This window comes from Enorma massiliensis phI (assembly GCF_000311845.1).
In the GTDB taxonomy this organism is placed as follows: domain Bacteria; phylum Actinomycetota; class Coriobacteriia; order Coriobacteriales; family Coriobacteriaceae; genus Enorma; species Enorma massiliensis.
The window spans coordinates 132,252-185,736 of record NZ_HE978574.1 but is presented as its reverse complement, the minus strand read 5'-3'; the positions used below and the strand labels follow the sequence as shown (position 1 = coordinate 185,736).

Here is a 53,485-nt window from a genome sequence, read left to right as displayed (position 1 = left end):
GTAGAACATCGACTTGAACGACTCTACATGCGGCGTCCTGAAGCCGGAGACATCGAGTGCCTCGAGCCCGCCGCAGCCGTAGAACATCCAGCCCATGTCCGTGGCAGACGAGGTGTCGAACCCCGAGACGTCGAGCTCCCGCAGCGAGGAGCAGCCGCAGAACATCGACTTGAACGACTCGACGTACGGCGTCCTAAAGCCGGAGACGTCGAGCCGTCGCAGCGAGGAGCAGTCGTTGAACATGAAGTCAAATGACTGGACCTTGTCCGTCTTGAAGCGTCCAACATCCAACACGACGAGCGCCGAGCATCCATTGAACATGCTGGTCATGGAGATGACCTTCGATGTGTCGAAGCCACCCACGTTGATCCCCTGCAGCGCCGCGCACCCGTGGAACATGGCATTCATGCGCTCGACCTGCGAGGTGTCGAACCCGAACACGTCCACGTATTCGAGCGACGAGCAATCGTGGAACATGAACTGCATGTCAGTCACCGCAGAGGTGTCCAGGCGGTCGATGTGCAGCAACTCGGTAAGGTTTTTGCACCCCGCAAACCACGCGCGCATCCTCGCAGGGCGAACCTTGGTCAAAAAGTCGACGATTTTGATACTCTGCCAGGGAGAATCGCTTTGCCACTCCTTCACGCCCCACCCACCGCAGCTCATGTCGTAGCACGGCCCCACGTGTTCGGCAGCGTACGTCACGCCGCGGTAACGGTATTCCCGAATGTCTACGGTTTGCTTGCTGTCGCCGAAGACGAGCAGGTCGGCCTCTGCGTCCGAAAACGGCGTGCCATCGGGGCCGGTCAGCTTGTACACGCCGGCGAGTACGACGCCCGACTCGACACGGGCACCCTGCTCGGAGCCGCCCCCATCCTCGAGCGTCGGCGTCACTTCGGGCACGTACGTCATCTGCTGGAAACGCTCGTCATCCGTACCCTCCGCCACCCGCGTGAGCAGGCGACGAATATGGAGGCGATCGCGGGCGCGCGGATCCCAGGCGGTGCAGAGCGCGATCGCCTGGCCAAGCAGCAACTCGCGCTCCTCATTCATATAGTCTGGGAGGCTCAGGCTATCGCGCTTCTCCTCGATCAGTGCACGAAACGCATCGTCGTCATCGAGCTTCACCTCTCCACGCCAGAAGCCCGAAACATCGCCGCGCTTGGCGTACTGCACCGAATACCTCGGCGCCTTGCGCAGCGCGAGCTGGTACATCAGGGCGCCGAGCGACCAAAGATCGACCTCTGGGTCGTTGCGCAGGTCATACAGCTCATCGTGCTCGCGGCAGGCTTCCGAATCCCTCTCTCGCAGCGCGAACTTGGGGATTGACTCCGGGGCGCAGTACTCCACCATGCCCATACGCGGGTGCACGCCCGGCGCAAATGAAGGGGTCACGTCCTCGTCCGCATACTTAGACTGGCCGAAGTCGATCAGGTAGACCCAATCGAAGACCCCGTCATCCGAGGAGCATCGCACGTACACGTTCCAAGGCGACAGGTCGGCATGGGCGATCCCCCTCTTCTTCCCCTTCCCTTGCTCGGCAAGAAGGTCGAGCACGTCCAGCATGCGCAGGCCGAACGTCGCGACCTGCCCCGCTCCGAACGGCCTGCGGTGTTTCTGCAATACCTTATCGAGCCGCTCAGCGGGACTGCCGACCTCCTCCATAAGGAAGGCAGGGCTGTACGTGACACCGCCAGCCCCGTCGTCGATCACGAGGAACCCGCACGCGTAGGCCTGCGGCACGTGGCCGTCGAGTCCGTCGAGCGCGCAGAGCATATCGTACTCATCGTATAGAGCGCCCCATTTCGCCTTGCGGCGGAGACGCTCGCCTGCCCGGTACGGCTCCGGAAAGCGCTTGAACACCTTGAGGATGCCGCCGACCGGCAGGCCGGGCTGGATCGGTACGCGGTAGATCGTGGCGTAGCCGCCCTCGTCAATCCGGCTTGCGGTCAGCGGATCGATGGACGACGAGCCGTTCTTTCCGACGACCGGCGCGTTATACCACACGGACTCCAACCGGATATGCTCTCCCATGTCCTTCTCCCCTGCTCACATGCGAAGGTACCTGCGCTACACCATGAACTTCATCCACGCCGACTCGGCGAACGACAGCTCGTCGCCAGAGGCGAGCTCGGTCTTGGAACCTTTGGTCAGCTTTTGAACAGACCCGTCGAGATGGCGCACCTTGGTGCCGTTCACATCGTGCTGCTCATAGCTCCAGGTGCCGCCGGCGCACGTGAACGTGCCGTGCCGCTGTGACACGTACTTGAATGTACGTATCGAGGGCAGCACGATATCGGGCGCAGGGTCACTGCTGCGACGCGCCACGCCGATCACGTCGCCGGGCCGCACCACGTACGTCCCCATCGCGGGATCCTCGGGCGCCAGGCGAGCCAAGCGCGAGGATGGGTCGTCTTGCTCATCATCGTTGCCCAGCCGCGGCGTCATAGACGGTGCGATCGTACTCGAGAAAGCCGAGTCACCGCCTGCCGGGGTAATCGAGCCCTTAGCGGCCACAGACGGGAAGGCCGACTCAATCCACCCCATGAGACCGTCGACGCGTTGGAGAGTCCGCGCGTGCTCGTACGCCATCTGCAGCGAGTAGATTGTCTCGCCCTCGTAGTAGCAATACGGCGCCCCGTCGCGCTGGACCTCGATCCTACGTGCTACCAGCACCGCGTCCACACGGTCGGCATCGACCAAGCTCAGCGGCAGGCAGAAGAAGACCTCGCCGCCCTTGCTGCGCTTCGGATTCCACGACGGGATGGCGCTGGAGAACATGTAGCGCGCCCGCGTCTGCGCAAGCTCGCACGCGTCACTCAGCGCCCGCCACAGCGATCGGCGCAGGCGCTCGTCGCCGTCCACGATTCCCTTCAAGGGCTCGAGGAGCTCCTGGCGTTTCTTGGGATCGGATTCGCGCTCCGCCTCATCGATGAGGGGCGCCGCTTCAGCAGAACCCGCGAACAGCACGCGCAGGGCAGAGGGTTCGACGCGGTTCCAGCGCAGCATCAGATGCTCGAAGTCCGGCACGAGCTCGAAGGAGCCGTCGTACACGACGTCGGTCAGAGTTCGGTAGTACACGGCTCGCTGGGGCATGTCGGTGCCGAGCGCGCGGACAAGGCGCTTGCCAGCATTGCCCGAGCCCTTAGTGCAGAACGACTTGACGATCCATTCGGCTTTAGCCTTGCTGTTCGGCTCACAGAAGCAGTAGATGTCCTCGAAGTTACGGTTGACCAAACCCGTGCAGAAGACCGCGAACTTGCCCTGGGCATCCTGTCCGTAGCGAATCTTCTCCTCGTCCAGCAGATGCAGAAACGTACCGTTGAGATACCAGCTGAGAATCTCATGGCCGCCGTCACGATCGGTAAACGACCACGGCTCGGGCAGAGCGAGGTCCATGAGCTGCTTATATGCGCTATCCGACACGTAGGCAAAATCCCACAGCCTCTGGTAGGGACGTTGGGAACCGTCCTCGCGATCGATGCCGTAGGTGTAGTACGGCTTGGGATTCTTGCGCGCCGGCTTCTTGTTTGGGTCGCCCTGCTTGAGCTTCACCACAAGCACCTGCTCTTTGCCCGCTTGGTCGCGGACGGACATCTGGAAGCGCATGATGTCGCGCATGCACTTGTAGGACTTATCGGCAAACGCCTGTTTCCAGCCCGCCTTGAGAAGGCCTTCCGCATCGGTTCCCCCCGTCGTCCGGTTGACCGCCTCACGGGCAGCATTGGTGATAGCGCAGAATTCGAACAGGTCGCCGGTGATGGTATCCATGGCATCAGCCTCCCATGTCAGTGCTTATAAAAAATGGTACCGCTATCCAGCGCTCGTCGGACGGTGCCGGCGAGGCATTCCTCAGACGTTAATTGGCGGTTGCAGGATGCTCGCAGACGCTCCTCCCGTCGTGGTTGGCAAGGCTACGATATCGCCGGGCGGCGCCCCTGTTGCGCAACACGAAGGGCGCGAGCGCTGCGGCGGGAAGCGAGCGCCGCGGCAGCGTGACACCGCAAGCGCTACGGCAAGGGCGCCGGGCAGCCCTCGCGAGCCCGATAGGCGTCCTCCGCCAGCGCCAGATCAACGAAACCGCCGGGGACATGTTCCAAGCTCTTGCAGCCGAAGAACAGCCGCGCCGCGTTTCGGATGTTCTCCATGCCACGTCCCTCGTGCGCGATGCGCTCCAGTGCCGTGCAGCCGTCGAACATGCCCTGTGCGCGCAAAACGCCAGAGAGATCCATGGTGCCGAACGCCACCTCGCGCAGCAAGGCGCACCCGTCGAACATATAGCTCTCGTCAATGAGTTCATGGGTGCCCCAGCCCGCCAGGCTCGCACGCTCGATCGGCGTATAGGAGAACATGCCGCGCGCCGCCTGCAGGCGAGGCATGCGCCACATGGACACATCGAGTTGCGAGAGGGACGAACAGCCGCTGAACAGGAAGTTCGCCTCGCGGACGCTCGCGGTGTCCCACAACGCGCAATCGAGCTGCGACAGGCGCGCGCAAAAGCGGAACATGCCGGAAAGGTTTTCGATACGACCGGTCTGCAGGCTATCGGCGCCCGTAATGCGCGCCAGGTTGCAGCAGCCATAGAACATCCGCTCCGCCGTGACGAGCCGCCCGGTTCGCGCGCCGATGAACGAGACCTCGTCGAGCCAGGTGCACATCCGAAAGAAATCGGACGCGTCCTCGAGGTTCGGAGCACCCAGCGCCGCGAAATCGAACGAGTGCAGTCTACGGCATCCGCGAAACATGCCGCCCGCCTCGCGCAGCTCAGGAAACCCCTGCGCGGGAAGGACGACCTCGCGCAGCTCGCGGCAATCTTGGAACATGCCCCATGCGCTGCGCAAACGCGAAGCGTCAAATGCCGAAAGATCGATACGGCGCAACTCAGAGCAGCCCGCGAACATCTCGCTCGCGTCGTCTGCACCCGCGCCGCCGAGGCACGTCAGGTTTTCCATGCCGTCAACGGCGGTCAGATGGCGGCAACCCGCGAACAATCGATCCAAGCGCTCCACCTGCGCACCGGACTGCACGCTCACCGCGTGGACTTGGTCGGCGATCTGCTGCCAGGGAACCTCGTCCGCACACGGGACGAAGCCGTCGACCACCAGCGTTCCGCCGTCGTCCAGATACCAACCTTCGTCGCTACGCATGCGGAACCTCGCTTCCTCGTTCGGAACATGGGAGCAGTCGACCGGGCGCTTCGCCCACCTGAAGTGTACCGCACGCCATCGCGTTGTTGCGCACCCGTAACAGCGCAGCGTATGCCCCATGTATCTCCTGCCGCACGCCCCCGGAGCCGCCGCCCGCGCATCTCGGTGAAACCATAGCCTTGCCAGCGGAAAGCGCCTGTCATACGCTAAGCGGGCTCCATCTCATGTGAAACGAAAGGCTCCCATGGACGCGTTCATGCGTTTTGCTCTCAACGTGCGCGAAATCGTGCGAAAAGACCCCGTGCTCGTCGTGGCCATCGTGCTGGCGATCATCTCGTGCGCCGCCGTCCCGCCCGACGCTGCCTATGCGGAATACGTCGACCTTCGCACCATCGGCATGCTCTTCAGCCTCATGACGATCATGGCCGGGCTCTCGCGTCTCGGCGTGTTCCGCATCGCCTGCCGGCATCTCCTAAGCGCCGTACGCGGACCCCGACGCCTCGCGCTCGCACTCACGCTCCTCGCCTTCTTCTCGAGCATGCTCATCACGAACGACGTCGCCCTCGTGACGTTCGTCCCCTTCGCCCTGCTGGCGCTGCGCACGCTCGATTCCCCACGCCATGCATGCTTCACCGTGGTCATGATGACCATCGCCGCGAACCTCGGCAGCATGCTCACGCCCATCGGCAACCCGCAGAACCTTTACCTCTACAGCACATCGCACATGGCTCTCACCGACTTCCTGCTGCTCATGCTGCCTTATGCCGCAGCAGCGCTCGTGCTGCTCGTGGGCGCGATCGCGTTCTTTGGCCGAATTCCAGAGCACGCGAAGGAGAAGGCGGCGCGCAGCGTGGACGCGGGCAACCCGGCCAGCAGCAGCGAAGACGGCAGTGCGGACAGCCCGGCAACTTGCGGTGAAGCCGACAACGCTGCTAGCGCCACGGACGCCAACGAAACCCCGCAGCTCGCCAGCGATGCCGACGACCCCGCACCCTCCCCGCTCCGCGTGCTCCCCTGGGCGGCACTTTTCGTACTCGCCCTGCTTTCCGTCGCGCATATCCTCCCCTACCAGGCAATCGTCGCGGTAACCATCGTCGTGGCGCTTGCCGCAGACCGCCGCGCGCTTCTGCATGTGGACTACGCGCTGCTGTTCACGTTCATCGCGTTCTTCGTCTTCGTTGGCAACGTCGGCCGCATCGAGATGGTGAGCACCGCGCTCGCGCAGCTCATCGATGGCCACGAGCTCGCCGTCTCCGTCATCGCGAGCCAAGTTCTCTCGAATGTGCCTGCCGCCATCTTGCTCTCCGGCTTCACGTCGTACTTCGCTGCGCTCATCGTGGGCACGAACCTCGGCGGCCTGGGTACGCTCATCGCGTCCATGGCGAGCCTCATCTCGTATAAACAGGTAGCACTCGTGCTCCCGCGCGAGAAGGGCCGCTATTTCATGCTGTTCACCGTGTGGAACATCGCGTTCCTCGCCGTACTTGCGGTGCTTGCCGCCGTGTTGGAGGTGCTATGAGCAACAGCCGAACTACCCGCACGCAAACCGCCCCTTCACTCGAAGATTTCGCAGTTTGGAGCGTCCAGCCCAACCGAACAGACGCCATCGAGCTTATAGATGGACAATCCGCCACCCGCGTACCCGAGCTCGTGCCGCTCCGCTACGAGCGCATGGGCGCCTCACCTTTCACGTTCTTTCGCGGCACGGCCATCATCATGGCGCACGACCTCGCCACGCAGCCGGTCAGCGGCATCGAAGTGCAGTGCATCGGCGACGCGCACATCGCGAACTTCGGCGTCTTCTCGAGCCCCACGCGCCATCTCGTGTTCGATGTTAACGACTTCGATGAAACCGCGCCGGGCCCATGGGAATGGGATATCAAGCGCCTCGCCGCGAGCGTCGAGATTTGCGGGCGCGACCGGGGCTTCGCCAAGAAAGACCGCCGAGACGCCGTGCGCGCCTGCGCCAAGCAGTACCGCCGCTCGCTCTGCAGCTTCGCCAAGATGGGGGAGCTCGATGTGTGGTATGCGCACCTCGACGTAGAGCAGGCGCTCGACGAGTTCGAGCGCGACCTCCATGGCAAGACCGGGCGCACCGTGCGCCGCGCGGTTGAGAAGGCGCGCCAGAAGGATAACCAGCGCGCCGCCGATAAGCTCGCCCATCGAGTCGGCGATGCGCTGCGCTTCAACTCGCAGCCTCCCGAACTCGTGCCCCTTAGCGACCTTGAGGCGCTCCAGGGCTACACCGACAGCAACGAACTCTTTGCAGCCTTGCAGGAGCTGCTTGACTCCTATCTCGCGAGCCTTCCCTACGATCGGCGCATGTTGCTGGAGCACTACCACGTGCACGACGCGGCACGCAAGGTCGTGGGCGTGGGCAGCGTGGGCACGCGTGCATGGATCGCGCTGCTCGCCGGCAAAAACGCTGACGACCCGCTTATCCTGCAGGCCAAGGAGGCGAGCGAGTCCGTAGTCGAGCGCTTCTGGCGGCCCGCGCCCTTTGCCAGCCACGCCGAGCGCGTGGTGCAAGGCCAGCGGCTCGTGCAGTCCACGAGCGACATCTTGCTCGGGTGGACCAAAGCCACCGCGCCCGACGGCACCGCGCGCGATTACTATGTACGCCAGCTCTGGAACGGTAAGGGGTCAATCGACCTTGAGCGCATTGGTGCCGGCAGCTTGGAAAGCGTCGCCCGCTTGTGCGCCCACGCGCTTGCGCACGCACACGCCCGCACCGGCGACGAATTGGCCATATCGGCCTATCTGGACGACGGCGACGCGTTTGAGGACGCGCTCTGGAACTTCTCGCAGGCATACGCCGACCAGAACGAAGCCGACTACGAGGTCTTCATCGCTCGCAACGGCACGCGGGCGTAGTGAATGAAGCCATTTCTTGGCAATCGGGCACCTCAAATTGACTCAGCCCAAAACCAACAAGCCGCGAAGGGCACCTGCACCCTTCGCGGCTTATCTCGTCGGAAGAAATGATAAAACGAACCGGGTTCGTTTTATCATTTTGGGAGGGTATTAGGCCTGAGCCTTGGCGCCGTCGGCCGGAGCCTCGGGGCGCTCACCATGGCTGTAACGAGCCTTACCCATCTGCGACCACTCGGGCTCCTCGTCGGGGATGGAGCCGGCCTCCTTGGTGAAGAGCTCCTTCAAGCAGTTGTATGCCACGAAGATGCCCAGAATCACGATGAGGATTGCGAACACGAGCTGCAGGCCGGAAGTCGCGATGACCGCCATGCCGCCGGCAGCGAGCGCGTTCGCGCAGCTGATGATGCTCTGCACAAGCGAGGTGAACGTGCAGGCGAGCAAGAACGCCACGGGAACGTAGAGCATGAAGCCCTTGCGGCCGGTGCACTTGCAGAACACCGCGAGCGTGATCATGGTCATGCCGCCAAGCAGCTGGTTGGACGCGCCGAAGAGCGGCCAGATGTTGTTGTAACCGCCAAATGCGAGCGCGAAGCCGAGCGCCAGCGTGAGCACGGTGGCAACCCAGGTGTTCGAGAAGACCTTGGCAAGGCCGGTGTTCTCGGCTGCCACATCCTCGGCGGCGTCGTCGCCCTTTGCGAAGAACTCCTGGAACGAGAGGCGGCCGATGCGCGCTACAGCGTCAACCGAGGTCAGCGCGAGTGCGGAGACGCACATGGTCATGAACACGGTGGCCAGCGTCCCGTTCACGCCGAAGGCCATCATGCCGCGCGCCACACCCTGCGAGAAGATCTGGAACGGCGTGCCCTGAAGCGCGCCGGCGGCGCCGGTGTTGTTGATCTGGGAGTACATGATGGCGGCCACCACGATGGCGAGCACGCCCACGAAGGATTCGACGATCATGGCGCCGTAGCCCACGACGACGGTATCCTGCTCCTTCTCGACCTGCTTGGACGAGGTGTTGGTGGAAACGAGGCTATGGAAGCCGGAGAGCGCGCCGCATGCGACCGACACGAACAGCAGCGGGAACAGATAGCTGCCGTTTGCGGCGAGCGCTGAGATGTCGGCGACCATCGGGGCGGTCATCGTGGCCTCGCCGTTGGCGCCGAGCACGAAGATGCCGAGCACCGCGCACACGATCATGACGATCATCATGATGCTCGTGAGATAGTCACGCGGCTGCTTGAGGGTCTGGATGGGCATAGCCGCAGCGAACAGCAGGTACACCGCGATGACTGCGAACCAGCCAAACTTGCTCAGATATACCGGGAACTGCATGCCCACGGCGAACATGAGAACGAAGAGCACCACAGCAAGCAGGAGCTCTTTCCAACCGCTAAGGCCGAACTTGCGGTTGATCCAGCCGAATGCGATAGCAACGAATGTGAAGAGGATCGAGATGGTGCCCGCCGTGCCACCGGCATAGGAGGCGGCCGCGTCCACGGCGCCATCGGCGGCGAAGGTGGCCTGGAAGGTGCCGGCAACCATGTCCACGAAGGCCGCGATCACGATGATGGTGAACAGCCAGCTAAAGAGCAGGAACAGACGGCGTCCCGTGCGACCGATGTACTTGTCGATGAGCTGGGCGAGCGACTTGCCGTTGTTCTTCACGCTGGCATAGAGCGCACCGAAGTCGTGCACGGCGCCGAAGAAGATGCCGCCCACGAGCACCCACAGAAGCACCGGCAACCAGCCGAACATCATCGCCGCGATAGTACCCGTGACCGGGCCCGCACCGCAGATGGAGCTGAACTGGTGCGAAAACGCCGTGAAGCACGAGGCGGGCGAGAAATTCTTGCCGTCCTCCATGCGTTTGGCAGGGGTAAGAGCCTCGCGGTCGATCCCCCAGGTCTTTGCCAGCCATCGACCATATACGAGGTAGCCGGCGGCAAGCACCACCGCGGCCACCACAACGACGACCATTCCGTTCATGACACGTTCCTTCCCTCGGAGCCCCGAAGATGATGCGATCTACATTCGCGCCTGCCGGCTCACCGGCCTGGGCGCATCGCGCGAGCACGGGCAGATACAAAAAAGCGAGGGCCTCGATATACGACGGCCCTCGCCTTACAGCCGCCCGCGATGAGCGCGGGCTGGCGATATACCAAACCCGCGCTAGCTAATAATCTCACCCGAAATTAGTAGGTAAGCATGCATCGCAGAGCAACCTTTCGTTCTATCGAGCGCGGCCCCGTGCCGCCCTCGCTGCCCTTTCGGCGAACTAGATTGTGTCGCTTTAGTTGAGTGGAGTCAAGGAATGTTACAGAACTGTTGCAGGCTGACGTCTTGTCAAGCACGGAGGAGGGGTTCTGGCGGCGGCGAGCCCGGCAGCGAGGGCGAATTCGCTTGGCGGGCACGTCCCGCCGCTACGCGAACAGCTTCGCTGCGGCCTCCACCTGCTCCACGGTGCCAACGAGACCAACCTTATCGCCCTTGTGCAGCTCGGTCCGCGCATCGAGGAACAGCGTCACCTCGCCTCCGCGGCGGAGCGCCACCGCGTTGACGCCCGTCTTTGCGCGCAGATCGAGGTCGGCAAGGGTGCTCCCGGCGGCCGTACTTGCTTCGCCCACCAACACCCACTCGAGCTCCACCTCGGAAAGCGACGCCACTAGGCGCTCGAACGCACGCCGCCGCGCACCCTGGGCGTTGTCGCCCAAGGCCTCGTAACCGCTTGCACGCAGCTCGTTCGCGTAATCCTGAATTTGGCGGGGCGTGTAGCCCAAATCGATGAGCGTATGGCGCATAAGCTCGATACCGCCCTCGAGCTCCGGCCTCACGACCTCGTTGGCGCCAGCGGCCGCGAGCGCCTTTAGGCCGTCTTCATCCTCGGCACGCGTCACGATGTGCAGACCAGGCGCGAACAGGCGCGCTTCGTAGGCAATCGCCTCGGCCGCCGCGTCTCCGCCGCCCGCGATCACGAGCACGCGCGCTGCATCCAAATGTGCATGAGCCAAAATCTCGGAATTGGCCGCATCTCCCACCAGCACGCACAGGCCATCCGCCTCTGCCTCCTCCGCCGTTTCCAGGTCGCGCTCTACGACCAAACACGGGATATCGAGATTCTTGAGCACCTCGGTCACGCACCTTCCCGCGTGCCCATACCCCACCACGACCACGTGATCGCGCACGTCGCTCGACGGCTCCTCAAACTGGCGCACATGGCGCTCATACAGGGCAGCGAGCCGCGCATGCTTGCGCATCCACCTCTCGATGGGGTCGATAAGCTTGAACGCGAACGAATTGAGCGCGATCGACACCACGGCGCCACCCAAAATGAGCGTGTACTGCTCGGCGGTGAGAATCCCCAGCCCCATACCGGTCTGTCCGATGATGAACGAGAACTCGCCAATCTGCGCGAGTCCCGCCGCCACCGTGAGCGTGCCATGCAATCCAGCCGAAAGCACTACGCCGAGCACCATGTTGATGAGCCATTTGCCCACCATGATGAGCGCCACGAGCGCAATAAGCTCTCCCACATGCGAAGCGAGGGTCACCGGGTTGACCATCATGCCCACCGAAGCGAAGAAGATGATGGAGAAGAGGTCTTTGAAGGGGATGGCCTCGGCAGCCACGCGATGCGAGAGCTTGGACCCGCTCACCACCACGCCGGCCAGGAAGGCCCCGAGCGCTACCGAGAGATCGAACAGCAGCGAAGCCGCCATGGCCGTGCCGAGCGCGATCACCACCACGGCCAACTGGAAGAGCTCGCTGGGGCAGAAGCGCGCGATCTTACCGAGCACCCATGGCAGCACGCGCGATCCCACCACGAGCATAAGCAGCACGAACGCCACCGTTTTAAGCAGCGCTTCGGCAAGGCCCGCCGCCAGCTCGGCGCCCGAGGTCTCGCCCGGACCGAAGACCACCGGCAGCACCACCAAAATCACGACCGTCGCCAGGTCCTCCACGATGAGCCACCCCGTCGCCACACGGCCGCCATGGCTCTGGTACAGGCCCGCGTCCGTCAGGTTCTTGATGAGGACCACCGTCGACGCGATGCTCACCGAAAGGCCGAGCATGATGCCTGCCTCGGGCGTCCATCCGAACGCCTGCGCCAGCGCATAGCCCGCCACGGTACCCACGGCTATCTGCAAGATAGCTCCCGGCACCGCGATGCCTTTGACCTCGAAGAGGTCCTTGAGCGAGAAATGCAGGCCCGTGCTGAACATCATGAACATGACGCCGACCTCGGACAGCTGGTTCATGGCATCCGAATCGCCGATGAAGCCCGGCGTAAATGGGCTCACCACAAGCCCGCCAACAAGATAGCCCACGATGGGCGGCAAGCGAAGCGCACGCGCCACAACGCCGCCGGCAAATGCCGCGACGAGCGCGAACACGAAGGTCATAAGCAGAATGGTATCCCCGTGCATATCTCTCCAAATGTTCAAGCGAAAATAGACCGCGCAGCGCGGGCCCTGCGAGCATGTACTATTGGTCTACCCAAAATCAGAGCGCGCCATCCGGTCGGGCTGCGTGCCTAGCGCTTCGCCACCGCGCAGCACCTCGCCGCTCCGCCGACCTCGCACGCCGCGCCACGGGACCGTGCGCCCGCTGCCTCGTCGCCGGTTCCGTGCCTTCACACCGCGCGATTGGGCCGCAACCGCGGCGCACTCGCCCCGCCGCCCCTCGCGCCCCCACGCAACCGCGCCGCGCCTGCGCATTCGCTGTGACGTTTGGCGCTTCGCCCTCCTTGTTGCCCCCGCATACTTGCCCGCTAAGGTATCATCCAAGTGACATCCTGCTCGATTTGAGTCACATTCTTGGTGCAGCGCCCCGCGCGCAGCCGCGTGAACCGCCTCAAGCCGAGCGCTTCGGCATTGTACGGTACGCGCAATTCGGGGGAGTTCATGGAAGCAACTGCCATCATTCTTGCTGCGGGCGAGGGCACCCGCATGAAATCAAACCATGCTAAGGTCGCCCACAAGATTCTGGGCAAACCGATGATCGAATGGGTAGCCGACGCGGCGATTGCCGCTGGCTGCCAGCGCATCATCGTGGTCGTGGGCAGCCACGCGCAGGAAGTGCGCGACATCATCGACGCCTCCTATGCGAGCGCCGCGGCATCCATCGAATGCGTGGAACAGGCCGAACGGCTGGGAACGGGCCACGCCGTCAAGGTCGCCCTCTCGGCATGCGGCATCTCGGAAGGGCCGGTCGTTGTGCTTAACGGCGACCTGCCGCTCATCCAGCCCGAAACCATCCAGCGATTCGCTGAGACCGTCGCCACTGGAAAAGCCGCGGGTGCCGTGCTCTCGATGCTGCCGCCCGATCCCTTCGGCTACGGCCGCATCGTGCTCGACGACGCAGGCTCCCTCATCGAGATCGTCGAACAGAAAGACTGCACGCCCAGCCAGGCTGCCATCCAGGAATGCAACGCTGGCTGCTACGCCTTCGACGGCGCCCTGCTCGCCGCCCACATCGACGAGATCAACAACGACAACGCCCAGGGCGAGTACTATCTGCCCGACATGCTCGCCATCCTGCGCGAGGCCGGGCAGCGCGTGACTTCCTTCTGCTGCGACGACTATCGAGACGGCCTCGGCGTCAACAGCCGCGCGCAGCTCGCCGAACTCACCGCCATCGCGCGCGATCGCATCAATGAGACCCTCATGGCGGAGGGCGTCACCTTTATCGACCCCGCTCTCGCTTGGATCGGGCCGGATTGCACCATCGGCCGCGACACGGTAGTGTGGCCGCTCACCTTCATGGACGGCACCTGCCGCATCGGCGAAGGCTGCGAGGTTGGCCCCAACACGCGCCTCACCAATGTGACCTGCGGCAACGGCTGCTCGCTTAACGAAACCGTTGGCATCGATGTCGTCATCGAGAACGAGGTCACCGTGGGGCCGCGCGCCTATCTGCGGCCCGGCACGCACCTGCTCGACCGCGCCCATGTGGGCACGCATGTCGAAATCAAGAAATCCACCATCGGCGAGGGCTCCAAGGTCCCCCACCTCTCGTATATTGGCGACACCACCATGGGAGCGGGCGTAAACATCGGCGCCGGCTCCATCACCTGCAACTACGACGGCGTCCACAAGAACCCGACCACCATCGGCGACAACACGTTCATCGGATCGGACACCATGATGGTCGCGCCCGTGAACATCGGGTCGAACGCGGTGACGGGCGCCGGCGGCACTATTACCAAGGATGTTCCTGACGGTGCGCTTGCTATCGAGCGCACCGAGCAGCGCATCATAACCGGCTACTCCGAGCGCAAGATCGCGCGGCAGTAACGGTATCTATTGGCCTCGAACGTTACATCAGTCGAGCAGAAGGAGAAGGGGAACATGCCCATCAACGACCCATCGAAGACGTGTGCCATGCAGAAAACGCTGCGCCTGTACTCGGGCACAGCGAACAGGCCGCTAGCAGAAAAGGTCGCGGACCTATTGGGGGTCGAGCTCTCGGGCCTGGCACTCGAGAAGTTCGCCAACGGCGAGATCTACGCGCGCTTCGATGAGACGGTGCGCGGCGCCGACGTGTTCTTCATCCAGTCCATCTCGGGCGACGTCAACGACGCGCTCATGGAGCTGCTCATTGCCACCGACGCCGCGAAGCGCGCCTCGGCCCGCACTATCACCGCGTGCATCACCCACTACGGCTACGCGCGCCAGGATCGCAAGGCCGCGCCGCGCGAGCCCATCACTGCGCGCCTCGTTGCCAACCTGCTCGAGCGTGCAGGCGTTGACCGTGTCATCACGCTCGACCTGCACCAGGGGCAGATCCAGGGCTTCTTCGACATCCCCGTGAACCACCTCTCCGCGCTGCCGCTCTTTGGCGAGTACTACAACAACATGCACTTCGATACCGACAACCTTGTTGTCGTGTCTCCGGACGTGGGACGCGCCAAGGCTGCGAAGAAGCTCTCCGACATGCTCGATTGCTCGCTCGCCATCGCGCACAAGGGCCGTCCGCGCCACAACGCCGCTGAGGTCATGGGCATCATCGGCGATATCGAGGGCAAGACCTGCATCATCAACGACGACATGATCGACACCGCGGGCACGCTGTGCGCAAGCGTGCGCGAGCTCAAGAAGATGGGCGCCGGCGACATCTATGTGTGCGCTACCCATGGCATCTTCTCCGGCCCCGCTATCGAGCGCCTGAACGATGCGCCGATCGTCGAGTGCGTGGTCACGGACTCCATCCCCGTCGAGGCTGCCGGCAAGATCAAGACCATTACGGTGGCAGACGAGTTCGCCAACGCGATCGCGGCCGTGTACGACGAGGAGAGCGTCTCCAAGCTCGTCGGCGGCGACTTCGCGATGTAAGACATCCGCAATCGCAACGCCTGCGAAATAGGGGGCCGCGGCATATGCCGCGGCCCCCTATTTTGTGTTCAGAGCAACTTTTTTCAATAAATCCAATTATTTCTGGCAGTTATTTCAACTATGAACGATTTGGCAGCCGCCGCGACGCCCGCCATGGCTTTTTGACGCCAACTCACCTAGCAAAATGCCTGGTTTTTGTCTCTTATTTGACGGTTCCGCCATCCAGCTGCGGACGATGCTCGCCGCATCGCCCCTGCAATCGTTCATAGTTGAAATAACTGCCAGAAAAAGCGGCATTTGAAAGAAAAACTACGCGGGAGGAAGTCCGCTCCCCGCCCGCAAGCCATTGAGCCATGCTGTCTGACGCTGGCGGACGCCAGAGTATCGATACCGAAGCAGGCCGCCAGCCGCCTTATGAATCGAACGGGCAATTGCTTCCAAAGCAACAATGTCACGCATCTGGTCCCGGTTGATAACGAGCACCGTAACACCCATACCCTTGAGACCGTTGTTGCGCTGCCCGTCATGAATCCGACGGTTCTCCTCCTCGTGCCCGACTCCGTTGTACTCCGTATCAATATGGGCAGCAGGAATGTACGCATCGCACACAGCATACGGCACCCCTGACGCCATATGAAGCGAAGTAGTATCGAAATCAATCCGATGATTGAGCAGCATGCCTCCCTTCAGGGACGAAATCCCGAAAGCTCCGAATCGCAAGGGCGGGGCAAGCATCCCATACATGATCGACTCGGCTGGCGACCTCGAGCCCGTCGCTGCAAGACGTACGGCAGTTCTAAAGTTGGCGTACTCGCTGCTCTTTGCATAACGCGCCATTGCCTGAAGCTCTTTTATTGTCGCCACCGGCTCACTTGGATAGTGAATCTGCTCAACAGACTTTCTTTCAACCTCATCGGGCCAGACCCCGCCCCACGCGATAGGAAATGTGGCCTCTGGCGGCAGCGAATAGGAGCCCAACAGTTCAAGCAACAGAATGAGGATCTCAGGAACGGATCTGCCACGCGAGCACCTCAGCGCCGTGTACGCCGGAGAGGAACAATACACCCCAGGGGCAACGCGCATAATCGCACCAAGCGGCAGCGGGCCGGGGCACACATGGCAAAGCATCGGCGCTCGGGCGCGCCGCGCGCCCGCGCTCGCTACGAGCACGTGGAGCTCCTCGCTTTCATTTGGTGCCCACATGCCCAAGCGTGCTAAATCATCAAGATCAACCATATCCGCGTTGGGCACGCAACCCTCGATCGCATGGCGTTGCTCAACGCGGCCCACAGCACTCCATGGCAAAGAGCCATACGTGCGGCGGGCGGAACGCACGCCTCGCAAAGCGGAAAAGTCTATGATCACAAGTGCTTCCATGTACGAACGGTATCACATGAGCACCCGCGCTCATTCACCATATCGCATCCCTACAAAAGATATACCCCGAGTACATTTTGATGGAACCAGGACGAACGCGAACCAGATCCATACGCGAAACGCACGGGCGCTCCCAATGCGTAGCCGCGCGCTCGAGCTACGTCCCGTCATCCGGACGATTTAGGACATTCGGCGGACATGTCCTAAATCGGGCCGCTTCGTGTCCAAAACAGCGATAATTTGTCCGCAATGGATGCGAAAACGCGGGGTCCGGACAAAGGGCCCCGTCGCAGAAGAGGGGATTTGCATGGCGGCAGCACAACCAATGCCCATCCGCATGGTCGCAGGCCTGGGCAATCCTGGCGAAGAATACGCTAACACCCGGCACAATGCTGGGTTTAAAACGGTAGACGAGCTAGCTCGCCGCGCGGGCGTATCGTACTGGAAGAACCAGCTGGGCGCCGAGGTCGCCACGACCAAGGTGCGCGATACGGAAGCCGAAGGCGGCGTACGCGAGGTCGTGCTCGTTAAGCCGCAAAGCTTCATGAACACGAGCGGCGGCCCCATCTCCAAGCTCTGCCGTGAGTACGGCATCAAGCCGGAGGAGGTCCTCGTCGTCCACGACGAGCTCGACATCCCCGAGGGCGACGTGCGCGTGAAGGTCGGCGGCGGGCACGCCGGGCACAACGGCCTGCGCTCGATCATCGACAAGCTTGGCAGCCGCGACTTCAGCCGCATCCGCACGGGCATCGGCGAGCCTCCGGGCCGCATGCCCACGGCCGATTTTGTGCTCAAGCAACTGCGCGGCAAGGACGCTGAGGCCTTCGATGACACCATCATGCGCGCAGCAGACGCCTGCGAGCTCGCGCTCGCACAAGGCGTCATCTATGCCCGGGACCACGTGAACGGCGCAGCTGCGAACAACGGCAAGCACTAACTACCGGCGCTGCGCCCAGCGCGCCAACCCCTCAAACCGCATGCGTCATGCACGCACCGCTCATCCGATACCTGCTGTCCACTTGCATTGAAAATGCAGGCAGCGGGGTATAATCGGATTTGTGTGTGCAGGCAGGAGCCCGGTATGCGCGCAGCCCGTCCTTCTAGGCCGAGCAGCATGCACCGCAGCCTCCCTGCCTCGTATGAGAGAGGGGTTCTATGTTCAAGATCCTGAAGAAGACGCAGTTCTCGGAGAAGGTCTTCGAGTTCCGCGTCCACGCACCCAGGATGGCCAAGCATGCCCATGCCGGTCAGTTCCTCATGGTGCGCATCAACGAGACGGGCGAGCGCGTCCCGTTCACCTTTGCCAACTGGAACCCGGAGGAGGGTTGGATCGAGTTCATCTTCATGGTCGTGGGCAAGACGACCCAGTGCCTCTCTGAGCTCAACGAAGGTGACGAGATTCAGGACATCACCGGACCGCTCGGTTGCCCGACCGAGATTGAGGGCGACCGCGTAGCCGTCGTTGGCGGCGGCGTGGGCCTCGCCATCGCCTATCCGGTCGCGCGCACCCTCTGCGAACAGGGCAAGAAGGTCTCGGTCATCATGGGCGCCCGCAACAAGGACCTGCTCATCCTCTTCGAGCAGTTCGCGTCGCTGCCGCTCGAGAACCTCTTCATCACCACGGACGACGGCTCCATGGGCGAGAAGGGCGTTGTAACCCTGCCGCTCCGTCGCCTCTGCGAGACCGACTCCATCGATTCGTGCTTCTGCGTGGGCCCCGTCCCCATGATGAAGTTCTCGACCCTCACCTGCCGCGAGTTCAAGATCCCCATCGTCGCGAGCTTGAACCCGATCATGGTCGACGGCACCGGCATGTGCGGATGCTGCCGCGTCGAGGTGGGCGGCGAAACCAAGTTCGCCTGCGTCGACGGCCCGGATTTCGATGCGAACCTCGTCGACTGGGACGACCTCGCTCATCGCCAGGCCAGCTACAAGGCCGAGGAAGCCGCTTCCATCAAGCATCATGAGGAGGACTGCGCATGCCAGAAGTAAAGTACCGCCCCAATATCGGAGCTCCCCGCACCCCCGCGAACGAGGAGCCCGCAGAGGAGCGCGCTCATGATTTCCGCCCGGTCGACACGGGCTACACCAAGGCCGACGCCATCGCCGAGGCAAACCGTTGCCTCGACTGCAAGAAGCCGCTCTGCATGGACGGCTGCCCGGTAGGCGTCCATATCCCGCAGTTCATCGAGAAGATTCGCGAAGAGGACTGGGCGGGGGCGCTCGCGACCATCAAGGCCGATAACCTGCTCCCCTCCGTCTGCGGCCGCGTGTGCCCGCAGGAGAACCAGTGCGAGGGCAAGTGCATCCTCGGCCGCAAGGGCGAGCCCGTGGCAATCGGCCAGCTCGAGCGCATGCTTGGCGACATGGCCGACGAGGTGGGCGAGGCTCCCGAGTGCAAGCCGTCCAACGGCAAAAAGGTTGCCATCGTGGGCTCTGGTCCCTCTGGCATCGCCTGCGCCGGCGAGCTCGCGCGCGAGGGCTTCGACGTTACCGTGTTCGAAGCGTTCTTCACCGGCGGCGGCGTGCTCACCTACGGCATCCCCGAGTTCCGTCTGCCCAAGGACATCGTCAAGCGCGAGATCAAGGGCCTGGAAGAGCTGGGCGTCCACTTTGAGTACAACTCGGTCGCCGGCCGCCTCTTCGATGCCGACGAGCTCTTCAACGAGGACGGCTTCGACGCCCTCTACCTGGCCGTGGGCGCGGGCCTTCCGCGCTTCCTGCACGTCGACGGTGAGAACCTGCCCGGCGTGTACTGCGCAAACGAGTACCTCACGCGCACGAACCTCATGAAGGCGTACGAGTTCCCCGAGTACGACACGCCTATCCGCCATGGCAAGAACGTCGTCGTGTTCGGCGGCGGCAACGTGGCCATGGACGCCGCGCGCACCGCACTTCGCCTGGGCGCCGAGAAGGTCACCCTCGCCTACCGCCGTACCGAGGCCGAGATGCCCGCGCGCCGCGCCGAGATCCATCACGCCAAGGAAGAGGGCGTTGAGATTCTCGAGCTCTGCAACCCGTTGCGCTTCCTGCCCGGCCCGGACGGCTTCGTCTCGACTATCGAGCTTCAGCGCATGGAGCTTGGCGAGCCCGATGCGAGCGGCCGCCGTCGCCCCATCCCCATCCAGGACTCCGAGTTCGCCATCCCCTGTGACGTCGCGGTCACGGCCATCGGCACGCGCGCGAACCCGTTCGCAAAGCTTTGCGCCGACGTCGAGCTCAACCGTTGGGGCCTTATCGAGACCGATGAGAACGGACGCACCTCCAATCCGCGCGTCTGGGCTGGCGGCGACATCGTGACCGGTGCCGCAACCGTCATCCTGGCCATGGGCGCCGGCAAGAAGGCCGCTGCCGATATCAAGGAGAAGCTGCTCGGCGAGGAGGCGTAATCGCCACCCCGCGAACCTCGCAGCTTGATTGCGCATGACGCACGAGGGCCGCTGCTGGAACATCCGGCAGCGGCCCTCGGTTTGATGCAGCGGTCCGCAAGTTTCGCCCTAAGAGCTGCGAAGGTCGTCCGCATCGATCACCTGCATCCATGCGATATACACGCCAGGATAATGTCCGTACAGCACCCGAACAGGGTCAAGGTCCACAGCGAAATCCTGTATAAGCGAAGCTATGCCACCTGCAGAAACAAGGTCGTCCTGCGTAGGAATCTGCTCACCCAGCTTCTCGATGAATGCATCTACCTGCGCACGGTCCTCGGGAACATACGGGCACTACGCACCCACGTTTTCCTCGAATGCAGCCCGCATATCAGCGTAATGGTCGTTAAAGGTCGCATCGCCGTACCCTGGAAGCCACAGATCGCGCCCGTAGCGTGCATAGCCCCATGAGGCAAGCGGCAGGCGCGGCACCAGGTCGCTCGGGTTCATGATATTGAAAATGTTGTTGTAGAGCGCCTCTCCCGTATTGTCGAACTGGGTTACCTCGGGCGTTGCGAACGTGTAGCAGTAGATGTTCTCGAGCGTCGTGAGCGGGCGCAGGCCGGAGGTCATGTCGTCTGCGTAGGATGCAGCCAGATTCGCCGTCGCCGCGCCTCGCGAGTGGCCCGTGAAAAGCAGCGCCACCTGCACATCGGGGTTTTCGCTGTACTCCTCGGTCAAGCGAGCGGAAAGGTCCTCGATAATCTCGTCGGCTGCGCGCATAAACCCCTCATGGTCGATGGCATCCATGTCGTAATCGGCAGCATCGCCCATATTGAAATCGCTCAGCCACTCTGCGCCGTAACTTCCGCGAATGGAAACGAGGTAGAGCACCTTCTCCTCGCCCGTGCTGCTCGTTACGTGCTTGGTTGCCACGGAATACGCCACCACATCGTCTGTGCCTGCGAAGAAATCGATCACCTCGTCAAAGACCTCGCTGCGGTACTGGTACGATGCGGTCGAGATCTCCTCAAAGCCAAGCGCGCCAAGCGCGTTCTCCATATAGGCGGGAGCATCCGACCCCTCTTGGTAATAGGAGGATTCCGCGTTTGCCACAGCCGAGAGCACCGAGCATGTGGTTGCCAGCTCATGGTTGTAGGCCGTTGGATCCTGGAAGAACCAGTCGTCGTCCCAGGAGACCTCGGCCGCCACGCGCTGGCCTTCGGTTGCAGCCATACTCGTGAACTCGATCTCCGCGGTAAACGCCCCCGAGCGCTTTGACGACCCCTCGATAGGCGTGGCCGCAGCGGGCACTTCGATGGTTGCCAGGCCGAGCCGCTCCTGCTCGAGGCGGTTGCGCACCGCCACGGCAATGTACGCGCTAAAACCAAGCGCGAGCACGAGCATCGCCGCCGCGATACGCACGAACCACGGATGCCGCTTGCGGAACGGCGGCTTATCGGATGCAGACATAGATTCCCCCATTATTCAGCATGAACAGTTCGAGTATATGCGGTATGGCGCCAACCTTGCCGTTGGGCTTCAACCGGTAGTTGCAGCAGGCCTTGAGCCTCAGCACCCTGCTCCGACACATCCTGCCTAAAGGCGCGATGCCGAACCACGAACAGCGCCTGCAATGAGGTGCAAAAAGCGCCGGCGGCCCGGAAACACCGAACCGCCGGCGCTCATGCGTCGCAGTAGATGTGTGTCAAAGCCTGCTCATGCACCAAACTCTGTTCATGCGTCAAACCCGGTGGGTATCAGAGCCGGTGCGCGGCAAGCTCGGAGCGCGCCATGCCCAGCGCGTCACAACAGCAACCGGCTGCTATCCCACTTCCGCTGCCACATGCAGCGTATCGTCGTCAATCACGGTACGCGGCGCTTGGCCCGTCTCGGTAAGCCCTAGCTCGCGCAGCTTGGAGCGGTACGCGGCAGCGATTACGTCAACGCACCCCTGGCGCCCCAGCTTCGCGCGGTTGACCACCAGGTCCTTGCCCATATCCATGCGCCACTTGCCGGCGGAATAGCGCTTGTAGAACTGTTCGCGCGCACGCTGCTGTTTCTTGACCAGTTGCGCCCCCTTGTAATGGTTGAGCCCGCGCTTCTTGCTCACAATCTGAATACGGTCCTCAAGCGGCGCCGTCACGAGCACCGCGATGTGGTTGGGATTGGCGCGCAGCAGGTAGTCGGACAGGCGCCCTTCGATAATGCAGCTCTCGGTCGAACCGAGGTCGATGATCACCTGGGCCATCTTCTCGAACAGCTTATCGGCGAGGTTGCGCGCGTCCACGCGATCCGGCAAGAACGCCATGTTCTCTGCGGCAAGCTGCTCGTCGTAGGCGGCGATGCGGTCCATAGACTCGCCGGCGCGAATGCTCGAACGAACGAGAATCTCGTTGTCGTAGAGCGGTATCCCAAGCTCCGCCGAGAGCATCTTGCCGATCTCGTGGCCCTCCGCGCCAAAATCGCGGGCGATGGTGATAACGACTGGCTGCCCCGCGCGCTCCGCCTCGGACGCGGCCACGCGCGACTCGAGCTCGGCGCGCCTCTTCTTCAACTGTGGAATGATGCCCATGATGCCTTCCCTCGATACGCTGGCCTGAACGTGCTGTTTCCTAGCTTACGCCTACGCAGCAACCACACGGCGCTGGTATGCGCGAACGATGAGCGAGATGCCAAAGTTCAACACGAAGTATAGGGCAAAGACCAGCCCGTACATGAGGAGCTTCTGATCGAGACTGGGAATCTGCGCCATGACCACGCGCGCGTTGAACATGAGCTCCATGACGCTGATGCTCGCAAGGTACGAGGAGTCCTTGATGACCGTCGTGCACTGGCTGAAGAGCGCCGGGATGATGGTCTTGAACGTCTGCGGCAAGATGATGAGGCGCATGGTGGCGAAGAAGCCAAAGCCCTGGCTCTGCGCCGCCTCGAACTGGCTCTTGGGGATGGAGTTGAAGCCGCCGCGCACGATCTCGGCCACGACCGCCGAGGTAAACACCGTGAACGCCACCACCGAGACCACGAAGTTGGAAGCACGCATCGTGAAGTAGATGAAGAGGATCCACAGCAGGTTGGGCGTGCAACGGAACAGCTCGATATAGGCCGTCACGATCCAACGGAAGATAGACAGCTTGCCGCGACAGTATTGCTTGATCATGGCGAGCACCGTACCGAAGATGATCGAGAATACGATCGCCAGCGCCGAAATGCGAATGGTCAACCAGAAACCGTTAAGGATGAAGGTGAGGTTCGCTGCGTTGAAAGCATCCATCGGTTACGCCTCCTTGGTGAGCTCGGGCGCGATATCGCGCAGTTTCTTTGCCTTGGGAACGCGCTTTGAGCGCTTCTCGAGATACTGCACGAGCATCGAGAGCGGGAAGCAGATGATGAAGTACATCACGCACGCGAGGATATAGCCCTGCAGGTAACCATAGGTGCCCACGAAGCTGTTGGAGCGATACATAAGGTCGCCGCCCGCCACAAGTGCGAGCACCGAGCTGTTCTTCACCAGGTTGAGCGCTTGGTTGCACAGCGGCGGGAGAATCACCTTGAACGTCTGGGGCAGGATGATGTAGATATACGCCTGCACGCGCGTAAAGCCCTGAGAGAGCGCAGCCTCCATCTGCCCGCGCGGAACCGCCTCGATACCGGTGCGGATAACCTCGGCCACATACGCGGCGTGGTACAGGCCAACGCCCACGAAACCGAGCACTACAGACGGAATGGGCACCGGCGCGGCCGAGCCCGTGGCAAGCTGCAGAAGCTGCGGCCCCATGAGGTACATGAAGATGACCTGCACCGGCAGCGGCGTGTTCTGGTAGAACTCGACGTACACGCGGCTGATGGCGCGCAGCACGCGCGAGCGCGTGGTAGAGAACACGCCCAGGATCGTGCCGAGTGCGAGAGCCAAGATCAGGCCCCAAACAACCACCTGCAGCGTGACAAAGAACCCGTCCCAAAACGCATCGATCGAATCAAAGGTGATCTGCCAGCGCCGGGGATCAAGTAGGCTTTCTAGCATGACGTTCCTTTCCCGCATGTTCCAAAAGGGGACCGGCGCGTATCGGCATATCCAGTGCGGCGCGGCGGGCGCAATCGTATGGGCCCGCGCGCCGGCCTCCTTTTGGGACACGGAGCGGGCCCGCGGCCAAAAGCCGAGAGCCCGCCGTCCATTACCCTGTAATCGTTAGACGAGGCCCCAGGTCTCGATTTCCTCGTCAATCCAGCCGCTCTCAAGCAGCTCGTTCACGGTGTCGTCCACGACCTTGGAAAGGTCGCAGCCCTTCTGGGTGGCAACGCCGTAATCCTGCGTACCGAACTCAATCTCGGGCTGGAGCAGCTCGACGGTGTCGTCCATATAGGTGTTGAGGGTGGAGCGGTCCATGGCGAAGGCCTGGACCATGCCGGCGTCGAGCGCGTCCTTGATCTCGGGGTACGACTGGTACTCGGTGAAGTTGGGCGTGCAGTTGAAGCCGTTATCCTCGATCATCTGCTCAACGAGCTGCTGCGTGGTGGAGCCGGTGGACACGCCGATGGTCTGGCCGTCCAGGTCTTCCATCGAAGTCCAGCCGTTGGCCGACTTGACCATGATGCCCACGGAGTCGGTGCGGTACGGCGTGGAGAAGTCCCAGTCCTCCTCGCGCTCGGGCGTGATGGTGTAGGTGGCAGCGACGATGTCGAGCTGGCCGGAGTCGATGAGCGTGCCGCGGGTGGAAGGCGTCACCGTGGTGAACTCGCACAGCCCCTGCTCCTTGGCCTCCTCGTACGTGGTCTCGAGCGCGGCGGCCGCGATCTGGTAGCACAGGTCGATCTCGAGGCCCTCGTACTCGTTGGTCTCGGTGTTCAGGTAACCATAGCCAAGAACGTCGGCTTTAACGCCGCAGTTGAGCACGCCACGGTCCTTGATGGTCTGCAGCTTGGAACCGCTATCGCCCGAAGCGGAGCCCGAGCCGCTGTCGCCGCCGCTGCAACCAGCGAGCCCAAGGCCCGCCACCGTTGCCGCTGCGCCGAACGCCTTGATGAAGTTGCGACGAGTCATAGCCATGATTGATACCCCTTTCGTTCGGAATCGGGCGCCAAGCCGGCGATAACGTGCACCGGCTGGGCGTATATCTATCGGCGCCGAGACATCACGAAGCCGAGAGATAATCGCGTTCGCTAATGCAGGATCTTATTGAGGAAGTCCTGGCAACGCGGGTTCTGCGGGTTGGTGAAGAAGTGCTCCGGAGTGCCCTCCTCCAGAATCTGGCCGTCATCCATGAAGATCACGCGGTCGGCAACCTGCTTGGCGAAGTTCATCTCGTGCGTGACGCAGACCATGGTGATGTTCTCGTGGGCGAGCTCGATCATAACGTCGAGCACCTCCTGGATCATCTCCGGGTCGAGGGCCGATGTGGGCTCGTCGAACAAGATGATGGGCTGCTTGGTGCACATAGCGCGCGCGATGGCAACGCGCTGCTGCTGGCCACCGGAGAGATTCTGCGGGTATTCCCCCGCCTTCTGCGCAAGGCCAACGCGCTCGAGCGCAGCCATGGCAGTCTTCGTGGCCTCTTCCTTGCTCTTCTTCTGGAGCTTGATGGGAGCCAAGGTGAGGTTGCCGAGCACCGTCATGTTCGGGTAGAGGTTGAACTGCTGGAACACCATCGACGAATACTTACGCGCCATCTCAAGATGGTTTTTCTTCGTCACGAGCTGCCCGTCGATGAGCACCTCGCCTGTGGTGGGCTCCTCGAGCCAATCGATGCAGCGGATGAGCGTGGACTTGCCGGATCCAGACGGTCCGATGACCACGAGCTTCTCGCCCGCCTCGACGGTCAGGTTGATATCCTTCAGCACGTGAAGGTCGCCGAAGTACTTATTGAGACCGCGGATCTCGATCATATTTGCCATGGACGAGGTCCCTTCCTTTCACGATACGCGCGCCCAAGCCCGAAGCCCGAGCCTCAAAACGCACAGCTATGCGATTTGAATACGCCCTATTGTACGGGTGCGCGCCCTATCACTCACCATATACCGTTAGCTCGCAATAAACATGAAACCGAGCAGCAACACGCCGTACATCTGCAGTAATGAAATCAAGTATACCCAATTTGGTTTCATTCTGTCACTTTGATACATTGAACGACAGGGCGGGCCCGTCCGGGCCCGTCCCGATGTGGACTGCTGCATCCCTAAGGGGAGGCTGCACCAGTGGCGCCGCTCATGAAGTCTCCTTGCTGGCGTGAAACCTACAAGGAGCAGCATGCCCATTGCCCCAGGGGCGCACGTACAGGCGGGGGCAGAGCGAAGCAACGTTAACGGTGCGGATCGCCTTATCCAGGACCGGCATTCTCTCTGGCAACGCGAAACAGGAGCTCGCCAGAACGGGACGAGTAGTTTTACGCGTCCGTTCGACCCTTTTCCCGCATTGCAAACCAAACGCCGTGGGGTCTTCGCATTGTTCGTTCCAGTTTTCCACAAAATACGGGCCCGATGAAGCGGATGCACCGCCCCAACGGACCCGTTTCAACAGCGCGGAGGCATGTCGTCCGCGCTGAAACCCACGTGCGAACCGATTCCTTACGCCAGGCGGGCGCCGACCTCCTTGGCAGCAGCCGCCTTGTCGAAGTTTCCGCCCGTCGCCTTGTTGAGCGCACCCATCACGCGCCCCATATCCTTGCGCGTCGCAGCCCCAACCTCGGCGATGGTCTTCTCGATAAGCTCGACCAGCGCATCGCCAGAGAGCTGCTCGGGCAGCAGACTCTCCAAAATCTCAACCTGCTGAGTCAGGGTGTCGGTGCGCTCCTGGTTGTTCCCAGCCTTGCGCGACATCTCGAGCGTCTCGGTCGTCTGCTTGATAAGGCGCTTGATCATGGTGTTAACGTCTTCTTCGGTTGCATCGCGGCGCTCGTTCACCTCGAGGTTCTTCACCTCGCCCATCACCTGGCGCACGATGGAAAGGCGCACCTTGTCCTTCGCCTTCATCGCGGCAACCATCTCGTTATGCAGCTCTTCGTTGGTCATCGGTATCTCCTCACTCGCCTGCGGGCCGTGCCCGGGCGCTGCTTGCCTGCCGTGTCTGGACGGTATTCACCTACCGGCCCAAGCCTATTCGCTTGACGAACCCTGCGCGTCCTCGCCGGTAGAAGCCTCGTCGGTGCTCGCATCACTCGAGCTCGCCGAGCTCATGTCAACGTTATACGGCACGTTTTCCGGCATATCGTTGATCTGGATGTCGGCCTCTTCGCGCGTCTTGGTAAGCCAATCGTTGTACGCGGTGCGCTGGTTGGTCGACTTAACGCTGCTCGAGAACGTGTCGCGCAGGTCCTCGGGAATCTGATCGATCGACGTCACCTCGCCGTCTACGCTAAAGACATCGGTGCACTGAATGATGTGGTACCCGTAGTCGGATTCCACCACGCCGCTGATCTGCCCCTTCTCAAGCCCGTCGAGCGCCGTCTGGTACGCCTCGACAAACGAGGAGAGCTTATCCCAGCCCACGTCGCCGCCGTTGCTAGCAGAGCTGTCCTCGGAGTATTCCTTCGCGGCGTCTTCGAACGAGATCTCGCCCGCGTTAATCTGGTCGAGGATGTCCTGCGCCTTCTGCTTGGCTTCCTCCTTGGTGGCGTCGTCGGCCTCGGAGTCGACCTTGATCAGAATGTGAGACGAGCGCTTGGCGCCGTTATAGGTGTCGAGGTTCTCGTTCGCGTAAGCGATGATCTCGTCGTCCGTGGGATCCTCGACCGGCGCGACCGCATCATAGAGCTTCTGGGTCATGAGGTTCTGGCGCAGGCTCTCCCGATACGTCTCCTCGGTATACCCAATCTGCGACAGGAGCTCGATAAAGGCGTCCTCGGAGTCATAGTTGGCAACGGCCTCCTGCCACGCCTCGTCGACCTCCTCGTCGCTGACCGTAATGTTGTTGTCGCGCTCGGCCTGGCTCACGAGCAGCTGGTCGGCGATGCTATCGATAACGCTCTCGCGGTAGCTTTCGGGCGTCATGCCGCTGCTCGCAAGATAGTTGGCCCAGTCCTCATCGCTGTCGTAGCCCAACGAAGAGCGCGTGCTCATGATCTGCTCGGTTACAGTGTCTTCCGTAATCTTGACGCCGTTCACCGTTGCCGCCACGCCACCGGTAAGCTCGTAGCCATTGCTGTTGGACACCTGGTTAAGGATGCCCGAGCACGCAACGCTTGTGACCGACAACACCATGGCGAGCACTCCGATCGCTACGAGCACGTACTTGACGCCCGTGCCCATCTTCTTGCGATTCTCACGCTTGAAATCTGCCTTCGTGGGCTGTTTGACCTGCTGGGACGCGGTGCGCGGGTGAGCGTTCTTGTCCGAGCGCTTGCGACTCGTGGCCTTCTGCGCGCCCGGCGTGTTGGCTTTGTTCATAGACATGAGGACATTCCTTGCCGTTCAAGCGGAAATTGCTAGGGCCTATGATACTACGCTGCTCGCACCCGCATGCAAGGTGCAAGAAAGACTCAGCCGAAGCACCATGCTAAAGGTACGGGCCCACCCCGATTCTGAACTGCCCCCTCAGGCAAAAGCCCGTGAGTGGGAGACAGCTCATTCCGGAAAGGGCCCGCTGATTCAAACCGCGAGCAAGGGTTGTATGAGAGCGATCGGCTACGACCGATCGACGGAAACGGTAAGGTCCTCGCGCACCTGAACGCGTCCCTCGGCGAGAAGCTCGACAACCTGCGGATACAGGCGATGCTCGACCGCATGGATAGCCGCTTCGAGCTCGTCGACCGACCAGCCCTCTTCGACGCGCACGGCCTCCTGCGCGATGATGGGCCCCTGGTCGTAGACGGCGTTAGCGAAATGCACCGTCACACCAGTGACCTTGACGCCGCGATCGTAGGCATCTTGGATGCCGTGCGCGCCCTGGAAGCTCGGCAGCAGCGCGGGATGCAGATTCACCACGCGATTGGGCCAAAGCATAAGCAGCGGCTCGTGAACCTTGCGCATATAGCCCGCCATCACGATGTACTCCGCGCCCGCGCGCCTGAGCTCGGTGGCGATGACCTCATCGGCGTCCCAGGGATCGGCGTATATCTCTTTGGAGAGCGCAAGGGTCTGGATTCCTGCCGCCGCGGCACGCTTGAGCCCCGCCGCACTCGGCCGGCTCGAGACCACGAGCACGATCTCGGCATTGAGGTTGCCGGAGGCAATCTCGTCGATAAGCGCCTGCAAGTTGGTGCCCGACCCCGAGATGAGCACGCCGATCTTAAGCGGCGGAAGGTCCTCGCCCGCCGCACGCGCGGCAGCACGACGAGCCTGCAGCGCGTTTCCGGCCTCCACGTCGAAAGCCGCCTCGAGCTGCTCGATGCGTCGGCGCGCCTCGGCAAACGCGGCCTGGTAGACGGGGCTTGCCGCAAGCGTTTCCGATGGCTCGGAGGAACCCACGGCAGCAGAGCGGGCAGCGGAAACCGCCTCGGCGCGGGCGCGATCGACCTCGCGCTCAACGGAGGGCGCGAAGAACGAATCGCTCGGGAGTGCCTCGGGCGGGAGCCCGGCCTCCTCGACAGCGGCGCGATATGCCTCGTCCGCACCTGCGAAAGCCGTAGCCTCCTGGCAGGTGGAGCGATTCTCGTTATCGCTCATCGCTGTACACCACCTTGCCGGAGCCGGCAACGCACGTGCCCACGCGGAACGGGCGCTCGCCCTGAGCCTCAAGCTCGGCTACGACCGCGTCCTCGGCATCGGCCGGGCAGATGACCATAAGGCCGGCGCCCATGTTGAACGTCTTGCACGCCTCGTTGGGCGTGAGGCCCGCAGCGCGGGAGATATAGGAGATGACGGGCGGCACATCCCAGCCCATCGAGAAGCCCGTCGGCGACACGGTGCGCTCTACCACGGCGTCCACATCCGGCGCGAGCGCGCGATTGAGGTTTTCAGTGATGCCACCGCCCGTGATGTGCGCAATTGCGTGGACGCGGGCGCCCGCCTCGGAGCGTAGAAGCCCGAGGACAGGCTTGACGTAGATGCGCGTGGGAGCGAGCAGGGCGTCGGCCAGGCTCTCTCCACCAAGCTCGGTCACAGGCTGCTCGAGTTCGGCACGCTTGGCCTCGGCCTCGGGCGTTCCCGGCACAAGGCCATCAACGCCAATCACGCGGCGCACGAGCGAATAGCCGTTGGAATGAATGCCGGAGCTGGGCAACCCGATGATCACATCGCCGGGGCGCACGTTGGCGGGATCGAGCATCTTGGGCCGATCGACCACGCCCACCGTGAAGCCCGCCATATCGTAATCGTCCGGACGCATAACGCCTGGGTGCTCGGCCATCTCGCCGCCCACGAGCGCACAGCCCGCAAGCTTGCAGCCATCGGCCACGCCCTTTACGATCTTGGCCATGTGCTCGGCCTCGATATGACCGATGGCGACATAGTCCAAGAAGAAGAGGGGCTCGGCGCCGCTCGCAAGGATGTCGTTCACGCACATGGCAACAAGATCCTGGCCCACGGTCTCGTGGCGATCGAGCACCTGCGCCAACACGAGCTTGGTGCCCACGCCGTCGGTGCCGCTGATGAGGATGGGATCCTCCATGTCTTTGAGGGCCGCAGCGGAGAACAAGCCACCGAACCCGCCGATACCGCCGATAACCTCAGGGCGAGACGTCTCGGCAACCATCTGCTTGATGGCGTCGACGGCACGGCCCCCTTCGGCAGTATCTACGCCGGCATCTTCATACGTGATATGCCTAGCTGTCTCGCTCATACGCGAATCCTTTCCGTGGAGGAACGTTTCCTCCTGCCATCATACCAGCTCGATGCGGGAGCTCGCAGGAGTCGTGAGGATGCACGCAAGCCACGTGGTTGTCTTCTTTCAAGTTTTGGGCGCTTCATCTGAGAGAGCCCGAGTAGACCGCGCACCAGACGCAAGAAAACCGCAGGTTACAGAGGTGACCGAACGGGATCTACTTCGTGGTCCCGCATTCAAGTGCCCAAAACTTGCAACGACATTGCCCGGGGGGCCATTGACGGGCCTTTCGAGCAGGCTCGCGCACAAGAAAACCGCCTATTCTGCAGTTGACGAGGCGCCAGCAGCCGGCGTTTCCTCGGCAATGGTGCACACCATGACCGCACGGTGATCTGCAGGAGCCATGCCGCTGCAGGTAACGAGCGACAGCACCTGTTCGGTCTGGGAAAGGCGCTCGTCAACGTCGGACGCCTCCGCCTGGGCATAGGAGCGGAGGTCCGTCAGGTACTGCTGCAGAGCAGCCGTGTCTCCGAAATTGGCCTGCCGCGCCTCCACATAGCTTTCCTCAACGCGCGCGGTGAACAGCGGCGTAAGCTTGTAGGTAGCATCGGGCGTGAGGTAATACACGGTGTCCATGGCATCGAAGCTTGCCTGGTCGAGCGTTTGCTCGATGGGCTGGAACATGGAGCCGTCGTTCATATGGTGGCCGTAAACCGTGGTCTGCTGGTCTACCATGCCGGGCGCCGTCTGGTCGCAATCGAGCATGATGCTGCCGTTGTTGTTCCACGTGCCATCGGGCAGCGTGCGCAGGTATTCATCGTTGGTCTCGCCCTGCACCACGGGGTAGCTGATATCGGTACCGGGCACGTAGATCCACGCGACGATGTCTTCGTTCTGCGCCTTGAGCGCGTCCCAGTCCACAACGGGAATGCCGTCGCCCTCGGAATCTACCGTGACGTACTGGGTGAGGTTCGAGTAGGCCTCGGCGGCCTGACGATAGCCCAGCTGCGCCCAAATGAAGATGCCGGCGGCAACGAGCAGCAACACAACGCCGATGCCGATGAGAACGTACGAGACGATGTTGCGCTTGCTGCGCCCGCCGCCCATTCTCCCGCGATCGTCACGCCCCGATCCGTGCCCGCCGCCCGGCCCGCGGCGGCCGCCCGAGGAACCACCCCGAGCATGGGCGGATGCCGCACCGCGGGAAGCAGCTCGCCCACGCGGAACGGCAGAAGAGGCATAGCTCTGCGCCGCGCCCTCCGGCTGGTACGAAGCATGAGCGCGATTTGTTCGCTGGGAGCGCGAAGTCTGAATGCGCGCAGGGGGCTGAACAGCGGGGCGCGAAGCCCCAGGCTGGCCCGCAGCGTGGGGAGCTGAGCCGGGCTGCGCGGCATGGCGGGCGGACGCACCCACGGAGGCCGCACCGTCGCCCCTCGAAGATGCACTCGAGAAATGGCTTCCCGGCCGGGTGCCGCCGGCAGCCCCTCCCATGGACGACGGCCTCTCGCCGTCACCGCGAAAACGCTTTCCCTCGTATGACGCCATGGGATCTCCCTCGTAAAGCCGAGGCCCGCGCCCCGGCGTTCGCATACAGCCCAGCCATCAGCATCGAGGCGCCGCGCGCACCCCAATACCTTGCGGCTCGCTTGGATTCTACCATCAGCGGCTATCGAACGCCGTGCTTCTCTTCCCAGCTGCGGTCGCGGTCCTTGGAGGTCACCGCCGCCTCGCCGATTGCCTCGGCCTGCGTGAGGTTGCAGGGGTCGTAGCCCGCCATGAACTTGTCCCGGCCAAAGCTCGACGGTATCGCCACCGGATAGACTCCCGTAAAGCACGCCGTGCAGTAGCCGCGCTTGGGCAGACTCGCAAGCAAGCCCTGAACGGAAAGGAAGGCGAGCGAATCGGCCCCGATGTATTCGCAAATCTCGCCAACCGACTTATTCGCGCTGATGAGCTGCTTCTGCACACCGGTATCGATGCCATAGAAGCACGGCCACTCGACCTCGGGACTGTTGATGCGCACGTGCACCTCGGCCGCGCCGGCCTGGCGCAGCATCTTCACCAGCTGCACCATGGTGGTGCCGCGCACGATGGAATCGTCGATCACCACGAGCCTCTTACCAGCGATGTTGTCGCGCAACGGGTTGAGCTTCATACGCACGCCCATTGCCCGCAGCTCCTGCGTCGGCTGGATGAAAGTGCGCGCGACATAGCGGTTTTTGATGAGCCCCTCGCCGAAGGGAATGCCGCTCTCGCGCGCATAGCCCTCCGCCGGCGGCAAGCCGCTGTCCGGAACGCCAATGACCATATCGGCATCGACGGGCGCCTCGTGCGCAAGCTGCCGGCCCATGTCGTAGCGGCACGCATAGACCGACTTACCGGCCATGATGGAATCGGGGCGGGCAAAGTACACCTGCTCGAAGATGCACTCGGCCGATTCGCGCGCAGCGGGAACACCCTGCTCGGAGACGAGCCCCTCCTCGCTGATGCGAAGTATTTCGCCGGGACGGATGTCTCGCACGTATTCCGCGCCAACGATATCGAGCGCGCAGGTCTCGGATGCAACGACCCAACCATCGGCCCCAACGGAGACCTCAGCGTCACATTGTGAGCTGTCCCCCTTTTGGCATTCCAGCGGCAGGCGGCCGAGCACAAGCGGGCGAATGCCGAACGGGTCGCGGAACGCGTAGAGCGCATGCTCGTTGATGAGCGTCATGGCATATCCGCCGCGCACGAGCTCCATCGTCTTGCGAATGCCTTCACGTAGATGGCTCGTCCGCTGGGTGAAATACCCGATGAGGCGCGTCGCGACCTCGGAATCGGAGCTCGACATGAACGAGACGCCCAGGTCGATGAGCTGGCGGCGCAGCTCGTCGGTATTCACGAGCGTGCCGTTATGCGCCAGCGCAATGATCACGTCGTTGATCGTCGAGAGATGCGGCTGCGCGGACTCCCAGCTTTTGGCACCCGCCGTGCCGTAGCGCACATGTCCGATGGCGAGGTCGCCCGTGAGCGAGCTAAGGTCTGCGTTCGAAAACACCTGGTCGAGGAGGCCCAGGTCCTTACGGACCATCACCGTGCCGCCGTCGCCCACCGCGATGCCCGCCGATTCCTGGCCGCGATGCTGCAGCGCCTTGAGGCCGAAGTATGTGAGTCGCGCGACGTCGAGGCCGGGCGCCCAAACGCCGAAGACACCGCACTCCTCATGGAGCGCATCATCTTGGCTGGAGCTCGGCAGCGCCGCGTCGCAAGGGGCTGAAGCAAGGGCAATCGATGCATCTACGTGGGACATAGCGTCCTCTCTGTTGTTCGGCTGATACCCGCCTATTATGGCACAGCCCCACTGAGGTAGATGCGCGACGGGAACGCTCAGCAAAACCGTAACGTCCGCGCAAGGAACGCGTTCCCAGGCCCCGGCACGCCGCGCGGAGCACCCCTCCCCGGCCCCAGCCCAGTGCTCTGCGCTACTCGTCCGCCCTCATCGCATCGATCTCGGCGTCCTCCTCGTCGGAGTACACCGCATCGAACGAGGAGTCGAAAGCGTCTTCGAGCGAGCTCGCACCCAGATCGTTCTGCGCGAGCTCCTCCTCCAAGCTCTGCGCGTGGCGCTCGGCGCGCAGACGCTCAACCTGCGCCTCGGACATCACGCGCGTGTTGGAGATAACACCGTTGAGCATCACGAACGGGTGCTTGAAGGCCGAAAGCGCCGCCCGGAGCGCGATAGTTACCAGCCAGAACAGGTAGACGCTTGCCAGCACGGCCTCTATCGCGGTCGCCCCGATAGAGACCTCGTCCGCCCCGGCATGGAGCGTAACTCCCCCGGTTGGGAACAGAGCGCTCACCCAGTTGGGCAACAAGAGAAACACCCAGAACAGAAGGCCGTAGCGCGCGATGTACTGCCAGCTGCGCGCACTCGAGCCATCGGGGCGCACAACGCGCAGCCGCAGCACCATATGGCCGATCGTCTGGCCGCGCGTGATGACGGGAATGGCCATGAAGGTGACGAACGTGGCGACCAGCGAACCAGCCAGCACGGCGAATCGCTCGCTTGCAGCCGACGGTCCAGCCGGCACCACGATGCCATACAGCCAAAGCACGACGGCGGTGGCAGCCATATCGATTCCAAACGCGAGCAGGCGACGCGAGAACGAGGTGTGCGCCGCGCCGCGCGCAATGGACCGCTCGTCCACATCGCGCAGGTCGGGCAGGAAGTGGCAGAGCGGAATGGAGGCCCAGAACCCAAGCATGGCGCCGAGCGTGTTGGTGATGAGGTCGTCGACGTCGAACAGCCGGTACGGATGCTCGTAGATGCCGAAAAGCCCCGTGATCTGCGATATCTCGAAGAACAAGGTGAGCGCGAACCCCAGCACGAGCGCCTGCCACCAGCGGCGATGAAACAGATAGCGCAGGTAGACACCGAACGGTACGGTAAGCAGCACGTTGAAATACACCGTGTAGATGTCGGGGCGGCGCAGGAACGCGATCCACGACGCCGGAGATGTTGGGTCGAGCGGCGCCCCGGATTCGAGGGCGCGCATGAAGCGGAACGGAACGAGCTGCGGGTGCTGCGCCCCAGGCACTACGATGCTGCGGTCCGCCGGAAGCGGCAAGATGACCATGAAGTACGCGCACATGAGGTAGAAGATGAACGAGAAGACGAGGAAGGTCTTCCATAGAGAGATGCTGCCGTAGCTGCGGTACTGGTAGATGGCATAAGGAACCGAAAGCAACGCCGAGAGCAAGGGGAACAGCAACACCGCTGTTTGCACGTTGCTTATATAGGTTCCCATGCGCGCTCCCGTCTTGCCGTGTTTTTCGCCGCTTCGGTGCCACCCGCTGCCGCGCAGCTCACGCCGCCGTGCGGGGCGCGCGACGGGCGGCACGAGGGCACCAAGCATAGCGCATTGCACGAACGCCCGCAGGCTACATACCGCAGAGGCAGCGGCGCCTCAAGCGCACGTAGACGAAGCGCGAAGCCGGGGCAGGTCGCGCACGAGGGAACGGGCGCCTAGCGCACGGGCGCCCCCATCGGGACTACTCGGTGCGCAGCGCGGTTACCGGGTCTTTCTTGGCAGCCATGCGGCTCGGCGCGAGCCCCGCCAGGAACGAGAGCCCCACCGAGATCAGCACAAGCACCGCTCCGGCGGCCACCGGCACAGAAGCCAGGTTCTCCACACCGGTAATCTGGTAAATGATCATGTTGGCCGGAATATCCAACAGCACTGTCACCACAATGCCCAGCACGCCCGAAACGAGGCCGATGATGAACGTCTCCGCCGTGAAGATACGGCTCACGTCCTTCTTGCTCGCCCCGATTGCGCGCAAGATGCCGATCTCCTTCGTGCGTTCCAGTACGCTGATATAGGTGATGATGCCGATCATGATCGAGCTCACCACAAGCGAAATCGCCACGAACGCAATGAGGATGTACGTCAGTGCGTTCACGATATCCGTCACGCTCGACATGAGCATGCCCACCATGTCGGTGTACTGGATCTCCGTGCCCTCGCCCGATGCGCGAATCTGCTCGTTATAGTCGTCAATCAGCGCGTCAATCTGCTCCTTCGCTTCGAAGTCTATGGGGTAGATGCTAATGGAGCTCGGCTCTTCCAGGCTGCATACGCCCAGCGTCTCGAGGTTCCCGTCGTATGTGGCGTTGTCGGTCTGTTCGCTCATCTGCCGACTGAAGGCCGAGGCGATCTCCTCGTCCGAAAGGCCGTCCTCGCGCAGGCCGTCCACATAGGAGCGAAGCTGAGCCCCCTGCTCGCTCGGCATCTGGTCGATCATTGCCTCGATGGCGTCCATGGTGAGGTTCACCGTGGTGTCCTCGAACGGGAGGCCGGTGAAGATATCGGTGTTGGGGTTCGCCTCTTGCGCAGCCACCACATCGCTGGCGTTCACAGCCTCCACCAGGTGCTCCGTCAACTCTGGCGTATAGAGCACGGCGCCCCAGTTGCTGCCCGTGTCGTTCTCCTCGCTCGGGCGCACGATACCCACCACCCGCAGCTCCTCGGCATCGTCCACCACGCCGCGCATATAATCCGCGTCGTCGCTCATGTCGGCCCATGTTCCGTCTTGCTGCTGGGCGTATTTGCTGCTCTCGGGCACCAGCTTGAACGTGAGGCCCATGAGCTCGTCATAGGTGTAACTCGTCTGCTCGCTATCTTCCACCTTCCGGCCGGCAATCACGTCGCTCATCATGCCGCGCAGCTCGCTTTGGTCGAGGAGCCCGAGCGCGTAGAGGGTGTAGTCGCTGATCCGGTCGTTTTCATCCACGTAGATAACGACCTCGTTCCATGCCTCGGGCATACGTCCAGCCACCACGTCGTAGTCGCGCTCCCACGTTTCTTTGTTGGCGAGCATCTCCGTCCACACGTCGTACGCCGACCCGCTGCCGCCGTTCATCGTGCTCATCATCTCGGTCTGGGTCTCGCCCATCGCGATGCCGAGCGAGTCGAGCACGGTCGCCGGGTTAACCTGCACGGCGCCCGAGGTCGTGTCGGATCGGTACACGTTGAGCGGCGTCGCGTAGGTAAACTGGATGTCGGTCACCAGCTCGCTCAAGTGGCTGTCCCCGATGGCGGGGTCGCTGTCGATCCATGTCTTGATAGCGCCCATGTCGTTTTCGGTGGAGCCCTCGGCCATGCTCGAGACCATGTCGCTCACGATGTTTTTCGACTGAACGCCGCCGCTGTCGTTTTGGCCGGTCCGCTCGTCGCTCGTGCCCATGAGCACACCCATGACGCTCGTAAGGTCCGTCGAGGTCTGGTTGATGGTCAGCGGGTAGCTGCCCATCGTGGATTCCTCCGTCTCCTTGATGTAATCCTGGGTGCCGCTGGAAAGCGACAAGATGAGCGCGATGCCAATGATGCCGATCGAGCCGGCGAACGCCGTCAGGAACGTGCGGCCCTTCTTGGTCATGAGGTTGTTGAACGAGAGCGCGAGCGCCTGACGGAAGCTCATCGAGCGCTTGCCCTTGCGAGCATCGGCCACCGCGTGGGCCTGAACCTGCTCGGGCGTGAGGCGCTCGCGCGCAGGGTCGACCGGAGCGGAGTCGCTCGTGATCAGGCCGTCTTGGATGCGCACGATGCGATCGGAATATTCCTCGGCAAGCTGCGGGTTGTGCGTGACCATGATAACAAGGCGGTCGCGGCTGAGCTCCTTCAGGATATCCATGACCTCGACCGAGGTCTCGGTGTCGAGGGCGCCGGTGGGCTCGTCGGCGAGGATGATCTCGGGGTCGTTAACGATGGCGCGGGCGATGGCCACGCGCTGCATCTGCCCGCCCGAGAGCTGGTTTGGCCGCTTGCGCAGGTGCTCGCCGAGGCCCACGCGCCTAAGCGCCTCCTCCGCCCGGCGCCGCCGCTCCGCCTTGGGCGTGCCGGATAGCACGAGCGCCATCTCGACGTTGGCCAGCACGCTCTGATGCGGAATAAGGTTGTAGCTCTGGAACACGAAGCCCACGCTGTGGTTGCGGTACGTGTCCCAATCTCGGTCGAGATAGCTCTTGGTTGAACGGCCATTGATCACGAGGTCGCCGCGCGTGTATTGGTCGAGGCCACCGATGATGTTGAGCAGCGTTGTCTTTCCGCATCCCGATTGTCCGAGAATGCTCACGAACTCCTGGTTGCGGAAGGTAACAGAGATGCCCTTGAGCGCATGGACAACCGAGTCGCCAGATGGATAATCCTTGGTGATGCCTTTGAGCTCAAGCACAGCGGGCCTTTCCGATTTGAACGCCGCAGGACCGCCGGCAAGCAAACAGCCAAACAGTCTATGCGGCGCATAACCATGCATAATGCCGACATGGGCTCATGGTACCCATTTTTTGCCGCGAGACTGAGCAACCAAAAGGATTCGATACCGCCCTGCCCCACGGGATTATCGCCCCTGCCCCACGATCGTCTCTCCTCCAAGCTCACCATCTGGCAAAATCCCCCGCGCTTGGCGCCCCCAATCATGCTCAATACAAGTTTTGGGCACTTCATTGATGGGAGGGCAAGTAGAGCAGCCTTTTCCGCCAAAGAACCCGCAGGTACATCGCTTGCGCTTTCCAGCTCTACTTTGCCCCTACCCCATGAAGTGCCCAAAAGTTGCAAATCAAGCAATCGACGGCGCCCGACGCGTCGCCGCCCCGGGCATGGCTACAGCAGCGTCACGGTAAACGAGCGCTCGTCAACCTCGCCGGGAGCAAGAATGGTTATGTTGCGCTTATGCTCGAACACGTTGTCCTCGGTATCGAGGGTCGCATGTCCCGTCCAGGGCTCGAGCGCGACAAACGGAGCATCGCCCTCGGCGCTCCAGATGCCAATGTACTTGAAGCCGGGGAAATCAATCTTCACGCCGTGGCCGGAAACGCGGCTGCGCAGGGTGAGCGTGTCGTCGGGCACCTCACTCAGCATCACGGCATCCGCCGCGAAGAGCTCGTGCGTGATGGGCAGCACATCGGAGCGGTCAATGACCATCTCCGCTGTACGGTAGGTGAGCAGCCCGCCGTCGCAAATCTTCGGCGCCACGCAGCTCCACGGCTTGGTGAAGGCAAGCTCGTAGTCGTCGAACGCCTCCCCCTCGCCGCCGGGTGCGGGTACGTTGAACGCCGGATGGCCGCCCACGGAGAAGGGCAGGTCGACATCGCCGGTGTTCTCCACGCGGAACGTCTGGGTAAGGCTCGCGGGGCCCGTGAGCTCATAGGTCATATTGAGCTTGAAGGCATACGGATACGCCGAGCGGGTTTCCTCGGAATCCGCGAGCTCGAAGGTTACGGAACCTTCGCTCTGCGCCACAACCGCGTGCTCGTAATCGCGCGCGAGCCCGTGGCGCCCGAGCGTCACCTCGCCCTGGGCAGACTCCGCCTTGCCATCGCGGATGGAGCCCACGATGGGGAAAAGGATCGGCGCATGCTTGCCCCACACAGCAGGATCAGCTTGCCAGAGGTATTCCTTGCCTCCGAGCGCAAGGCTCGTAAGCTGGGCACCCATGGCATCGATGGCGGCGGTGAGCTCACCATTCTTCAAGGTAACAACAGACATATGCCCTCCTCGCAGCACATAACGTACAACATGGTTACCATCTAACACGGCCAACGGCTAGCATGGCCACCGTCCAGCACCGCTAACGGTAATACGACCAACGACCACCATGGCCAACGTCCGGCGCGGCCGGACTCCTTCTCTATCATACGCGCAAAGACGCGCAAAGCGCCGCGGGCGAGTCGCTTCCCGCAGCGCTTTGCACGAATAAGGCCCAAGCCCAGCTGCTAGTGGCCCTGGGCGCGGCTCTCCTCATAGAACTCAACGAGGTGCTTCTGCACGTCGTATGGCACCTGCTCGTAGCCGGCGGGCTCCATGGTGAAATCGCCCGTACCGCGCGTGATGGAGCGCAGACGCGTGGCGTAATCCACCAGCTCCGCGTAGGGCACCGTCGCCGTGACCACCGTGTTGCCATGCTCGTCGGTGTCCATGCCGGTCACGCGGCCGCGCGAGCCGGACACGTCGCCCATCACGGCGCCGGCGTAGCTCTCGGGGATGGTCACGGTGATGTTCTCCATGGGCTCAAGCACCACGGGGTCGGCGTCGGCGCACGCCTTCTTGAGCGCGATGCGCGCCGCCGCACGGAAGGCCATCTCGTTGGAGTCGACCGGGTGATACGAACCGTCATAGCACGCCACGCGCACGCCCGTGAGCGGGTAACCTGCGATGACGCCTTCCTTCATGGTCTCCTGCACGCCCTTGTCCACGGCGGGGATGAGCGCGCGCGGGATGCGGCCGCCCACGACCTCATCCACGAACTCATAGTCGGTGCCGTCAAGCAGCGGCTCGACGCGCAGATAGCAATCGCCGAACTGGCCGGCGCCGCCGGTCTGCTTCTTGTGACGGCCCTGGGCACTCGCCACGCGACGGATGGTCTCGCGATACGGAATCTTGATGGGCACGATGTGCGCCGAGACCTTCGTGCGCTCCTCCAGGCGGTTGAGCAGCACGCTGACCTGCGCCTCGCCCACCGCGGAGATGATGGTCTGGCCGGTCTCCTCGTCGCGCTCGATCTTCATGGTGGGGTCGGCCTCGCAGGCGCGGTCGATGAAGGTGAAAAGCTTGTCCTCGTCCGAGCGGTTCTCGGCCTCGATGGCGATGCGGTACTGGCTGTTGGGGAACTGGAAGGCAGCCGCCTCGATCTTGCCGGAGACGGAGAGCGTATCGCCCGTGTCCGCGGCGATCTTGGTGGTCACGATGATGTCGCCGGCCTCGGCCTTGCCCACCTCGGTCTGCTCGCGGCCGCACATCACATACAGGTGCGCCAGGCGCTCGCCCTTGCGGGTGCGCGCGTTGGTGAGCTCGATGCCGGGCGTAAGCGTGCCGGTGAGCACCTTGAGGAAGCTGATGCGCCCTTGCTGGGGATCGTTCAAGGTCTTGAAGACGAAGGCCACGGGTCGGTCGTCCTCTGCCGAGATCTTGAGCGTGTCGCCGTCAACGAGCGGCATCTCGCCGTAATCCGTGGGGCTCGGGAAGTACGTGGCCACATCGTCCATGACGGAATGCACGCCGAGCTCCTTGGTGCAGGAACCCACGAACACGGGAACGAACAGGCGCTTGGCGATGGCCTCGGAGAGTAGGCCCTCGACCTCTTCCTGGGTGAGCGGTTCGCCGTCGAGGTACTTCATCATAAGGTCGTCATCGGCCTCGGCCACGGCTTCGCAGAGCTGCTCGCGGGCGGCCTCGGCAGCCTCGCGGTACTCCTCGGGGATGTCGAATTCCTCCTGCGTGGTGCCTTCGCAGTGGCGGGCCTTCATGCGCACGATGTCGATGACGCCCTCGAAGCTATCGCCCGTGCCCCATGGCAACGTCACAGCGCCCAAGCGCATGCCGAAGCGCTCGCGCAGGGCCTTCATGCAGGCGTCGTAATCAGCGTTCTCCTTGTCGATGCGATTGATGAACACCGCGCGCGCCAGACGCAGGTCCTCGGCGGCGTACCAGAGCTTGACCGTGGTGGGTTGCGGCCCCTCGGCGGCGTCGACCACGAAGAGCGCGGTCTCGCACACGCTCATGGCGGCGTAGGCATCGCCGATGAAGTCGGGGTAGCACGGCGCGTCCAGCACATTGATGCGGACGTCTTTCCAGTCAATCGGCGCAATGGAGGTCGAAATTGAGAACTCGCGCTTGACCTCCTCGGCGTCATAGTCGAGCGTGGGCTTTGTGCCCGCATGGCCGCCTAAGCGAGCGGTCTTGCCAGAAAGGTGGAGCATGGCCTCCGCGAGCGAGGTCTTGCCCACCCCGCCTTGGCCTACGAGCACCACGTTCCTCACATTGCCGGTTTTGGGCGCACCCATGGGAGCCTCCTTCGTCGCCGGGCGCGCGGGGCGAAGCGGCCGAGTCATCCGGTTGGCAGCGCGCGCCGTTTTCATACGCTGTAATCGAGCCTACCCCTCGCACGGGTTCGGCTTACATTCATTTCGCCCAGCGCGACCGAAGCTGCGGTGAAGGGCGAGCAGCGCCGAGTCATTCTGGGTCATTCTGGGACGGGTCCGTTTTGACTCATTCAGGCGAACTGAGGGGCGCCATTTCAAAATGAGTCAAAACGGACCCGTCCCAGAATGACCCAGAATGACCCAGACTAATTTGGTACCTTGACATCTTCTTGCGCAGTAGTAGTCTATGTTGGTTCAAAATCCACCAACCAGTTGAAAGGAGATCCCGATCCACATGGATGCCATTCCGGACACATCTGGCGCGACCCGCGCGGAAGCGACCGGCCAGGACTCCGCCTGCCCCGGCATGCCCGACCCCACGCGAGCAGACCTCATCATCCGCAACCTGGGGTTCTGCGGCCACTACCTGCATTTCCACGGTGGAGGACGCTCGGGACGGGAGCCCATTCTCTGCCTGCTCCACTGCATGGGCGGCCAAATGTCCCAACAGGCCCTCGGCGCGCGCTTTGAGCTCAAGCCCGGGTCGCTCTCCGAGATCCTCGCCAAAATCGAGGCATCGGGCCTCATTGAGCGCACGCGCGATCCGCATGACCGCCGCCAGCTCTTCGTCCACCTCACGAAGGAAGGCGAGCGCGAGGCCCTGCAGGCTCTTAAGGCTCGGGAGGCTTTTCGCAGCAAGGCGTTTTCGAACCTCACAGACGAGGAGCAGGAAACGCTGCTCATGCTCTTAGGAAAAGTACGGAATCGATGGGAGGAACTCAATGCTTAAAACACTCATGGCGAGCATCCGTGAGTATAAGCGCGCGGCCATTGCGACGCCCATCATCGTGACGGGCGAGGTGGTCATGGAGGTGGCCATTCCGTTCGTCACGGCGCAGCTCATCAATGCCATCCAGCTGGGCGCCGGCCTTGCTCAGCTGCTGCCCTACGCGGGCGTGCTCGTGTGCATGGCGCTGGCATCGCTCGCCTTCGGCATCGGCGCGGGCCTCACGTGCAGCCAGGCAAGCTGCGGCTTTGCCAAGAACCTGCGCCACGACGTGTTCGCCGCCGTGCAGACGTTCAGCTTCGCCAATATCGACCAGTTCTCGTCGAGCTCGCTTGTCACGCGCCTCACGACCGACATCACCAACGTGCAGCTAGCCTACATGATGGTCATCCGCACCGCCGTGCGCTGCCCGCTCTTGCTCATCAGCAGCATCGTCATGGCCTTCATCATGGCGGGCCCCATGGCCGCGGTGTTCGTGATCGTCGTGCCCCTGCTCGGCTTCGGCCTGTATAAAGTCGTGCGCACGGTGCACCCCATCTTCCGCTCTGTATTTCATAAGTACGATGCCCTGAACGAGTCCATCGAGGAAAACGTCACCGGCATGCGCGATGTGAAGAGCTACGTGCGCCAGGACTTTGAGAAGCAGAAGTTCAGCCGCGCCGCGCAGGATGTCTGCCGCGACTTCACCCGCGCCGAGAAGATCCTCGCGCTCAACACCCCCATGATGAACTTCGCCGTCTACACGGTGTTCGTCGTGGTCATCCAGTTCGGCAGCTACCTCATCATCTCGAGCCGCGGCACCCTCCTCAACGTGGGCCAGTTCAGCGCGCTCACCACCTATGGCTTCATGATCCTCATGGCCCTCATGATGGTATCGATGGTCTTCGCCATGATCGTCATGGCGCAGGAGAGCGCCGAGCGTATCGTCGAGGTCATCGAGACCGAACCCACCATCAAGGACCCGGCCAACCCCGTCACCGAGATGAAGGACGGCTCGATCGACTTCGACCACGTCACGTTCAACTACTCCGAGAAGGCGGAGCACCGCGCCCTCGCCGAAATCGACCTGCACATCAAGAGCGGCGAGACCTTGGGCATCATGGGCGGCACCGGTTCGGCCAAGACCTCGCTCGTGAACCTCATCAGCCGCCTGTACGACGTGACCGAGGGCTCCGTGAAGGTGGGCGGCGTCGACGTACGCGACTATGACCTGGAGTTCCTGCGCAACAACGTGGCCGTGGTGCTGCAGAAGAACGTGCTGTTCAGCGGCACCATCAAGGAGAACCTGCGCTGGGGCGACCCGAACGCCACGTACGACGAGCTCGTCGAGGTGTGCAAGCTCGCCCAAGCCGATGAGTTCATCCAGACCTTCCCGCAGAAGTACGACACCTATATCGAGCAGGGCGGCACGAACGTGTCGGGCGGCCAGAAGCAGCGCCTATGCATCGCCCGTGCGCTGCTCAAGCACCCCAAGGTGCTGATCCTCGACGACTCCACGAGCGCCGTGGACACCAAGACCGATGCGCTCATCCGCGAAGGCTTGGCGAGCTACCTGCCCGAGACCACCAAGATCATCATCGCCCAGCGTACGAGCTCCGTGGAGCACGCCGACCGCATCCTTGTACTGGACAACGGCCATATCGCGGGCCTGGGAACGCACGCCGAGCTCATGCAGACGTGCGACATCTACCGCGATACCTATGAGAGCCAGAACCGCACCGGCGAGGAGGACGAGGTCGCGGCCGCAACCGCCGACGAGACCGCCGCGCCCGCTGCCGGCGATACGTCCGCCAACGACGCGGCCACCGAAACCGTGACCGCCGCCGAAGCATCCGCCACCATGGAGGGAGGTGCCGCACATGAGTAGCAGCAACTCGGCAGAGACCGCTTTCAAGAACACCCTGGGCGTAAACACCCCCGAGGCCCCCAAGCCCGAAGACACGCGCCAGAACGTCGCGGGCCGCAAGAAGCCGCCCGTCAAGAAGTCCGGCGTGCGCACCAAGACGCTCAGCTGTCTCATCAAGACGCTGTTCCAGTTCTATCCCAAGGCGCTTCCGCTCGTAATCTGCTGCATCGTGGTCTCGGCTATCCTGTCGTCGCTGCCGGCCACCTTCATGCAGCGCGCGCTCGAGATCGTGACCGCCACATGGGAATCGGGCGACTGGGAGTCCGTTGCCGGGCGCATCGGCTCGCTCGTAATCACGCTTATCGGCATCTACTGCGTATCGCTCATCCTTAACTTCACCTGGACGCGCACCATGGCCGTTATCACCCAGGGTTCGCTTGAGAAGTTCCGCGAGAAGCTCTTCGATCACATGCAGGACCTGCCGATCAGCTATTTCGACACGCACCAGCGCGGCGACATCATGAGCCACTACACCAACGACATCGACGCTCTGCGCCAGATGATCGGCCAGTCGCTGCCCAACATCACGCTCACGATGGTGACGCTCATCTCGGTGTTCTGCGTGATGATCTACTACAGCGTGTGGATGGCCATCATCGTGGTGGCCGGCGTGGGCTTCATGGCCTACATGACCAAGGTGCTGGGCAGCCGCTCCGCGCGCAACTTCATCGCGCAGCAGAAGGAAATCGGCATCGTCGAGGGCCATGTCGAGGAGATTATGAACGGCCAGCGCGTGGTGAAGGTCTTCTGCCACGAAGAGGCTGCTCAGGAGGACTTCGACGTGCGCAACGAGGAGCTCTTCCGCGCCGCGCGCGCCGCGAACATGTACACCAACACCCTGGGCCCCATCCTCATGAACCTGGGCAACCTCATGTACGTCATCGTGGCGCTCATGGGCGGCGTATTCATCGAGCTGGGCGTGCCCAACCTGTCCATCTCGGGCCTTGGGTTCTCCATCGCGGTGACGGTGCCGTTCCTCAACATGACGCGCCAGTTCTCCGGCCAGATCGGCCAGATTTCGCAGCAGATCAACTCGGTGGTCATGGGCCTCGCGGGAGCCGAGCGCCTCTTCGAGCTCATGGACGAAGAGCCCGAGCACGACGAGGGCTACGTGACGCTCGTGAACACCAAGATGGAGAACGGCGAGCTCGTTGAGACCAACGACACCAAGAGCGGCCGCTGGGCGTGGAAGCACCCGCATCACGACGGCACCACGACGCTCGTTCCCCTGCGCGGCGATGTGCGCCTCAACCATGTGGACTTCGGCTACAAGCCCGGCCACACGGTTCTGCACGACGTGAGCGTGTGGGCGGAGCCGGGGCAGAAGATCGCCTTCGTGGGCGCAACCGGTGCCGGCAAGACGACGATCACCAACCTCATCAACCGGTTCTACGATATCGAGGATGGCAAGATCCGCTACGACGGCATCAACATCAACAAAATCAAGAAGAGCGACCTGCGCCGTTCGCTCGGCATGGTGCTTCAGGACGTGAACCTGTTCACCGGCACCGTCATGGACAACATCCGCTACGGCAGGCTCGACGCCTCCGACGAGGAATGCATCGCCGCGGCCAAGCTTGCCGGCGCGCATAGCTTCATCCAGCGTCTGCCCGAGGGCTACAACACCATGCTCACCGACAACGGCTCGAACCTGAGCCAGGGCCAGCGCCAGCTGCTCTCGATCTCGCGCGCGGCGGTGGCCGACCCGCCGGTCATGATCTTGGACGAGGCAACCAGCTCGATCGACACGCGCACCGAGGCCATCGTGCAGAAGGGCATGGACGCGCTCATGAGCGGGCGCACCACCTTCGTGATCGCACACCGGCTTTCCACCGTGCGCAACTCCGATGCGATCATCGTGCTCGACCACGGCCGCATCATCGAGCGCGGCAGCCACGACGAGCTCATCGCGAAGCGCGGCGTGTACTATCAGCTCTATACCGGTGCATTTGAATTGGAGTAGCCAGCTCGATAGGATTGGCACTACTGCAAGGGCCCCGGGCGATTGCCTGGGGCCCTTTTTCTTGCCCGTCAACATTGTGCGCAGAGCGTGGTTCGTAGACACCCGGTGTCTGCGATTCAACATGGTTCGTAGACACCCGGTGTCTGCGATTCACGCTCGGTTAGATTAAGCCGAAGTGCCGGAGGGCGGTGACCACGCCATCGTGCTCGACGGGGTCGGTAACGTAATCGGCTACCTCCTTGACCCCCGGCATCGCGTTACCCATTGCGACGAAGGTCCCTACGGCATCTGCCATGGAGAGATCGTTCTCAGAATCGCCGAACGCAATCGCACGCTCGGGCCCAATCCCCAACATCTCGAGAACACGGCGCACGCCCGCGCCCTTGTTCATCCCCTTGAGCGTCATCTCGTAGACAGGCAGGCCGAGCGCGAACTCTTCGAAATGCTCATCGAAAAACGCACGGTTCTCAGGCGTCATGAGCCGGGCACGGTCGCTTTCCTGCAGCACGAACTTGCTAAAGCGCAGATCTCCCGTACCGGCGAACTCCTCCACGCTATGCACCACGCCCACGCCCATCGCGTTCTTATAGTCCATTCCCTTAGGGACCAAGGCCACGCATGCGCGCGACCCCTCGAACATAATGAGGGAGTCGGTCTCGTACGCGCGGCGCGCAACATCGATGAGAAGCTCTGCCGGAACGACCTCGTCGCTCACGACCTCGCCGCCCACGCTTACGCACGCGCCATCGGCCGTGACCAGGCCGTCGACGTCAAGCGAAAGCAGCTTGTCCGAAACCAGAGTGAGCGAGCGCCCCGTGCAGATGAACGGGTGGTGCCCGCGCTGGCGCAGAGCGTGGAACGCCTCGGCCACAGCAGGGCTCGGAACCGCTGTGGCCACCGTAGCGTCAACATCGGCTCCCGGCTTATACCAGATAATCGTGCCGTCCACATCAAAGAAAAGAGCCATCGGCTGCTCAGACACGCCCAACCGCCCCCTATATCCGTTTTAGCCCATACCGTTTGACATTATGCCATGCCGCGCGCGGGGAATCGCATCAGTTGCAGGCCTTCTCGTATAATGGGCGCACCCACGCTGGAGAGGACGCACCATGGAATTCTACGCAAGCTGCCCGGCTGCCTTCGAGCAAGCGCTCGCACGCGAGCTGCGCGCCTTGGGCATACGGCGCCCGCGCCCCCTTAAGGGACGCGTCTCGTTCGAGGGCTCGGTGCGCGACGCCTATCGCGTCTGCCTGTGGTCGCACCTTGCCAGCCGCTTGCTGCTCGTACTCGGGCGCTTCGCATGCGCCACGCCCAGCGACCTGCACCAAGGAACGTACGACCTCCCCTGGCACGAAATCATCCGTCCGGGCGCGAGCATCGCCGTTTCTGCCCATGGCACCAATCCCGAGCTTCGAAACTCGCGGTTCAGCATGCAGAAAGCCAAGGATGGCATCGTCGACCGCATGGTAGACGAGACGGGCTCGCGCCCGGCGGTCGATACGCACGCCCCCGATGCCCGCATTGTGCTCACGATTCGCGGCGACCGAGCGAGCATGGGCCTCGATTTGAGTGGAGAGCCGCTCTTCAAGCGTTTGTCACGCACCGTGCTGGCTCGCGCGCCCCAAGGTGTCGACATCCTGCGCCCCGACTACGCTGCGCTCGTGCTGGCCGAGACGGGCTTCCCCGAGCTTTGCCAAAGCGCCCGCGATGCGGGCACCGAGCCTCCCGTACTCGTGGACCTTGCCTGTGCCGACGGCGGCGTTCTGCTGGAAGCAGCAGCCTGGCTGACCGACCGGGCACCCGGCGCCATGCGCACGCGCTGGGGTTTCCAGGGGTGGGCCGGCCATGACCGCGCCATATGGCGCGAGCTTCTCGCCGAGGCCCGCGAACGCGAGCAGGCAGCGAGCCGGCGGCCCGGGCGCATCGTCGCAACCGACCCCGACGAACGCGCGGTCGAAGCATCCAAGCGCGTCGTCGCGGCGGGCCGCATTGCATGCGCGGTGGATATCATCGATCCCAAGGCAGACGCGCTGCGCAGGGCGCTCGGACGAAATGTGCCGGCGGGCGTCATCGTGGCGGATACCTCGGTCATGGTGCCGGACGTGATCCCATCCGCGCTTCGTCTTGCCACAGAAGCAGCCGCTCTCGCCCCATGCGCGTCCATGCCCATCGCCTGGCTCTCGCGCCCCCATGGAGGGCTCCGTATCCCCGGGCGCGCACCAAGCTCTACCAGCAATCTCTTGCTCGGAAGCGATGAGCTGCAGCTCGTTTGCCTTGCATCCGCTTCGGCCGAGGCGGCGGGCACGCCATACCCCGGTGCGGGGGCGGGCGAGCCCCATTCCGGCAAAGGTGCCGGCGGCAACCGCACCGCTGACCAGAAGCCCTCTCGCGCCGCTCGCGCCACGGTCGACGTCGGTGACGGCAAGCCCATTCCCCTCCTCGTTCCCGAGTCCGAACAGTTCGCGCGGCGCCTCATCAAGGTCGCGCGCCAGCGCCGCAAGTGGGCAAGGCGCGAAGGCATCACCTGCTACCGCGTTTACGACGCCGATCTTCCCGACTATTCCGCCGCCATTGACCTTTATGAGGGGACGCCCGTGGAGGCGGACCGCGGTCATAAAGATCGAGCCCTGGCCGGCGGCGGCCGCAACGGGCTCGGCGAGGAGCACGGGCACGATGGCGACCGCAACGAGCTCGATGCCGCACACGTCCACGCCGCCGAGCCCGCAACGGAGCACTGGATCGTCGTCGCGGAGTACGCGGCACCTAAGACGGTCGACCCCGAGCTGGCCCGCGACCGCATGCTCGACATCCTCGCCATCGCTCCGCGCGTGCTCGGAGTTCCGCCCGAGCACGTCCACGCCAAGACGCGGCAGCGCTCGCGCGGAGGCTCGCAGTACGGCAAGCAGGGCGCGAGCGTGCGCCACGGAGGAAGCCCGCAGGCAGATGCCACCTCGCCGCTGGGCGATGTCCTCATCCGCGAGGGCGGCCTCTCCTTTACGGTTAACTTCAACGACTACCTCGATACCGGTATCTTCCTGGACCACCGCATCACGCGCGGCCTCGTGCGCGAGCATGCACGGCAAGCTCGCACGTTCCTCAACCTCTTTGCCTATACGGGCACGGCGACCTGCTACGCCGCAGATGCGGGTGTTGAGGAAACCGTAACCGTAGACCTCTCCAACACCTATCTCGACTGGGCCGAGCGCAACATGGCGCTCAACGGCTTCACCGGCAGCGCGCACCACTTCGTTCGAGACGACGTGCTCGCGTGGGTTGAGCAGCAGGTTCGCGGACGCAACCGCTGGGACCTCATCTTCTGCGACCCGCCCACCTTCTCGAACTCCTCGCGCATGGGCGAGCGCACGTGGGACGTGCAGCGCGACCACGTGGAGCTGCTGAAAGGCGTTGTAGGCCTGCTCGAACAGGGCGGCGTGGCCATCTTCTCGTGCAACCTGCGCAGCTTTAAACCGGACGTTGAGGCGCTCAGGGCCGCGGGCATAGGCCTCGAAGACATCACCGAGCGCACCATTCCCGAAGATTTCCAGCGCAACAAGCGCATCCACCATTGCTACCTAGTCCGGAGGCTCTAGCCCGCCGGCCTCGGCGCGCGGGAGCTGCGGCATGCCGGCAATCGTCACGGCCGACGAGCCGCCGGCTTCAGCGCGCGGGAGCTGCCCTGCGGAACGGCTCCAAGCGCGCCGAGCGGCCCGCCCCCCGCGGCATAACGCGACCTATAGCACATTGCAGGCGCTATCGCTATAATGACGTGCCACGGCGCAGATTCGCGCCGACGTGCCATGCTTCTCAAGGAGTTATGCAATGTCTTCTGAAGACAAGAACCGAGAGCTTGACGAGGCCTCGGAAGAAACCGACGGGGTGGCCGCGCCACCCGATTCGACTTCGTCCCTATCGATCAAACCGAATCTTTCATCCGGCAAGGGGAACAAGCGCGGGCGCAAGCGCGCGGCGGCATCGAGCCGCAAGCGCAAGCCCGTTCGCCCGCCCAAGACCATCAAGGGCGCTTCTCACCCGCAGACTCACGTCATCCCGGTGAGCCTCGCCGCGATGCTCGTGACCATCGGCGTCGTGTACGGCGACATCGGAACATCGCCGATGTACGTCACCAAGGCGCTGCTCGCCGGCAACGGCGGCATCATGAGCGTCACCGAGGAATTCGTGCTCGGTGCGCTCTCGCTCGTGATCTGGACGGTAACGCTGCTCACCACGGTGAAATACGTCCTCATCTCGCTCAAGGCCGATAACTACGGCGAAGGCGGCATCTTCGCGCTCTACAGCATCGTGAGGCGCTACGGCAAGTGGCTCATCATCCCCGCCATGCTCGGCGGCTCCGCGCTGCTGGCCGACGGCGTGCTCACGCCCGCCGTGACGATCACCACCGGCGTGGAGGGCCTGCGCACCATCCCCGAGACCCATGCGATCATCGGCGACAACCAGATGAACGTGGTGGTGATCACCCTCATCATCGTGTGCATCCTCTTCGTGGTGCAGCGTGCCGGAACGAGCAAGATCGGCCGCGCGTTCGGGCCGGTCATGCTCGGCTGGTTCCTCTTCCTGGGAATCACCGGCCTGCTCTTCACCTTCACGAACCCCAAGATCCTGCTTGCCATCAACCCGGTGTACGGCCTGCAATTCCTGTTCAGCCCCAACAACCACGCGGGCATCATGATCTTGGGCAGCTGCTTCCTCGCCACCACCGGCGCCGAGGCGCTCTACTCGGACATGGGCCACGTGGGCAAGGGCAACATTTATGCAACCTGGCCCTTCGTGAAGGCGTGCCTCATCCTGAGCTACCTCGGCCAGGGCGCCTGGCTGCTCGCTAATGCCGGCAACCCGGAACTCGCCGCCATCGAGGACCTCAACCCCTTCTTCCAGATGCTCCCCGGCGTGGTGCGTCCGTTCGGCGTGGTCTTCTCCGTACTCGCGGCCATCATCGCCTCCCAGGCGCTCATCACCGGCGCGTTCTCGCTCGTTTCCGAGGCGAGCCGCTTGGACCTCATGCCGCACCTGCAGGTGTTCTATCCGTCCGAGACCAAGGGCCAGCTCTATATTCCGCTGGTCAACAAGGTCATGTGGGCGGGCTGCATCATCGTTGTGCTGCTGTTCCAGAGCTCTGCGCACATGGAGGCGGCGTACGGCCTGGCCATCACCATCACGATGCTTTGCACGACGGTGCTGCTTTTCATCTACCTGCACCGCGTACGCAAGGTGAAGTTCTTCCCGTTCATCTTCCTTGCTTTCTTCGTGATGCTCGAGGGCTTCTTCTTCGGCTCTTCGCTCACCAAGTTCTTCCACGGCGGCTACTTCACCATCTTGCTTGCCGCGCTCATCATGGGCGTCATGCTTTGCTGGTATGCGGGCACGGCTGTGGAGCGCCGGCAGGCCACGCTGCTTCCGGTGCGCAAGTACCTCGACCAGCTGGCGCGCTTGCGTGACGACACCACCTACGACCGCCTGTGCGATAACCTGGTCTATCTCACCAATGGCACCAACACGGACTATCTTGACCGCGACATCCTCTATTCCATCCTCGACAAGCACCCCAAGCGCGCGCGTGCCTGGTGGTTCATCAACGTCGAGGTCATGGACGACCCGCACACCTGCGCGTACTCAATCGAGGACTTTGGCACCGATTACGTGTTCCGCGTGCATCTGTTCTTGGGATACAAGGTCAACCAGCGAATCAACGCGTACCTGCGCCAGATCGTGCAAGACCTCTCGGCCACCGGCGAGCTGCCGCCCCAGACGCGCGACTACTCGGTTTACAAGCGCCCGAGCCCCATCGGCTCCTTCCAGTTCTGCATGATTCGGAAGACTTTGGCACCCGAGAGCGACGTCGTGAGCCGCGAGCGCACGGCCATTGGCCTCAAGTACGCCATCCGCAGCTTTGCTGGATCGCCCGCGCAGTGGTATGGCCTCGAGAACTCGAGTGTGTTTGTTGAGTACGTGCCGCTCTTCACCAAGTTCAAGAGCGCCGAGAAGCTCGTACGCATCGCCCCGGACGACAGGCCGTAGGGAGCGTCAGCGGCGGCTGTTTAGGAACGCGCCTATGCCACGGGGCCCGCAGGGAGGACTTCTTCCTGCGGGCCCCGTTTTGTATGAATACCGCACAGCTTTTCGCTTGCGTCAAAGGGCCTCTGCACGCGATTCGCCTCCGTTTAGCCTCTTCTCGAAGGCCCGCTCCGTGCATAATTCAACTTTTGGGCAGTTGAACCCCTACCCGGAAAGTAGAGACGCATGTTCTCTTACCAAAAGCGCAGGTAGAAGAAGTGCGATTTTTTGCTCTACTTTGCCTTCCCGGCTTGGAGTGCCCAAAAGTTGAAACAAAGTCGGCCATGACGCGCGATGAGGCCACCAAGCGGCTGGGCGCGATCCGTTTGCACGGGTTCCGAGGCCACCACCCCGCAGCTCTAGCTTGCGGTGCCCCCCCACCGACTCGCCCAGCGTCCCTAGCCTTGCAGCGGCTCTTCGCCGGTCCAGTTCTTAAACCACCGGCCCATGCTGCGCCCCATTTCCGCCATGAAGGGACTCGTGTGCTTTCGCGTGTAGATGTCGCGGACGCGCTCCCCCGCCTCCCGCGCATGGGGGCGAAACATCGCATCCATCTCGGCGACCTG

General features: G+C 62.9%; 35 protein-coding genes. 12 read left to right on the top strand and 23 right to left on the bottom strand.

Annotation, left to right across the window (positions count from 1 at the left end; all coding sequences use genetic code 11):
* The 3 genes from HGEM_RS09610 to HGEM_RS00730 all read right to left on the bottom strand — a co-directional run.
* The coding region (locus HGEM_RS09610) for a BspA family leucine-rich repeat surface protein (RefSeq protein ID WP_154646784.1) at window positions 1-2,034 on the bottom strand (2,034 nt) is incomplete at its 3' end.
* A gap of 36 nt (window positions 2,035-2,070) precedes the next feature.
* Window positions 2,071-3,771: a DUF3825 domain-containing protein gene (locus HGEM_RS00735; protein ID WP_019127483.1), complete on the bottom strand. Its 1,701-nt coding sequence runs from the start codon at window positions 3,769-3,771 to the stop codon at window positions 2,071-2,073.
* Between the two features lie 239 nt (window positions 3,772-4,010).
* The gene (locus HGEM_RS00730) at window positions 4,011-5,147 is read right to left on the bottom strand and encodes a BspA family leucine-rich repeat surface protein (protein WP_019127482.1); all 1,137 of its coding nucleotides are present in this window, start codon (window positions 5,145-5,147) and stop codon (window positions 4,011-4,013) included.
* 244 nt (window positions 5,148-5,391) lie between these two features.
* On the opposite strand from HGEM_RS00730, the gene HGEM_RS00725 reads away from it, so the two are divergent.
* Both HGEM_RS00725 and HGEM_RS00720 read left to right on the top strand, forming a co-directional pair.
* Window positions 5,392-6,666, top strand: a complete 1,275-nt coding sequence (locus tag HGEM_RS00725; RefSeq protein WP_019127481.1) for an SLC13 family permease — start codon at window positions 5,392-5,394, stop codon at window positions 6,664-6,666.
* Window positions 6,663-8,021: a DUF2252 domain-containing protein gene (locus HGEM_RS00720; protein WP_019127480.1), complete on the top strand. Its 1,359-nt coding sequence runs from the start codon at window positions 6,663-6,665 to the stop codon at window positions 8,019-8,021. Before HGEM_RS00725 ends, HGEM_RS00720 begins: the two co-directional genes overlap by 4 nt.
* A 150-nt stretch (window positions 8,022-8,171) precedes the next feature.
* On the opposite strand, the gene HGEM_RS00715 is transcribed toward HGEM_RS00720, so the two are convergent.
* Together HGEM_RS00715 and HGEM_RS00710 are read right to left on the bottom strand one after the other, a co-directional pair.
* Complete coding sequence (locus HGEM_RS00715; protein ID WP_019127479.1) at window positions 8,172-10,010, bottom strand: carbon starvation CstA family protein; 1,839 nt, start codon at window positions 10,008-10,010, stop codon at window positions 8,172-8,174.
* Between the two features lie 434 nt (window positions 10,011-10,444).
* Entirely contained in the window at window positions 10,445-12,448 is a 2,004-nt protein-coding gene (locus tag HGEM_RS00710) for a monovalent cation:proton antiporter family protein (RefSeq protein ID WP_019127478.1), read from the bottom strand.
* Between the two features lie 477 nt (window positions 12,449-12,925).
* On the opposite strand from HGEM_RS00710, the gene glmU reads away from it, so the two are divergent.
* Together glmU and HGEM_RS00700 are read left to right on the top strand one after the other, a co-directional pair.
* A complete protein-coding gene (glmU, locus tag HGEM_RS00705; protein ID WP_035100859.1) occupies window positions 12,926-14,317 on the top strand; it encodes a bifunctional UDP-N-acetylglucosamine diphosphorylase/glucosamine-1-phosphate N-acetyltransferase GlmU in 1,392 nt (463 codons plus the stop codon).
* 54 nt (window positions 14,318-14,371) lie between these two features.
* Window positions 14,372-15,355: a ribose-phosphate diphosphokinase gene (locus HGEM_RS00700; RefSeq protein WP_019127476.1), complete on the top strand. Its 984-nt coding sequence runs from the start codon at window positions 14,372-14,374 to the stop codon at window positions 15,353-15,355.
* 309 nt (window positions 15,356-15,664) lie between these two features.
* Here the strand turns inward: HGEM_RS00700 and HGEM_RS00695 are convergent, their stop codons facing one another.
* Window positions 15,665-16,645 carry a hypothetical protein gene (locus HGEM_RS00695; RefSeq protein WP_230197194.1) on the bottom strand — a complete coding sequence of 327 codons (981 nt, stop codon included), beginning with the start codon at window positions 16,643-16,645 and terminating at the stop codon, window positions 15,665-15,667.
* A gap of 394 nt (window positions 16,646-17,039) precedes the next feature.
* On the opposite strand from HGEM_RS00695, the gene pth reads away from it, so the two are divergent.
* The 3 genes from pth to gltA all read left to right on the top strand — a co-directional run bounded on the left by pth (window position 17,040) and on the right by gltA (window position 20,121).
* Window positions 17,040-17,669, top strand: a complete 630-nt coding sequence (gene pth / locus HGEM_RS00690) for an aminoacyl-tRNA hydrolase (protein ID WP_195891225.1) — start codon at window positions 17,040-17,042, stop codon at window positions 17,667-17,669.
* A gap of 218 nt (window positions 17,670-17,887) precedes the next feature.
* Complete coding sequence (locus HGEM_RS00685; RefSeq protein WP_019127473.1) at window positions 17,888-18,724, top strand: sulfide/dihydroorotate dehydrogenase-like FAD/NAD-binding protein; 837 nt, start codon at window positions 17,888-17,890, stop codon at window positions 18,722-18,724.
* Window positions 18,712-20,121, top strand: a complete 1,410-nt coding sequence (gltA, locus tag HGEM_RS00680; RefSeq protein WP_019127472.1) for an NADPH-dependent glutamate synthase — start codon at window positions 18,712-18,714, stop codon at window positions 20,119-20,121. Before HGEM_RS00685 ends, gltA begins: the two co-directional genes overlap by 13 nt.
* 333 nt (window positions 20,122-20,454) lie before the next feature.
* On the opposite strand, the gene HGEM_RS00675 is transcribed toward gltA, so the two are convergent.
* The 16 genes from HGEM_RS00675 to HGEM_RS00600 all read right to left on the bottom strand — a co-directional run bounded on the left by HGEM_RS00675 (window position 20,455) and on the right by HGEM_RS00600 (window position 42,116).
* Window positions 20,455-21,573 carry a lipase family protein gene (locus tag HGEM_RS00675; protein ID WP_019127471.1) on the bottom strand — a complete coding sequence of 373 codons (1,119 nt, stop codon included), beginning with the start codon at window positions 21,571-21,573 and terminating at the stop codon, window positions 20,455-20,457.
* Window positions 21,574-21,925: 352 nt separating this feature from the next.
* Window positions 21,926-22,675 carry a cytidylate kinase-like family protein gene (locus HGEM_RS00670; protein WP_019127470.1) on the bottom strand — a complete coding sequence of 250 codons (750 nt, stop codon included), beginning with the start codon at window positions 22,673-22,675 and terminating at the stop codon, window positions 21,926-21,928.
* 51 nt (window positions 22,676-22,726) lie between these two features.
* The gene (locus HGEM_RS00665; RefSeq protein WP_019127469.1) at window positions 22,727-23,374 is read right to left on the bottom strand and encodes an amino acid ABC transporter permease; all 648 of its coding nucleotides are present in this window, start codon (window positions 23,372-23,374) and stop codon (window positions 22,727-22,729) included.
* A gap of 3 nt (window positions 23,375-23,377) precedes the next feature.
* Complete coding sequence (locus HGEM_RS00660; protein ID WP_019127468.1) at window positions 23,378-24,124, bottom strand: amino acid ABC transporter permease; 747 nt, start codon at window positions 24,122-24,124, stop codon at window positions 23,378-23,380.
* 165 nt (window positions 24,125-24,289) lie between these two features.
* The gene (locus HGEM_RS00655) at window positions 24,290-25,147 is read right to left on the bottom strand and encodes a substrate-binding domain-containing protein (RefSeq protein WP_019127467.1); all 858 of its coding nucleotides are present in this window, start codon (window positions 25,145-25,147) and stop codon (window positions 24,290-24,292) included.
* 113 nt (window positions 25,148-25,260) lie between these two features.
* Window positions 25,261-25,992, bottom strand: coding sequence for an amino acid ABC transporter ATP-binding protein (locus HGEM_RS00650; protein WP_019127466.1), 732 nt, complete (start codon window positions 25,990-25,992; stop codon window positions 25,261-25,263).
* 669 nt (window positions 25,993-26,661) lie between these two features.
* On the bottom strand, window positions 26,662-27,105 hold the full coding sequence (locus HGEM_RS00645) for a GatB/YqeY domain-containing protein (RefSeq protein ID WP_019127465.1): 444 nt from the start codon (window positions 27,103-27,105) through the stop codon (window positions 26,662-26,664).
* An 84-nt stretch (window positions 27,106-27,189) separates the two neighbouring features.
* A complete protein-coding gene (locus HGEM_RS00640; RefSeq protein ID WP_019127464.1) occupies window positions 27,190-28,485 on the bottom strand; it encodes a peptidylprolyl isomerase in 1,296 nt (431 codons plus the stop codon).
* 231 nt (window positions 28,486-28,716) lie between these two features.
* Window positions 28,717-29,376: a phosphoribosylglycinamide formyltransferase gene (purN, locus tag HGEM_RS00635; protein WP_051008464.1), complete on the bottom strand. Its 660-nt coding sequence runs from the start codon at window positions 29,374-29,376 to the stop codon at window positions 28,717-28,719.
* Window positions 29,377-29,686: 310 nt separating this feature from the next.
* On the bottom strand, window positions 29,687-30,811 hold the full coding sequence (purM, locus tag HGEM_RS00630; RefSeq protein WP_019127462.1) for a phosphoribosylformylglycinamidine cyclo-ligase: 1,125 nt from the start codon (window positions 30,809-30,811) through the stop codon (window positions 29,687-29,689).
* Between the two features lie 300 nt (window positions 30,812-31,111).
* Window positions 31,112-32,338 carry a class B sortase gene (locus HGEM_RS09870; RefSeq protein ID WP_081580757.1) on the bottom strand — a complete coding sequence of 409 codons (1,227 nt, stop codon included), beginning with the start codon at window positions 32,336-32,338 and terminating at the stop codon, window positions 31,112-31,114.
* A 121-nt stretch (window positions 32,339-32,459) separates the two neighbouring features.
* Window positions 32,460-34,085: an amidophosphoribosyltransferase gene (gene purF, locus HGEM_RS00620; RefSeq protein WP_019127460.1), complete on the bottom strand. Its 1,626-nt coding sequence runs from the start codon at window positions 34,083-34,085 to the stop codon at window positions 32,460-32,462.
* 172 nt (window positions 34,086-34,257) lie between these two features.
* Window positions 34,258-35,583, bottom strand: a complete 1,326-nt coding sequence (locus HGEM_RS00615; RefSeq protein ID WP_019127459.1) for a VanZ family protein — start codon at window positions 35,581-35,583, stop codon at window positions 34,258-34,260.
* Between the two features lie 244 nt (window positions 35,584-35,827).
* The gene (locus HGEM_RS00610) at window positions 35,828-38,509 is read right to left on the bottom strand and encodes an ABC transporter ATP-binding protein/permease (protein WP_019127458.1); all 2,682 of its coding nucleotides are present in this window, start codon (window positions 38,507-38,509) and stop codon (window positions 35,828-35,830) included.
* 428 nt (window positions 38,510-38,937) lie between these two features.
* A complete protein-coding gene (locus tag HGEM_RS00605; RefSeq protein ID WP_019127457.1) occupies window positions 38,938-39,822 on the bottom strand; it encodes an aldose 1-epimerase family protein in 885 nt (294 codons plus the stop codon).
* Between the two features lie 227 nt (window positions 39,823-40,049).
* Window positions 40,050-42,116: an elongation factor G gene (locus tag HGEM_RS00600; protein WP_019127456.1), complete on the bottom strand. Its 2,067-nt coding sequence runs from the start codon at window positions 42,114-42,116 to the stop codon at window positions 40,050-40,052.
* Window positions 42,117-42,489: 373 nt separating this feature from the next.
* Here HGEM_RS00600 and HGEM_RS00595 point away from each other — a divergent pair, with 373 nt between their 5' ends.
* From HGEM_RS00595 to HGEM_RS00585, 3 genes are read left to right on the top strand one after another with little or no spacing between them, the layout of a single operon-like run.
* Window positions 42,490-42,984, top strand: coding sequence for a MarR family winged helix-turn-helix transcriptional regulator (locus HGEM_RS00595; protein WP_019127455.1), 495 nt, complete (start codon window positions 42,490-42,492; stop codon window positions 42,982-42,984).
* The gene (locus tag HGEM_RS00590; RefSeq protein ID WP_019127454.1) at window positions 42,977-44,848 is read left to right on the top strand and encodes an ABC transporter ATP-binding protein; all 1,872 of its coding nucleotides are present in this window, start codon (window positions 42,977-42,979) and stop codon (window positions 44,846-44,848) included. The genes HGEM_RS00595 and HGEM_RS00590 overlap by 8 nt, the downstream gene beginning before the upstream one ends.
* Window positions 44,841-46,850 carry an ABC transporter ATP-binding protein gene (locus tag HGEM_RS00585; RefSeq protein ID WP_019127453.1) on the top strand — a complete coding sequence of 670 codons (2,010 nt, stop codon included), beginning with the start codon at window positions 44,841-44,843 and terminating at the stop codon, window positions 46,848-46,850. Before HGEM_RS00590 ends, HGEM_RS00585 begins: the two co-directional genes overlap by 8 nt.
* A gap of 160 nt (window positions 46,851-47,010) precedes the next feature.
* On the opposite strand, the gene HGEM_RS00580 is transcribed toward HGEM_RS00585, so the two are convergent.
* Window positions 47,011-47,832: an HAD-IIB family hydrolase gene (locus HGEM_RS00580; protein WP_019127452.1), complete on the bottom strand. Its 822-nt coding sequence runs from the start codon at window positions 47,830-47,832 to the stop codon at window positions 47,011-47,013.
* A 127-nt stretch (window positions 47,833-47,959) separates the two neighbouring features.
* Here HGEM_RS00580 and HGEM_RS00575 point away from each other — a divergent pair, with 127 nt between their 5' ends.
* Together HGEM_RS00575 and HGEM_RS00570 are read left to right on the top strand one after the other, a co-directional pair.
* Complete coding sequence (locus tag HGEM_RS00575) at window positions 47,960-50,440, top strand: class I SAM-dependent methyltransferase (protein ID WP_019127451.1); 2,481 nt, start codon at window positions 47,960-47,962, stop codon at window positions 50,438-50,440.
* 229 nt (window positions 50,441-50,669) lie between these two features.
* Window positions 50,670-52,883, top strand: a complete 2,214-nt coding sequence (locus tag HGEM_RS00570; protein WP_019127450.1) for a KUP/HAK/KT family potassium transporter — start codon at window positions 50,670-50,672, stop codon at window positions 52,881-52,883.
* Window positions 52,884-53,485: the final 602 nt, after the last annotated feature.

Excerpts from the sequence above, each read along its gene's own strand:
- HGEM_RS00700 (WP_019127476.1), top strand. The coding sequence starts at position 14,372 with ATGCCCATCAACGACCCATCGAAGACGTGTGCCATGCAGAAAACGCTG.
- HGEM_RS00640 (WP_019127464.1), bottom strand. The coding sequence starts at position 28,485 with ATGTCTATGAACAAAGCCAACACGCCGGGCGCGCAGAAGGCCACGAGT.
- HGEM_RS00665 (WP_019127469.1), bottom strand. The coding sequence starts at position 23,374 with ATGGATGCTTTCAACGCAGCGAACCTCACCTTCATCCTTAACGGTTTC.
- HGEM_RS00675 (WP_019127471.1), bottom strand. The coding sequence starts at position 21,573 with ATGTCTGCATCCGATAAGCCGCCGTTCCGCAAGCGGCATCCGTGGTTC.
- pth (WP_195891225.1), top strand. The coding sequence starts at position 17,040 with ATGGCGGCAGCACAACCAATGCCCATCCGCATGGTCGCAGGCCTGGGC.
- HGEM_RS00685 (WP_019127473.1), top strand. The coding sequence starts at position 17,888 with ATGTTCAAGATCCTGAAGAAGACGCAGTTCTCGGAGAAGGTCTTCGAG.
- HGEM_RS00715 (WP_019127479.1), bottom strand. The coding sequence starts at position 10,010 with ATGAACGGAATGGTCGTCGTTGTGGTGGCCGCGGTGGTGCTTGCCGCC.
- purM (WP_019127462.1), bottom strand. The coding sequence starts at position 30,811 with ATGAGCGAGACAGCTAGGCATATCACGTATGAAGATGCCGGCGTAGAT.
- HGEM_RS00615 (WP_019127459.1), bottom strand. The coding sequence starts at position 35,583 with ATGGGAACCTATATAAGCAACGTGCAAACAGCGGTGTTGCTGTTCCCC.
- HGEM_RS00645 (WP_019127465.1), bottom strand. The coding sequence starts at position 27,105 with ATGACCAACGAAGAGCTGCATAACGAGATGGTTGCCGCGATGAAGGCG.
- HGEM_RS09870 (WP_081580757.1), bottom strand. The coding sequence starts at position 32,338 with ATGGCGTCATACGAGGGAAAGCGTTTTCGCGGTGACGGCGAGAGGCCG.
- HGEM_RS00710 (WP_019127478.1), bottom strand. The coding sequence starts at position 12,448 with ATGCACGGGGATACCATTCTGCTTATGACCTTCGTGTTCGCGCTCGTC.
- HGEM_RS00735 (WP_019127483.1), bottom strand. The coding sequence starts at position 3,771 with ATGGATACCATCACCGGCGACCTGTTCGAATTCTGCGCTATCACCAAT.
- HGEM_RS00605 (WP_019127457.1), bottom strand. The coding sequence starts at position 39,822 with ATGTCTGTTGTTACCTTGAAGAATGGTGAGCTCACCGCCGCCATCGAT.
- HGEM_RS00650 (WP_019127466.1), bottom strand. The coding sequence starts at position 25,992 with ATGGCAAATATGATCGAGATCCGCGGTCTCAATAAGTACTTCGGCGAC.
- HGEM_RS00655 (WP_019127467.1), bottom strand. The coding sequence starts at position 25,147 with ATGGCTATGACTCGTCGCAACTTCATCAAGGCGTTCGGCGCAGCGGCA.
- HGEM_RS00730 (WP_019127482.1), bottom strand. The coding sequence starts at position 5,147 with ATGCGTAGCGACGAAGGTTGGTATCTGGACGACGGCGGAACGCTGGTG.
- HGEM_RS00670 (WP_019127470.1), bottom strand. The coding sequence starts at position 22,675 with ATGGGCATCATTCCACAGTTGAAGAAGAGGCGCGCCGAGCTCGAGTCG.
- HGEM_RS00720 (WP_019127480.1), top strand. The coding sequence starts at position 6,663 with ATGAGCAACAGCCGAACTACCCGCACGCAAACCGCCCCTTCACTCGAA.
- HGEM_RS00725 (WP_019127481.1), top strand. The coding sequence starts at position 5,392 with ATGGACGCGTTCATGCGTTTTGCTCTCAACGTGCGCGAAATCGTGCGA.
- glmU (WP_035100859.1), top strand. The coding sequence starts at position 12,926 with ATGGAAGCAACTGCCATCATTCTTGCTGCGGGCGAGGGCACCCGCATG.
- gltA (WP_019127472.1), top strand. The coding sequence starts at position 18,712 with ATGCCAGAAGTAAAGTACCGCCCCAATATCGGAGCTCCCCGCACCCCC.
- HGEM_RS00660 (WP_019127468.1), bottom strand. The coding sequence starts at position 24,124 with ATGCTAGAAAGCCTACTTGATCCCCGGCGCTGGCAGATCACCTTTGAT.
- HGEM_RS00595 (WP_019127455.1), top strand. The coding sequence starts at position 42,490 with ATGGATGCCATTCCGGACACATCTGGCGCGACCCGCGCGGAAGCGACC.
- HGEM_RS00585 (WP_019127453.1), top strand. The coding sequence starts at position 44,841 with ATGAGTAGCAGCAACTCGGCAGAGACCGCTTTCAAGAACACCCTGGGC.
- HGEM_RS00570 (WP_019127450.1), top strand. The coding sequence starts at position 50,670 with ATGTCTTCTGAAGACAAGAACCGAGAGCTTGACGAGGCCTCGGAAGAA.
- HGEM_RS00575 (WP_019127451.1), top strand. The coding sequence starts at position 47,960 with ATGGAATTCTACGCAAGCTGCCCGGCTGCCTTCGAGCAAGCGCTCGCA.
- HGEM_RS00600 (WP_019127456.1), bottom strand. The coding sequence starts at position 42,116 with ATGGGTGCGCCCAAAACCGGCAATGTGAGGAACGTGGTGCTCGTAGGC.
- purF (WP_019127460.1), bottom strand. The coding sequence starts at position 34,085 with ATGTCCCACGTAGATGCATCGATTGCCCTTGCTTCAGCCCCTTGCGAC.
- HGEM_RS00590 (WP_019127454.1), top strand. The coding sequence starts at position 42,977 with ATGCTTAAAACACTCATGGCGAGCATCCGTGAGTATAAGCGCGCGGCC.